This window comes from Olsenella sp. An290 (assembly GCF_002159535.1).
Taxonomy (GTDB): Bacteria; Actinomycetota; Coriobacteriia; order Coriobacteriales; family Atopobiaceae; genus Thermophilibacter.
The window spans coordinates 56,653-113,822 of record NZ_NFIU01000003.1 but is presented as its reverse complement, the minus strand read 5'-3'; the positions used below and the strand labels follow the sequence as shown (position 1 = coordinate 113,822).

Genomic DNA, 57,170 nt, shown 5'->3' with positions numbered 1-57,170 from the left:
CTTGACGAGGTCATCTTTGAGAATGCTGGTCTTGTTGTCGAAGAAGGCGTTGTCCATCCGTTACGCCACCCCCTCGGAGCGGCATAGCGGGACATGCGGGACTAGACTGGCGCTCCTACTCGGAGAACCCCCCCCCGAACGTTTTTCTCGACCGTAAGCAGGATCATCTGTTAGCTCCCATACCGCACAGCGTTGCCGGAACCCTGAAAACTACGTATCGGGACCGGACAGCAATTGTCAACATTATCCATCATAACGAGAACGCGAGCGGTTGCGCACGCTCTCCTCCGCGGACGGTCCCGCCGTGCAAAGGGGACAGGCACTTTTGCACAGCCCCTCAGTCCTCGACCTCGATCTCCCCCACGATGCGCCGGATGCGCGCCGGCAGCGTGTCGTAGCGCTGCCCGTAGAGCTCGAGCAGCCTCTCCACGCGCCTTCGGTCCACCGGCGCGCGCCGGCTCTCGCGCAGCAGCGCCTCAGCCTCGCTGGCGAGCTCCTCCTCCGCGAGGCTCCCCCACGCGGCCCAGCCGGGCATGCCAGCGCTCATCGAGCCTCCGTTCTTCTCGCCTCGCAACAGTCAACACGAGTCAATCCTATATTCCCGAGGCATTCTCGAACCCCCGTCAGCGGCAAACTCGAGAGCAAGGTTCGAGGCCGACGAGATGACCTCCTCAATGTGAGCGAGCCCCTCCCCGAGAAGCCGGACCGGCCGTCCCCCCAGAGCTATTCGCCGCATTCCGCGCACACCCCGGCGGAGGGGCTGCGCCAGATTATACTGTGGGGGCACAGTCGGAGACGACGGCCCTCGCTGGCCCGCCGCCCGACGTGGAAAAGCGTGCAAAAGTGCCTGTCCCCTTTGCACCCGACGAAAGGACTCCTATGGACGTCAGCAACGACGAGCTCGTGGCGCTTCTCGGCGCGCTCTCCAACGCGAAGGCGCCGTCCGGATTTGAAGACGAGACGCTCGCCGTGGCGCGCGCGTTCTGCGAGGGCTGGGCCACGTTCAAGGAGAACACGCTGCGCGACGGCCTCATCACGCCGAAGAACTTCACCGGCGATAAGCCCGTCCTCATGCTGGACGCCCACGGAGACGAGGTGGGCGGCATGGTCAAGGCCGTGCTCTCCAACGGCACGATGAGCTTCGTCGAGCTGGGCCGCTTCACGCCGGGGACGCTTGCCGGCCAGGGCGTGTGGGTGCGCGCGACCGACGGATCGTGGGTGCGCGGCGTGGTGGGCGTGAAGCCGCCGCACTTCCTGAGCGAGGCCGAGCGCGCCTCGGGAAGGACCGCCCTCATCCTGGACGTGGGCGCGCGCTCGTACGAGGAGGCGGTCAACGCGTTCCACATGGGCATGGGCGAGCCAATCGTGCCGGACACGGCGTTTTCCTTCGACGCGGCGCGCGGAGTGGCCCTTGGCAAGGCGTTCGACTGCCGCGCGGGCGTCTGCGCGATGCTGCTCGCCCTGCGAGAGCTCTCACGCCGCGACGACCTGCCCGTCGACGTGGTGGGCTCCATCTCCGCGCAGGAGGAGGTCGGCGAGCGCGGGGTGGCCGCGGCCGCGCGGCACTTCTCGCCCGACGTGGCGTTCCTCTTTGAGGGCTGCCCTGCGGACGACACGTTCTGCACGCCCGACGAGGTGCAGGCCGCGCTGGGCCGGGGCCCGATGTTTCGCTACTTCGACCGCTGCATGATCACGCACCCGCGCTACCAGCGCTTCGTTCTTGGCGTGGCGTTCGAGGCGGGGATTGCCGCGCAGACCTCCGTGCGCGAGGGCGGCGGCACCGACGGCGGGCCCTTGCACCAGCTCGACGTCCCCTGCGTGGTGGCGGGCGTGCCGTGCCGCTACGTGCACGCCGGGACGGCTATCTGCCGCGTCGACGACGTGCGCGCCGCGGCCGAGGTGGCCGTCGCCGTGGCGGAGCGCCTCACGTCCGAGGTGCTGGCGAGCTTCTAGCGGCTCCGGGGGTGCCGCGCTCGCCTCATGTGGGCTTTAGCGGGGCTTGGCAGAGCCTGGACGTCTTCGCGAAGAACGCGTAAGCTCGGATTTCCGAAACCGCGGGTTACGCGTGCAAAAGATGAAACTTTCGCATGCGCATTCTCGAAAAACCGTGCAAATTTACCCCAAATCCCGAGCTACGCATCCAGAGGGGAATGCGTAGCTCGGGATTGCTGCAAAACGCTCGTTACGCATGCCGGAAAGCGGCACGGAATCGCGCGCGGAGCCCGGACGCTGACCGTGCGGCACCGGCGCGGGAAGGCCCCTACACCAGATACTCCGCGATCTGTACGGCGTTGGTCGCCGCGCCCTTGCGAATCTGGTCGCCGCAGCACCAGAACGTGAGCGCAGAGACGCCCTCCGGCGCGGAGAGGTCGCGGCGCAGGCGGCCGACCCAGATGAGGTCCTGGTCGGACGTCTCGAGCGGCATCGGATAGCGGCTCTCCGCCGGCTCGTCCACCACGCGCACGCCCGGCGCGGCCTCAAGCAGCGCGCGCGCCTCCTCCACGGAGATCGGCCGCTCGAACTCGGCCGTGATGGACTCGGAGTGAGAGCGCACCACCGGCACGCGGACGCACGTGCAGTTCACGCGGAGCTCGGGCAGGTGCATGATCTTGCGGCCCTCGTTGAGCATCTTGAGCTCCTCGGAAGTGTAGCCCTCGTCCTTGAAGCCGCCGATCTGCGGAATGAGGTTCTCGGCGAGCTGGTACTGGAAGGGCGCCGTCTCCCCCACCGACTCGCCCGCCGCCACGCACCCGATCTCGCGCACGAGCTCGTCGAGGCCCGGCTTGCCGGCGCCCGAGGCGGCCTGGTAGGTGGACACCACCAGACGCGTGAGGCCCGCCGCCTGGTGGAGCGGCCACACCGGCACCAGACCGATGATCGTGGCGCAGTTGGGGTTGGCGATGATGCCGTGGTGGCCGGCGATGTCAGCGGCGTTGATCTCCGGCACGACGAGCGGCACGTCGGGGTCCATGCGAAAGGCATGGGAGTTGTCAACGCACACGGCGCCGCGGCGCACGGCCTCCGGGAGAAGCGCGCGGGCCGTGGCGTCGTCGGCCGCGCCGAGCACGATGTCAACGCCCTCGAAGGCGTCGGGCTCGGCCAGCCGCACGGGGACGTCCTCGCCGCGGAAGCTCACGGTGCGGCCGGCGGAGACCGAGCGCGCGCTCGCAAGCGGCACGAGGCGCGAAACCGGGAAGTCGCGCTCCTCGAGGCACTGGAGCATCTGCTGGCCCACCACGCCGGTGGCGCCGAGGATGGCTACGTTCTTCTCGCTCATTGCGGTTCCTTTCTGCTGGGTGGGCGTAGGGGGCGTGCAAAGGGGCTGCGGGGCGTGCAAAGGGGACAGTCACTTTTGCACGGTATGCGCGTGCAAAAGTGACTGTCCCCTTTGCACGCCCCCCTTGCACGTTAGCTTGTGGTGACCATCTCGTCGCGGACGAAGCGGTCGTAGATAACCTGAACGGCGTGGTCGAAGTCCTCGTTGTTCACGCCCATAATGATCGAGATCTCCTGGGAGCTCTGCGTGATCATGCGGATGTTGATGCCGGCCTCGCCGAGCGCGCCGAAGATCTTGCCGGAGGTGCCGCTTCGCTTGGACATGTTGCGGCCCACCACGGACAGCAGCGCGAGCTTGTCGACCATCGAGATGTCGTCGGGCTCCAGCTCGCGGCGGATGTCGGCGACAATCGAGTAGATGGAGTCGCGGACGTCCGCGCCGTTGACCACCACGGAGAAGGAGTCGACGCCCGTGGGGATGTGCTCCACGGAGACCCCGTAGCGCTCGAAGATCGAGAGCGCGCGGCGCACAAAGCCGACCTCGCCGGACATGTGGGCCTTCTTGATGTGGATGGAGATGAAGTCGCGCTTGCCGGCGATGCCGGTGATGAGGTGCTCGTCCTCGCCGAGGCGCGCCTTCTCGCGGATGATCGTGCCCACGTCCTCGGGACGGTTGGTGTTCTTGATCTGGATGGGGATGTTGACCTCGCGAACGGGGAAGATGGCCTCCTCCTGCAGGACCGAGGCGCCCATGTAGGAGAGCTCGCGCATCTCGTCGAAGGTGATGCGGCGGATGGAGCGCGGGTTCTCCACGATGCGCGGGTCGGCCGAGAGGAAGCCCGAGACGTCGGTCCAGTTCTCGTAGAGGCCGGCGTCGATGCAGCGGGCCAGGATGGCGCCCGTGATGTCGCCGCCGCCGCGCTGGAAGAGCTTGATCTGGCCGTCCACCGTGGCGCCGTAGAAGCCCGGCAGCACGAAGCAGCCCTTGCGCACCATGACGTCCTTGAGACGCGCCGCGGTGCGCTCCATGTCCACGTTGCCGTCATGGTGGAAGACCACGACGTCGGCCGCGTCGACGAAGGGCAGCCCCAGGTACTCGGCCATGAGGTGCGCCGTGAACCACTCGCCCCGCGCGACGATGTACTCGGGAGAGTGCTTCTTGATGTTCCTGGCGAAGGTCGCGAAGCGCTCGCGCACGGGCCACGAAAGGCCGAGCTCCTCGGCGATGTCGACGAAGCGCTGCTCGATGTCGGCGAGAAGGGCGGTGCAGTCCACGTGATACTGGATGTGCGCGTTCACAAGGAGCAGCAGGTCGGTGATCTTGTTGTCGCCGTCGAAGCGCTTGCCGGCGGCCGAGACCACCACGAAACGGCGGTCGGGGTCCGACTCCACGATGGCCTTCACCTTGCGGAACTGCTCGGCGGAGGCCACCGAGGACCCGCCGAACTTGGCGATCTTGATCATGCGTCTCCTGCCTTCCCCGGGTCGGGCCCGGAACGTGGTTGCTGCTGCGGGCGGCGGGCGCCCGGCACCGGGCCGGGACGTCGTCGCCTCGCGGTCCCGGGCCGCCCGGACCGCGCGCCGCCCCTCGTGAGGTCGATCACTTCGCCTTTGTCACGACGGGCGGGCTTCGTGACAAAGTGCCCCGTCCCCTCCGTCAGGAGAGGGCCGCCATGAAGGTGCCGGGGTCGACGGCCGCCGCCTCGTCGAGCAGGGCCCGTGCGGCCACGGCCGTGAGGTCGCGCACCACCACGGCGCCCGGGGCGAAGGGCTCCGCGCCGGGGAGCTCGGCGGCGGTGCGGAACACGTAGTCTGCCCGCAGGAGCTCCGGGTCCCAGACGAGCCCGCGCGAGAAGTCGTAGACGGGCCGGCGCGCGCCCGAGGCGCAGTCGAGCACGTCCTGGACGATCGCGTTGCCCGTGGGGAGGCTGCCGGCGCCCTGGCCGTAGAACTTGAGCTCGCCGACCGTCGTGGCGTCGAGCGTGACGAGGTTGAAGTTGCCGGGCACGTTGGCATCGAGCGAGTCAACGGGCACGGCCACGGGCTCGACGGCGGCGGCGTAGCGCCCGTCTCGGCAGACGCCGCGGCCGAGGAGCTTCACGGTGCGGCCGCGCTCGGCAAAGAGGTCGAGGTCCGCCTTGGTGAGGGCTCGGATGCCCGTCACCGGGAGGTTCTTCTCGCACGCGACGTCAAAGGCCACGGAGGCCGAGATGATGGTCTTGTTGGCCACGTCAATGCCGTCGATGTCGGCGGAGGGGTCGCGCTCGGCGTAGCCAAGGCGCTGGGCCTCGGCGAGCACGTCGGCGAACTCGGCCCCCTCGCGGCGCATGGCGTCCACGATGTAGTTGGTGGTCCCGTTCATGATGCCCGAGAAGGACGTGACCTCGTCGACGCGCCGGGCCTTCTCGAGCGAGGCGATCCAGGGGATGCCGCCGCCGACCGCGGCCTCGAGGTAGAGCGAGGCGCCGGAGGCCTCCGAGGCGGCCGCGAACTCGCCGAAGTGGGCCGCGACCACGGCTTTGTTGGATGTGACCACGTGCTTGCCCGCGGCAAGGGCTGACATGATGAAGGTGTGCGCGGGCTCGACGCCGCCCATGCACTCCACCACGAGCTCGATCGAGGGGTCGGAGACGATCTCGTCGTAGCTGGCCGTCATACGGGGGTCGGTGAGGCGGTCCGGGAGCTCGAGGATGCGCGCGACCTCGACGCCGGGCACGCGCTCGGCGATGATCTGGTCAACGCCGCGTCCCACCGTGCCAAAGCCGAGAAGGGCGATCTTCATGGGGGTCCAATCTTTCGAATGTGTATCGGGCGTGCGGCGCGGGCGCGCCCTGCGGCTATGATACTTGCAGCAAGCACGGGTACCTCGACGCAAGGAGCCACAGTGAACCCGTTCTACCACAGCACGCGCTCAGGCGAGAATTCCGTAACAAGCAAGCAAGCTATCCTCACCGGCATCGCGCCCGACGGCGGGCTTTTCGTCTCCGACGCGCTCGGCGAGAAGAAGCTCCCCCTCGAGGCCGTCTGCGGGCAGGGCTTCCACGAGACGGCCCGCATGGTGCTCGGGACGCTGCTGCCCGACTACACCCCCGACGAGCTCGCCGACTGCGTGGCGGCCGCCTATGGCCCCCAGTGGGACAGCGAGGCCGTGTGCCCCGTCACCCCCCTCGGCACCGACTGGCTCCTCGAGCTCTACCACGGCCCCACCTGCGCCTTCAAGGACGTGGCGCTCCAGATGCTCCCGCAGCTCATGAGCGTCGCGCGCGCCGGGGACGGCCGGCAGATCATGATCGTCACCGCCACCTCCGGCGACACGGGCAAGGCCGCGCTCGACGGCTTCTCGGAAGTCGAGGGCTGCGGTGTCACCGTCTTCTACCCGGCCGGCAAGGTCTCCGACGTGCAGCGGCTCCAGATGGTGACGCAGCTCGGCGGCAACGTGGCCGTGTGCGCGGTGCGCGGCACCTTCGACGACTGCCAGGGCGAGGTCAAGCGCATCTTCGCCGACCGCGCCCTCGCTGAGCGCCTGGAGGGACGGGGCGTGGTGCTCTCGAGCGCCAACTCCATCAACGTGGGCCGCCTCGCGCCGCAGGTCACCTACTACTTCGACGCCTACGCGCAGCTCGTGCGCCGCCACGCCGTCCGCCCGGGTGACGAGGTCACCTTCTGCGTGCCCACGGGCAACTTCGGCGACGTGCTCGCCGGCTACTTCGCCAAGCGCATGGGCCTGCCGGTGCGCCGCCTCGTCGTGGCCTCCAACGCCAACGACGTGCTCACCGACTTCCTCACCACCGGCATCTACGACCGCCGGCGCGACTTCCACAAGACGATCTCGCCCTCCATGGACATTCTCGTCTCGTCCAACCTGGAGCGCCTGCTCTACTACGCCTCCGACGGGGACTGCGAGCTCGTGGCCTCCCTCATGGCCGACCTCGCCGAGAAGGGCGTCTACACGGTGCCCGACGCGGTGATGGACGAGATCCGCTCCACCTTTGCGTGCGGGCGCGCCGACGACGCGGCCACGCGCGCCGCGATCCGCTCCACATGGGAGGAGCTCGACGTGCTCATAGACCCGCACACGGCGGTCGCCAAGCACGTGCTCGACGCGATCCCCGCCGACGGGACCGAGCGCGTCTGCCTCTCCACGGCGAGCCCCTACAAGTTCTCCTCCGACGTGCTCGCAGCGCTCGGCACAGTGACCGACGGGATGAACGGCTTCGCGTGCATGGACGCCCTCGAGCACCTCACGGGAACCGCGGCGCCTCGCCAGCTCTCCGAGCTGCGCGCGGGCACCGTCCTTCACGACGACGAGTGCGACCGCGAGCGCATGGGCGCCTTCGTGGAGTCCGCGTGCGCGAGGGTCTTCCTGTGACCGGCGTCGAGGGGCTCGACCGGCGCACGGTCATCGTCCGCGTGCCGGCGACGAGCGCCAACGTGGGCGTGGGCTTTGACTGCCTCGGCGTGGCGCTCGACCTCACGGCGACCTTCCTCCTGAGCCCGTCCGACCGGCTCGAGATCGAGGGCTGCGAGGAGCGCTTCCGCGGCGAGGACAACCTCGTCTGGCAGAGCTACCTCGCCGCGTGCGAGAAGATCGGCACGAGGGCGGTGCCGCTTCGCATTGCGATCCTCTCCCCCATCCCGCTCTCGGGCGGCCTGGGGTCGAGCTCCGCGTGCGTGATCGCCGGCATCGGCGCCGCGATGGCGCTCTCTCCGGAGGGCTTCGACCGCGAGCGCGCCCTCAAGATCGCGGTGACGCTCGAGGGGCACCCGGACAACGTGGCGCCTGCGCTCCTGGGAGGGCTCGTGAGCTCGTTCGTCGACGGGGACGTCACCACCTCGACCCGCATGGACGTGGCGAGCTCCCTGCGCTTTGTCGCCGTGGCGCCCCCCTACGAGGTCAGGACCGCCGACGCCCGGCGCGTCCTGCCCGAAACCGTCACGCGCGAGACCGCGGTCTGGCAGATGGGCCGCTGCGTGGCCGTGGTGCGCGCCTTCGAGACCGGGGACGCCACGCTGCTCGCCGCCGCCTGCCACGACCGGCTCCACGAGCCCTACCGCTCCCAGCTGATTCCCGACTACGAGCCGCTCCGCACGACCGCGCTCGAGGCGGGCGCCAGTGCGTTCGTGATCTCCGGCTCCGGGTCCACGATGCTCGCGATCGCGGACGGCGACGAGGTCGCGCGCCGCGTCGCCGACGCCCTCACGGCCGCACGGCCGAGCTTCTGGCTCCGCACCCTGCCCGCCAACACCCTCGGGACCACCGTCGAGGTGCAGTAGCGCGGGACGGGGCGGCGTCGGCCCGAGGTTCTTCTCGGCCTGAGGTTCTTCTCGTCCCGCGGCGGTGCCGACCCGCAGGCGAGCCCTCTCCCGGACCCCGTGTCGAAACTGGGTGGTGTTCTTGATGCGTCACGCTCGCTGACATCAAGAACACCACCCAATCTCGTTCGATTTAGCGCGAAACGAGCACGTTTGAGCAAAAACGATCACCAAAGCGCACCACCATATCAAACGTACCACCCAGTTTCGAAAGAGGGAGAGCCAGGCCCGCTCATCATCCTACACGCGAGTCCACCAGGCACCCAGCCTTGCAGCTTCCCGGCGGCACGGGATGGGGCGCTGGTATCCAAGGCCCCCGGCCGACCTGCCGTGCCGTCGCCATGACCTCCCTCAGCTCAGGCGCTCGATCTCTCCCGGGCCCAGCTCTGCAAGCAGGCCATTCCTGAAGCGCAGCTGCCGCGTCCGAACGCTCGCGTCAGGCGGCTCCCACCGAACCCCCAGCGCACGGGAAAGCGTCACGGCAACCTCCTCCATGAGCTCCTGGCTGGAGAGCATCGCCCGATTGGCCTGCACGAGCGTCCACCCGTCCGCGACGAGCACGTTTCCCTTGCGAAGGTCTACGGTCTGGCGCGAGCGAATCTTGTGCTGCCATCCCTGGTACTCAAAGGCCACCCTTCGCCCCGCCCAGCTTGCATCGCAGACGAAGGAGTCGATCCCAAAGATCCGCGCCACCTCGCTCGAGAGCGGCACCGCGCGGTTGAGGCAACCGGGCGGCAGGCCAAAGCCGCCGCGGTCTCGTGGCAGCGCGAGCACCATCGAAGCGATCGCCTCCTCCGGTGAGGCCGCCCCGTCGAGCACCTGGCCCAGCGCGCGGCGCACGCGCTTGACGCCCGGGGGCATCCCCTGGCCCCGGGCCGCGCGCAGCCGCTCGAGACGTTCGAGGTAGCGCCCCATCCGTCCCGTCGACGTGAGCTTCGGGCAGCTGCAGAACCCCTCCGCGCCACGCGCGTAGTAGCCGCAGAGCTCATAGCCGTACGCCAGGAGCCCGTCGTCGGACAGCGTGCGCGCAAGCTGCACAAAGGTGAGCTCGGGCGACGCGAGCAACGTTCCGTCCGGCATCCGGCAGAACGACCCGGGAGGATATGAGCCGCTCGTGAGGTGCATCGTCGCGCCGGTCGCGACGTGCCGGCCGGCCTGCTCCGAGACGCAGGCGTCCAGGCGCCCTCCAAGCTCTGGGTGCTGCCCGAGCAGCTCGGACACCTCATGCGCGACCACCCTCGCCGGGGCTGCGGACACCCGAGTCCGTGCGGGAAGGGCGCTCATGTCCAGGCCCTCCCCACTGTCAAAGAGCAGGCGAACGAGCAGGGGCGGAGCGTCGTCCGCACGATTGTCTCGCGCCACGTCATGTCCGATCTTTCGCCAGAGCGCCCGAGCGCTCTCAAACCCGATGCACGTTCCCGCGCCCATGGAACCTCCCGCGACGGCCCTCTCGGTCGGCACATCATAGGCGCTTTCTCAAGATGGTGCAGACGGGGCCATCTGCAAGATTCATGCTAGTCAGACGCTTGCTTTTTGAGATGTGACCGTGCTCTTACAGATGGCTGTCGTTTTATGTTTGATTTACTTGGAGGTCATCTGTTGCGCCTGGGCGGCTGGAGCCGTGCTCAAGGGGGTCCTTGCAGGCAGGACCTCACGCGCAGCCGCATCGACTCAGAGTGCCTCACAGCATGGACGGTTTTGTGTGGTTGCACTCCCCCGTGCGGCGAGCATCGTCAAAACGGGGCCCTCGATCACGATATTGGGTGGTAGGTTTGATGACTGCCCGCCCTACAATGCCGCCAGGCACACAGAACCGCACCAGAAGCGTCGCGAGCGGCCGGAATCTGCTCGAAATTGGGTAGGGACTTTTATCAAGACTCAGCGTCATATCAAAATGCCTACCCAATACCGCAACAGGAGGCGCCACAACGGGAAACGCCGCGGCGGCGGCACCGCAACAGGAGACGTTGCGGCGCCGTCATAAGCGACCAAGGCGAGAAGAACGCGCGCCGCGGCCCGGGCGGCCGGGCGCGGCAGGAGCGCCCGCGCGCAAGGCCGGCCCCCACCCCGCGCCAAACGTAACGGCGGCGGGCCCGGGAGGAGGGGCCCGCCGCCGCGGCGAGGTGACGTGCGCAGGGGCGCTACCCGCCGAGGTAGGCCTTCCGCACGTCATCGTCAACGAGGAGCTCGGCGCCGGTGCCGGTCTTCTTGATCGTGCCGATCTCGAGCACATAGGCGCGGTCGGCCACGGAAAGCGCCATGTTGGCGTTCTGCTCCACGAGCAAAATCGTGGTCCCGGCCTCGTTCAGCTGCTTGACGATGTCAAAGATCTCCTGCACCAGGATCGGCGCGAGGCCCATCGACGGCTCGTCGAGCATGAGCAGGCGCGGACGGCTCATGAGGGCGCGCCCCATGGCCAGCATCTGCTGCTCGCCGCCGGAGAGCGTGCCCGCCACCTGCCCGCGGCGCTCCTTCAGGCGCGGGAAGTGCTCGAAGATCATCTCGAGGGTCTCGCGGTTCTCCGCGTCGGTGCGCGTGTAGCCGCCCATCTCGAGGTTCTCCGCCACGCTCATCTGCGTGAAGACGCGCCGCCCCTCGGGGCAGAGGGCAAGCCCGCGCTTCAGGACCTTGTGCGCGGGCACGCCCACGAGCGAGTCGCCGCCAAACTCGACGGAGCCGGAGTCGGGCCTGATGAGGCCCGCCACGGTGTTGAGCGTGGTGGACTTGCCGGCGCCGTTGGCGCCGATGAGGGTCACGATCTCGCCCTCGTTGATGTCAAAGGAGACGCCGCGCACGGCCTTGATGGCCCCGTAGGAGACGTGCAGGTCACGTACGGAAAGCAGAGACGCCATCTACCTCACCTCCTGCTTGCCGAGATAGGCCTCGATGACGCGCGGGTCGTTCTGGATCTGCTCGGGCGTGCCCTTGGCGATGATCTTGCCGTAGTCCAGCACGCCCACGACCTCGCACACGCCCATGACGAGCGACATGTCGTGCTCGATGAGCAGGATGGCGATCTGGAGCTCGTCGCGGATCTTGAGGATGTTCTCCATGAGCTCCTCGGTCTCGGCGGGGTTCATGCCGGCCGCGGGCTCGTCGAGCAGCAGCACCTTGGGGCCGGTCGCCAGCGCGCGCAGGATCTCGAGGCGCCTCTGGGCGCCGTAGGGCAGGTTGCCGGCGAGCGTGTCCGCGTAGCGACGCATGTCAAAGATGTCGAGCAGCTCGAGGGCGCGCTCGCGGTACTCGGCCTCCTGGCGCCAGTGGCTCGGGAGGCGCAGCATGTCGGCGATAAGGTGGGTCCTCATGGTGTTGCCAAAGCCCACGAGCACGTTCTCCTCCACCGTCATCTTGGAGAAGAGGCGGATGTTCTGGAACGTGCGCGCGATGCCCATGCGGTTGACCTCGGCCACGGACTTGCCGGCCGTGTCGTAGCCGTCCACGAGCACGGTACCGCGCGTGGGCTGGTAGACGTTGGTGAGTAGGTTGAAGATCGTGGTCTTGCCGGCGCCGTTGGGACCGATGAGGCCGGAGATCTCCGTGCGCCCCATGGCGATGTTGAAGTCGTCGACGGCGGTGAGGCCGCCAAAGTCGATGCCCAGGTGCTCGGCCTGCAGCACGGGGATCGTGCCAAGGTCGCGCTCGGGGATGAGGTTGGGCGTCTCAACCTGGACGAGAACGGGGCGGTGCCGCTTCCTATCGGCCATCGTCGCCCACCTCCTTTCCGGCGTCCGCACGCGCGGCTCGGCGCGTCCACGGGAAGTCGCGGTTCATGACGCGCTCGATCACGCGGGAGAGCGAGAAGTCGTAGGAGCCGAGAAGCCCCTGCGGGCGGAAGATCATCACGAGGATGAGCACCACGGCGTAGGCGATCATGCGGTACTCGGAGAACGCGCGCAGCGCCTCGGGCAGGATCGTGAGGACCGTGGCGGAGAGCGCAGATCCCAGCATGGAGCCCATGCCGCCCAGAACCACCATGACCAGGATCTCGATCGACTTCATGAAACCGAAGTAGGCCGGCTGGAGCACGCCGATGCAGCCCGCGTAGAGGCCGCCCGCCACGCCCGCGAAGAACGCCGAGACCACAAAGGCGAGCGTCTTGTAGTAGGTGGTGTTGACGCCCGTTGCCTCGGCCGCGATCTCGTTGTCGCGGATGGCCAGGATCGCGCGGCCGTGGCGCGACTTCATCATGGTGTGCGTGAGGAAGCACACGAGCGCCACGCACCCAAAGACGAGCAGGAAGCTCGAGTAGCTCGGGATGCCCGTGAGGCCGGCCGCGCCGCCCGTGAGCTCGATGCCGAGGACGCCGTCGATGTTGAGCATCACCACGCGGATGATCTCGGCGAAGGCGAGCGTGATGATGGCAAGGTAGTCGCCCTTGAGGCGAAGGGCCGGGATGCCGATGATGAGGCCCGCAACCGCGGCGCAGATGCCTCCCACGATAAGACCGCCCAGCACGAGCGCGGCCGTCACCGGGGTGCCCGTAACGAAGTCGCGCGCCCCCACGCCGAGTGCCTCGCTCATGTGGATGACAAAGATCGAGCAGCCATAGGCGCCCACGGACATGAAGCCCGCGTGCCCCAGCGGCAGCTGGCCCAGGTAGCCGGTCGCAATGTTGAGCGACACGGCCAGGATGATGTAGATGCCCACCTGCTCGAGCACCGTGGACTGATAGCGCGTGATGGCGCCGCCGTCGATCATGAGCTCGCCCACCACAAGGATGACGAGCACCAGGACGGCGTTGATCGCATAGCGCACGGGCATGGGCAGCGTGCGGCGCGCGTCCGGGGCGCCCTGGCCGCGGCCGCCCGCAGAGATGATGGGGCGCTTCTCGGTCATGAGTTCCTCCTCCATGCTCGCACCCCCTAGACCTTCTCGCTCATCGTGCGGCCGAAGATGCCGGTGGGCCGCACCACGAGGACGATGATGAGCAGCAGGAAGACCACAGCGTCCTTCCAGACGGAGAGCCCAAGCGCCGTCACGACCATCTCGGCAAAGCCGACGATGAGGCCGCCCACCACGGCGCCCGGGATCGACCCGATGCCGCCCAGGACCGCGGCGACGAAGGCCTTGGTGCCCAGCATCATGCCCATCGTGGGCGACGCCTGCGTGTAGGCCATGGCGTAGAGCACGGCACCGATGCCGGCGAGCGCCGAGCCCACCGCAAAGGTGAAGGAGATCGTGGAGTTGACGTTGATGCCCATAAGGCGCGCGGCGCCCATGTCCTCGGAGACGGCACGCATGGCCTTGCCGAGCTTGCTCTTCTGCACGAGGAGCGTGAGCGCCACCGTGGCGACGATGGTCACAAGGACCGTGGCCACGGCCGGGAAGGAGAGCGAGAGGCCCCCCAGCTGGATGGTCTGAAGGTCCGTGAAGGCGGGCACGCGCTTGGCGTCGGCGCCAAAGACGAGCTGCGCGCCGTTCTCAAGGAAGTACGAGACGCCGATGGCCGTGATGAGGATCGACAGGCGGGGCGCGTTTCTCAGCGGCGCGTAGGCCACCTTGTCAATGAGCACGCCCACGAGCGTACACGCCGCCACCGAGAGCAGCACCGCGACCACGGGGCTGAGCCCGAGCTGCGCCATGACGAGCCACGAGACGTAGGCGCCCACCATGATGATGTCGCCGTGCGCAAAGTTGAGCAGCAAGATGATGCCGTACACCATCGTGTAGCCCAGTGCGACGAGCGCGTAGATGCTGCCCAGCTGCAGGCCGTTGAGCATCTGCGACAGGAACATGTCCACGGGTGACACTTCCTCTCAGCGAATCAGGGCGAGAAGAACCTCCTCTCGCCTCCCTACCGGAAAGGGGCATCGGGCGCGCGCCCGATGCCCCGGGAGGATGGCCCTCTGTGCGACGGCTAGGCCTCGATGATGTCGAAGGTCTTCTCGGAGCCGTCCTCGGCGAAGGTGAGGATAAGGGAGGACTTGACCGGGTCGCCGGTGCCGTCATAGGAGATGGTGCCCGTGACGCCCTCGACGGTGGCCGAGGCGATGCCGTCGATCACGGCCTGCTTGTAGTCCTCGGAGCCCGCCTCGAGCCCGGCCTCCTCGGCGGCCGTGAGGCCCGCGGCCACGGTCATGGCCGCATCGTAGCCAAGCGCGCAGAAGTTGGTCGGCGCCTCGCCGTAGGCCTCCTGGTAGTCCTCGGTGAAGGCCTTGGAGACCTCGGTCTCGTTGGAGACGGAGAAGGCGCAGCAGTAGTAGCAGTCGTGGAGGTCGGCGGCGTCGGCGTAGTTCTCGGGGCCGCCGTAGATGCCCGACCAGCCGTCGACCCCAAGGAAGACCTTGTCGTAGCCCTGCTGGCGCGCCTGGGTCACGATCATGCCGTCCTCCTGGTAGTAGTTGGGCAGCAGGATGGCGTCGGGGTTGGTGGCGATGATGGCGGTGAGCTGGGTGTTGAAGTCCACGTCACCGTCAGAGTAGGACTGCTGGGAGGTGATGGTGATGCCCTTGGCCTCGGCCTCCTCGCAGAAGGCGGCGTTGACGCCCTCGTTGTAGTCGTCTCCGGTCTTGTAGAGGGTGGCGACGTTCTTGTAGCCCTGCTCCGCCGCGAAGTCGGCCATGACCACGCCCTGGACGGGGTCGGTCACGCAGGTGCGGAAGGTGTTGTCGCCAAAGGTCACGACGTCGGCCGCGGTGGCGGACGGCGTCACGCAGGGCATGTTGTCGGCGACGGACGCCTTGGCCACGGCGATCGAGGGGACGGTGAGGACGGCGCCCACGATGGCGGTCACGCCGTCGTTCTGGACGAGGCTGTTGTAGGCGTTGACGGCCTCGGTGGCGTCGCCCTTGTCGTCGTAGACGAAGGTCGTGACCTGCTTGCCGTTGATGCCGCCGTCGGCGTTCAGCTGGTCAAAGTAGAGCTGCGCGCCGTTCTTGCAGGCGAGGCCGTACGACGAGTTGTCGCCGGTGTGCGGGCCGAGGATGCCCACCTTGATCTCGGTGGCGTCGCCGCCCTCGGTGCCGCCGTTGCCGCAGCCCGCAAGGCCAAGCCCGGCCATCGCAAGAGCGGAGGCCTGCAGGAACTGGCGCCTGGAAACGTTTTCACACATGATTGACTCCTCCCGTCGCTCCCTGTGAAGCGAAAAAGCGTGAGTCCACCCTACGCTCGTCTCGCCGCACCCTTGGCGATGTGGAGGATTTGTTAACGAAGACGTGACGATGTCAGCCGGCCCGAGGCGTCATGACGCGCGCCGCGCGCGCAGGAGGCGCGCCGCCGCGTGGGAGACGAGGACGCCCGTCAGGAGCCCCGCGAGGTCGATGAGAACGTCGGACGGCTGACCCGAGCGTCCCGGGACGAAGAGCTGGAGGCACTCGTCGACCACCGGCACGAGAGCGACGGCAAGGCCCGAGGGCAGCGCGGGCCGGCCCGTCTCCGCCGTGCGCGCCGAGAAGAACCCACGGGCCAGGACACCAAGGACCGCGTACTCCGAGAAGTGCGCGCACTTGCGCACGAGAAACGACATCGCGTCTGCGTCAGTGACTCCCACGGCCCGGAAGGCAGGGGCCAGAAGGCTCACCACAAGCCCGCTCTCCGCGGACGACTGCGGGGCCTGGATAAGCGAGTGGCCCCAGACGAAGGCAATCCACACGACGAGCGCGGCGGCCCACCGAAAGGACCGCCGCACCGAGTCGCGTGAGGGGGATGGGGCCATCTAGATGACGGCCCGTGCGCGGGCGTCCCCGCTCGGGGCAAAGTGCTTGCCCACGTAGAGCGCCGTGCTCGCCGAGGTGCCGCCGTCAAGGACCTGAAGCGAGCGCCGACCTCCGCGGCGTATGGCCGGGCAGGGGTTCTTTGAGCACTCGTCCTCGACGAGATAGTCCACGTAGGAGGCCACGTCCACGACCTCGGGGTGGCCGGCGGGCGTCCTGAACGGGATGAAGTTCGTGTCCGGCTCGAGGCCGTCCGGCTCGTCGAGGGTGTCGATGCCGCCGGCGATGTCGGAGAACTCCACGGGGTCGCGCTGCGGGAGAATCGTGAAGAGGTTCTCCTCCATGGACTTGAGCGCGCTCGCCCACTCGTCCTCGGCGGCAAGGTCGTCGACCGTGCGCCGCTCGGGGTAGACGCCCTCGTCCACAAAGGCGACGCGCCCGGAGATGGCGTCGCGGCGCCGCTCGGCCGCGCTCACGAGGAGCTCGCGGCCCGTGAGGGTGAAGTCGGACGGGATGGCGAGGTCGGACTCCTCCTCGGGCGCAAAGCCGCTCGTGGGAGAGATCGCCTCGGCCCCGACGGCGGCCGTCCACCAGCTGGTGCCGACGTCGCCCACCGTGCCGTCCGCGCGCGAGATCACGGGGACGCCGTCCATCATGCCGGCGCCCATGCGCTCCCTCAGCGTGGCGGCCACGCCCTGGGCGCGGCGCGTCATGCGCTCGCGGAAGCTGACCTTGCTCGCGTAGTTGGACGCGATGTCCTCGTAGGTGCGCGCGACATGCGCGGCAGGGGGCTCCTCGCGCTCCTCCCCGCGCGCCTCGAGCTCCTCGGGGGTGAGGACGCGCATGTGGCGCGGGACGTAGGCGTGCCGACGGCCGCCCAGCGTATCGTCGATCGGGTGCTCGAAGCGCGGGAGCTCGAGCTCGCCGGAAAGGTCCTTGGCCTCCGGGGCACCCTCGGCCCGCGCGAATCGCCGGGAGACGACGGTGCACGCGACGCCGCCAATCACAAGGGCTCCTCCCGCGAGGGCGGCCGCGAGCGCTATGCCGGGCGCGGAGACGGGGTCGACAAGCCCGGCGAGGTCCTCAAGGGACAGCGCGCGTGCGGGCCGGGGCACGGCGGCGAGCGCCGCGCCCGTCAGCCCGGCAACGACGACCGGGTTCCTTCTCTTCTCCATGCGCTCCCGCTCCTCCCAGAGACGGAAGACGAGACGAACTTCAAACCTAGCTTGGGCCCCATGGCCTGGGGCGAGGTGTCAGCGGCTTGGGCTTCGTTTCATCTTCGTGTGACCGTGACGACACTCATGACATTGCATGCTATGGCATCGACTATACCGAGTCGCCCGACCGCTTTGCAAGGGAGAAGCCCGGGTCTCAAGCGATTTTTTCAGACCCCCGGGCACGTGGGGCACCCGGGGGTCCAGAAGGCGGAAGGATCTGTTGGGGACAGGGACGGAGCGACCCTAGCCCACGAAACCGGTCTGCTGCGCCTTTCGGGCGCTCTTCACGAGGAAGTCGCTGTTGGAGTCCGTCTCCTTGAGGCCGCGCACGAGGGCGTTGGCGGCGCGCTCCACGTTGTTCATGTTGGCGAGGATGCGGCGGATGCCCCAGACGAGCGGCTGGTACTCCGGCGAGATGAGCAGGTCCTCGTTGCGCGTGCCGGACGCCACCGGGTCGATTGCCGGGAAGATGCGCTTGTCGGCGAGGTCGCGGTCGAGCTTGAGCTCCATGTTGCCGGTGCCCTTGAACTCCTCGAAGATGACCTCGTCCATCTTGGAGCCGGTGTCCACGAGCGCGGAGGCGATGATCGTGAGCGAACCGCCGTTCTCGATGTTGCGCGCGGCGCCGAGGAACTTCTTGGGCGGGTAGAGCGCGGCGGAGTCGACGCCACCGGAGAGGATGCGCCCGCTCGCCGGCTGCGCGAGGTTGTAGGCGCGTGCAAGGCGCGTGATCGAGTCGAGAACCACGACGACGTCCTCGCCCAGCTCAACAAGGCGCTTGGCGCGCTCGATCACGAGCTCGGACACGCGGGTGTGATTCTCGGCGGGCATGTCAAAGGTGGAGGCCACGACCTCGCCCCTGATGGAGCGCTCCATGTCCGTGACCTCCTCGGGGCGCTCGTCCACGAGCAGGCAGAAGAGGTGCACCTCGGGGTTGTTTGCGGCGATGGACTGGCAGATCTTCTTGAGGACCGTGGTCTTGCCGGCCTTGGGCGGGGACACGATGAGGCCGCGCTGGCCCTTGCCGATGGGCGACACCAGGTCGATGGCGCGGCCGGTGATGGAGTCCTTGCCGTGCTCCATGACCAGGCGCTCGTTGGGGTAGACGGGGGTGAGGTCGCGGAAGCGCGGACGCGCCTTGAGGTTCTCGGGGGCGCCCCCGTTGACGCTCGTCACCACCTGGAGCGGGGGGTACTTGCTGTTGGAGCGCCCGGGGCCCACCGTGCCGGCGACGCGGTCGCCGGGGCGCAGGCCGAGCGAGCGAATGAGCTGCTGGTGAACAAAGGCGTCGGAGTCGCCCTCCATGTAGTTGCCGGTGCGGACCCAGCCATAGCCCTCGTTGCCGATCTCGAGGACGCCCTCGACGGGACGGAAGCCCTCCGCGCGCGCCGCGGCCTCGAAGACCGCCTCGACGAGCTCGGGCTTGCGAACGCCGACGTAGTCGATCTCGAGCTCGGCCGCCTTGGAGCGGAGCTCGGCGACCTTCATCTGGGAGAGCTCCTCGCGGGTGAGCGAGGGCTCGGCGACCTCCTGCTGCCGGCGGTTGCGGCGGCGGCCCTGGCCGTTCTGGCGGCGCGCCGTGGTGCCGGGCTGCGCGCCCGCGTGGTCGCCGGGGCGACGGTGCTTGCGGCCCGGGTGCGCGTCGCCGGCCTTCTCGGCGCGGGGCGCGTCCTTCTCGGCCGGCGCGGCGTCGGGCGCAGGACGGTCCGCGGCGGCGAGCGTCTGGGCGGGCATCGGCGTGGGCTCGGCGCTCGCGGAGGTCGCCTGCTGGGTGAGGGCCGTCATCGGGTCGACCTCACGGGCGGCGAGCTCGGACTTGCGGGGGCGGCCCCGGCGACGCTTGGGCACGGGCTCGGCGGAAGGGGCCGCCGCGGGCTCGGCGGAGGGAGCGGGCGCGACCTCGGTCGGTGCGGCCGTAGCCTCGGCCGGGACGGCGGCGTCGGGCGCGGCCTCGGACTTGCGGGGGCGGCCGCGACGGCGCTTGGGTGCGAGCTCCCCCGCCTCCTCGGCCGCGGCGCTGGCGGCGGCCTCCGCGGCGCGGGCGGCCTCCATCTCGGCCTTGGTGCGCCGCCGGCGGCGGGGCTTGGCGGGAGCCTCGGACTCGGGGGCCTGGGCACCCGTCTCGGGCGTGGACACGGGGTTATCGGCGTCCGACATGTGTCAACCTCTCTGAGCAGTGCGGCCCATGCGCGGCAGGGGGCAGCCCAGCTGCCGGGGCGGGCCTAACGTGGGATTTGGTCTCCGGGCGCACGAGGGCGTGGGCAGGGGCGACGATGCCCCGACGCGACGAGCGCGTCCGCCGCGGCCGGAACGGAACCGGCACGACTATAGCACGTATCCGGAACGAGCGCGGGCCCAAGGCGTCCTACGCAACGGGGGCGTCCGCCTCCGCGGCCGAGAGGGCCTTGCGCGAGCCGCGGAGCTTGCGCCTGACCACGAGCCCCTCGATGCGCCCGACGATGTCCTCGGCGGCGCGGCGGCCCTCGGGGGTAAGGGCGACGCTCGTGGTGTGGGCGCCGGCCGCCCCGCGGTCACGGACCGCCTGGCCGCGCTCGACGAGCGCGGAGACGGACATGGAGACCGTGGGCTGGAGGAGCCCGAGGGCGTCGACGACCTGCATGATGGTGAGCGGCTCGCCGTCGGCGGCGTAGAGCCCGAGCAGCACGAGGTCACCCGCCTTGCAGAAGAGCGAGCCCATGGCGTCGACGTACTTGGAGATGCGATCGGGCGAGGTGCGGGAGAGCGAGCGACCGGCGGGAATCTGCGCGCGCGTGAGCGCGGAGAGCTCCCTCAGGCGCTCGGAGCCGGCCGGCGTGATGGAGCAGACCACGTTCCTGCGGTCGGAGGCCCCCTCCGCGCGCTCGATGAGCCCGAGGCTCGCAAGGTGGTTGGTGCGATGCGTCATGGTGGGCCGCAGCGCGCCCTGATACTCGGCGATGTCAGAGGTCTTCATGGGCTCGTTGGAGAACTCCAGGCGGCAGAGGATCGCGTACTCCTCGAAAGTGAGGCGCTCGTCGGAGCCGACGCGCTGCCTGACGATGTTGTACGCCCGACGAACCGACATAAATTCCCGCAGATCCAACTGAAGCCCCTGTCTCCTCATGGTGATGGCCCGCCACAGCGGCGCAGGCCACGGCATGCAATCGTTATACGTCGGGAGTATACCCAACCCCGTCGTCCTCAACCACAATTAATGTATTGGAATTATTATGTTGGCCCGCCGCAGGCGCGCGGGCAGCGAGCACGCGGCGCGCAGGACGGCACCGCACAGGCGCGCCCGCCGTCCGCGGGGCACGGGCGACGGGCGCGGGACAGCAGCGCAGGAACAGGGCCGAGCTACATGCTCTGCGGCGCGGAGACGCCGATCAGCCCGAGCGTGAGCGCGAGCACGCGACGGCAGGCGTCGCAGGCGGCGAGGCGCGCGTGCGAGAGGCCCTCGTCGAGCGGCCTTCCCGTGCCGGGAAGAACCTGGCAGACCGTGTAGAACGAGTGGAACTCGCCGGCGAGCTCCTCGGCGTAGTGCGTGAGGCGGAAGGGCGCCCGGTCGCGCGCGCAGGACTCCACGAGGCCCGGGAGCTCCGAGAGCTTGCGGGCGAGCGCGGCCTCGGCGGGGTCCGTGAGCAGCGAGAGGTCGTAGCCCTCCCCCACCGCGCGCGCGGCGACCTCGTCCATGCCCAGCTCGCGCGCCTCCTCCAGGGTGACGCCCGCGCCGCGGCGCAGGATCGAGCAGATGCGGGCGTGCGCGTACTGCACGTAGTAGACCGGGTTGGTGTTGTCCTGGCGCTTCACGCGCTCGATGTCGAAGTCGATCATCTGGTTGGAGCTCTTGGAGATGAGGGTGTAGCGCGTGGCGTCGGCGCCCACCTCCTCGAGAAGCTCGTCAAAGGTGACCATCGTGCCCTTGCGCTTGGACATGCGCACCGGCTGCCCGTCGCGCAGCAGGTTCACGAGCTGGCCCAGGAGCACCTCGAACTGCGTGGGATAGCCGAGCGCCTCGCAGGCGGACTGCACGCGCTGGATGTAGCCGTGGTGGTCGGCGCCCCAGATGTCGATCACGTGGTCCACGCGCTGGAACTTGTCCCAGTGGTAGGCCACGTCGGAGGCGAAGTAGGTGTACTCGCCGTTGGTCTTGATGAGCACGCGGTCCTTGTCGTCGCCGAAGGTCGTGGAGCGGAACCACAGCGCGCCCGCCTCGTCGTGGTAGAGGTGGCCCAGCCCGTCGAGCGCGGCCAGGGCGCGGTCCACGGCGGAGGTGCCGGTCTCGTCCTTGACGTAGAGGCTGCGCTCGGAGAACCACACGTCGAAGTCGCAGCGCGCCTCGTGGCAGGTCGTGCGGATGGAGTCGAGCATCCACAGGTACCCGCGCTCGCGGAACTCCGCCACGCGCTCGTCCTCGGAGGCGTCCGCCCACTTCTCGCCGTCCTCGCGCGCGAAGCGGCACGCGATGTCGACGATGTAGTCGCCGCCGTAGGCGTTGCCGCCCAGCGCCTCGTTGAAGGCGTCCGTGAGCGGGTGGGTCTGCGGGCGCTCGTCGTTCTCGTCCGCGACGAAGGCCTCGCGGTCGGCGAGAAGGACCCCGCGGGCCGCGTCCAGATCGCACCCGCGCTCCCCCATCACCTCGAGCAGCTGCTCGTAGCGCTTGGAGACGGAGCGGCCGAAGACGTCCATCTGGGAGCCGTGGTCGTTGATGTAGTACTCGCGCTCGACGTCATAGCCGGCGTGCTCCATCACGCGGCAGAGCGAGTCGCCCAGGGCCGCCCAGCGGCCGTGGCCGATGTGAAGCGGGCCCACGGGGTTGGCGGAGACAAACTCGACCTGGACCTTCTGCCCGGCGCCAAGCGTCGAGCGCGCGAAGTCAGCGCCCTGCTCGCGCACGGTGCGGATGACCTCGTTGGCAGAGGCCGTGGCAAGGTAGAAGTTGATGAAGCCGGGGCCCGCCACCTCGACGCGCTCGACCGTGGGGTCCTCCGCGAGGTGCGCCACGATGGCCTCGGCCACCTGGCGCGGCGCGCGACGCGCGAGCTTCGCCGAGCGCAGCGCGACCGTCGAGCTCCAGTCTCCGTTGGCCGAGTCGGCCGGACGCTCGAAGCCGAGCTCGGCGACCTCGAAGCCAGGAAGGTCGCCCGCCTCCTGCGCGGCAGCGATGGCGGCTCTGACGAGCTCCTCGATCTTCTCGGGCATGGGTCACTCCCCTCTCGCGGGCGCGGGGCGTCCGGAACGTTCGTCTTCGTGGCCTGTCGACTATATCAGAGTCGCCGCGCGCGGCGGCGCGCCACGGGCGCGCTACTCGCCGCGCTCCTCGCGGGCAAGGCGGCTGCGCAGGTCCGCAAGGCCGGGCTCCAGCCCCACCGGGTAGGTCTGGGGGTTCAGGAAGCGCGCGACGGCGGGGTCCAGGCGCATGAGGGCCTCCTGGCAGCGCTCGCGCGCGACCTCGATCCCCTCCGGCTCGGCCACGCGGCGCCCGTGCGCCACGACGGGGACCAGGAGCTCGACGGGGTCGCCGGAGAGCTGGTAGGCGGTGTAGGGGTCGAGGATGTCCACCATCTCGCGCGGGGAGCCCGGGCGCGCCGCGCCGTCCACGACGATCATGTCGGCCACGGGGCGGCCCGCCTGGTCGAGGTAGCGCACGACGTGCTGGATGCCGGGCACGGTGCGCTTGTAGGACTGCTCGGAGAGCTTGATGACGGGCGTCCAGGGGTCGGTCGGGCGGCGCCGGATGGCGGAGAGCTTGTAGACGCCTCCGAGCGAGGGCTGCGGGTCGCAGGTGGCGAGCTTGGTCCCCACGCCAAAGGAGTCGATGGGCGCGCCCTGCGCGAAGAGGGACTGGATGGTGTACTCGTCAAGGTCGTTGGAGACGGAGATCTTGACGTAGGGCAGGCCCGCCTCGTCAAAGGCCGCGCGGGCCTCCTTGGAGAGGCGCGCGAGGTCGCCGGAGTCCAGCCGCACGGCGGAGAGCCGCTCGCCCGCCGCCTCCATCTCCTTGGCCACCGTGATGGCGTTTGCGATGCCCTGGTGAACGTCGTAGGTGTCCAGCAGCAGCACGCAGTTCTTGGGGCTCGACTTGGCAAAGGCGCGGAAGGCCTCGAGCTCGCTCGGGAACGCCATGACCCAGGAGTGGGCGTGCGTGCCAAAGACGGGGATGCCGTAGATCTTGCCGGCGAGCACGTTGGAGGTGGACGACGCGCCGGCGATGTAGGAGGCGCGCGCCACCGCGAGGCCGCCGTCGGGGCCCTGGGCCCGGCGCAGGCCGAAGTCGGAGACGGGGTGGCCCTCGGCCGCGCGCACCACGCGCGCCGTCTTGGTGGCCACGAGCGTCTGGAAGTTCACGAGGTTGAGCAGCGCCGTCTCGATGAGCTGGCAGTCGATGACCGGGCCCATCACGCGGACGAGGGGCTCGCGGCCAAAGACGACCTGCCCCTCGGGCACGGCGTCGATGGTGAGGTCGAGCCGGTGGTCGCGCAGGTACTCGAGAAAGCCCGGCTTGAACATCGGGCCGCCGCCCGGGGCCGCAAGGCTGGCGAGGTACTCGATGTCGTCGTCCTCGAAGACGAAGTTCTCCACGAGCTCGGCGAGCTGGCCGGTGCCGCAGCACACGGCGTAGCCGCCCCCGAAGGGGCAGTCGCGGAAGAAGGCGTTGAAGCAGGCCTCGGCGTCGGCGAGCCCCGCCTCCCAGAAGCCCTGGGCCATCGTGAGCTCGTAGAGGTCCGTGTTCAGGCAGACGTCGGTCGGCTTGGTGTGGTCGGTGAGGGACATCGGGACCTCCTTAGCCCAGAACGGTCACGGCGAGCCACACGAGGGCGACAAGGACAACCGCCAGGATGACCACCTTCTGGCCGAGGGGCATGCGGAGGTCGTCGTCGGGCTCCATGAGCCTGCGGCCGCGCTCGCGGGCGGAGGCATCGCGCTCGAGGCGGGCGCGCTCGGCCTCGCCCTCCTCCCGCTGACGCCGCAGCCGCTCGAGCTCCGCGCGCTCCGCGGCGTCGCGCTGGGCGCGCTCGCGCGCGGCCTTCTCCGCGCGCAGCTGCTCGAGCTCCGCGCGCTCCTCGTCCGTGAGGCCAGTCTCGTCCGCCATGGGTCCTCCGTGGTCGTGGTTGCGTGCCTACAGTTATACCCCTTGGCGGCGACGCACGGGGGCGTGAGGCACCTCGGAAAGCTCGGGCCCGCGCACGCCCGTCGCGTCGAAGGCGGGCACGAAGCTCTCCGAGACCGTGCCGCCCTCCTGCCACCAGATGCGCTCGAAGCCCAGGTCGTCGGCGTGGCAGAGCACGATCTCGTACTCCTCGTCCGTGACGGCGCGGGCAAGGTCGCCGCCCGCGCGGCGGCAGCGCTCGTTGGGCGTGTACTGGTTCATGACGGAGAGGTCGACCTCGTTGCCGGCGAGCCCCCACACGCGGTCGAGCACCGCGCACGAGTCGTCCGCGTGCCCCGGAAGCACGAGGTGCCGCACGATGATGCCCCGCCGGAGCGACCCGTCCGGCCCGAGCTCGCGCCCGCCCGCCTCGCGGACGGACTCGAGCATGGCGCGCAGCGCCGAGGTGGCGACGTCGGGATAGTCGGGCGCGCCCGAGAGGGCGCCCGCAAGCGCCGCGTCCGCGTACTTGAAGTCGGTCAGCCACACGTCAACGGTGCCCGCGAGCGCGCGCACCACCTCGGCGAGCTCGTATCCGGACGTGTTGCACACAACGGGAAGCGCCAGGCCCGCCCGCCGGGCGAGCTGGACCGCCTCGCGCACCTGCGGGGCAAAGTGCAGCGGCGTGACGAGGTTCACGTTGAGCGCGCCCTGCCCCTCGAGCTCGAGCATCATCTCGGCAAGGCGCGAGGTGCTCACGGGAAGGCCGAACCCCCCGCTCGAGATCTCGTGGTTCTGGCAGAAGACGCAGCGCAGGGGGCAGCCCGAGAAGAAGATCGCGCCGGATCCGGACTCGCCCGAGACGGGCGGCTCCTCCCAGAAGTGCAGGGCCGCGCGCGCGACCGTGAGCTCCGAGGTCATCCCGCACGCCCCGGCCCGTCCCGCGGCCCGTGCGGCGCCGCAGCGGCGCGGGCAGAGCTCGCAGCGCTCATAGGCCGCCGACGAGAGGTCCTTCTCGGCCGTCACGAGCGCGCCCCGCGGTGGTGACGGGAGCGCCGAAGCTCCTCGGCCGCCTGCTCGAAGCCGTCGTCGGACGGCGTGAGAAACTCGTCGGAGCCGGTCGCGGGGTCCAGGCGGTGCAGCAGCACGGGCCGGAAGAGGTGGAGGTGGCGCACCACCGCCAGCGAGACCAGCAGCAGCGTCAGGAAGATGACGATGCGCGGCATGGTCTCCACCTGCGTCATGACGAGCGAGCCCAGGCAGAGCAGGGCGGTCCAGCCGTACATGAGCAGGACGGCCTGACGCTGGTCGTAGCCCTCGTCGATGAGCCGGTGGTGGATGTGGCCGCGGTCGGCGTGGCCGATGCTCACGTGACCGCGCATGCGCCGCACGATCGCCGAGAAGGTGTCGATGATGGGGACCGCGGCGATGACGAGCGGCACGATGATCGTGGTGAGGCCCGCCACGCGCGTCACCGAGAGCAGCGAGACGACGCCGAGCGCAAAGCCCAGGGTGAGCGCGCCCGAGTCCCCCATGAAGACGGAGGCGGGGTGGAAGTTGTAGTTGAGAAACCCGATGGAGGCGCCCGACACGGCGATGGCGAGGGCGGCGGCGTCGAGGCGGCCCGCCCACACCGACAGGACGAACATCGTGAGGCTCGCGATGGCGGAGATGCCGGCGGCAAGGCCGTCGAGGCCGTCGATGAGGTTGATGATGTTGGTGTAGGCGACGAGGTAGACCACCGTCACGGGATACGCGAGCCACCCCAGCTGCAGGAACTCCCCCGCCTGGAAGGGGTTGGATATGTCGCCGATCACAAGGCCGCCGGCCACGGCGACGACGGCGCCGAGCGCCTGCCCGAACAGCTTGGCGCGCGGGCTCAGGGAGTAGCGGTCGTCGAGGAGGCCGGTGAAGAACACCACGAGGAACGCGAGCACGAGCGTCCAGTAGTTGACCTCGAGCTTGGGAGAGGGCACGAGCACCACGGGCCAGCCCGCAAAGGTCGTGCCGAGGTACTGGACCACGAAGGCGGCAACGATCCCCAGGAAGATGGCGATGCCGCCCATGCGCGGGACGGGCGTGCGGTTGATGCGGCGCGCGCTCGGGTAGTCGACCGCGTCGCACCAGAGGGCGATCTTGCGCGCGAGGGGCGTGGAGAGAACGCAGACGAGCAGGGCGGTTATGAACAGGCACGCATAGGGCACCAGGTTCTGCACGCACTTCTCCCTCCGTCGGCGCCTCACGGGCTCACGACATAATAGCCGAAAGCACGGGGCACTCGGTGCGGGGAGGCGGGGGGATGAAAAAGGCGTGCAGTCCCGCCGCGCGGACTGCGCGGGACGCAGGGTGCGCGGGCGCCAGGTCGCGGCGGGCGCTCACTCTTACTACTCTTGCGCGCTCCGCACGGCAAGTCAAGACTGGTTTCTCCGCCCGGCATCCGTATAGTAGGTGGTGTCGTCCCCCTGCGGCCAAACTGGGTGAACCGACAAGCGTTTCTAGGGAGTCCGATATCTCGTGTTCAGTACGGGGATCCTCCGATGATGGGGAAGCCGGAACGCGCGATGGGGACACCCACCTTCTGAGAGGTGGGTTCATTATCGAGCCGCAGGGGGCGTCTTCTTGCCTCGGCGCCGCGGCCCGCCTCGGTTCGGCGCCCGACGCAACCCCGCCTCAACCTGCATCCCGGATTAGCGCACAAAATCCGACTTTTCCGAAAAAGCGTCCTGCGGATATAGGAAGTGAAAACAGATTCTGTGCGTTAATCACCGAGGGCCCAGCGAGAAAACCTCGCGAGAAGAACCTCCCGTGCGCGGGGCGCCACGCAAAAGGGCCCGGACGCCATCTGGCATCCGGGCCCGAACCGTCATGGTGGAGACGAGGGGATTCGAACCCCCGGCCTCTGCCTTGCGAAGGCAGCGCTCTCCCAGCTGAGCTACGTCCCCAGGCGCATTGCGCGTTGGCTATTGTGGCAGGGCCGCGCGCGGCTGTCAAGCGACAATCCGGAAGAACCGTCGCCGGGGCCGCACCCTCACGCGCCGTAGGCGCCACGCAGGGAGTACCAGCCCTCGTCCTCCCCCACCACGAGCGGCACGCCAAAGAGGTCGCTCATGACCCCGCTCGTCAGGACCTCGCGCTTGGGGCCGTCGGCAAACACCTCGGCGTCGCGGATGAGCATCACGCGCTCGATGGCGGGAACGATGTCCTCTGGGTAGTGGGTCACGAGCACGACCGACCGACCCTCGGCGGCAAGCGTCCCCATGGTCTTGCGCACGTGGTACATGCCCTCGGGGTCAAGGCCGGTGCAGGGCTCGTCAAAGATCAGGACCTGCGGGTCGCGCACGAGCTCGCGCGCCACGAGCACGCGGCGCACCTGCCCCGTGGAGAGCGTCATCACGTCGCGTCCGGCAAGCCCGGCGATCCCCAGGCGGTCAAGCGCGGAGAGCGCGAGCGCGCGGTCGCGCTCTCCGACCTCGCCGCGCAGGGGAACGCCGAGCGTGCCGAACAGGCCGCCCACCACGATGTCGATGACCGGCAGGTGAACGCGCACCTGGTCGTGCATCGTGGAGCTCACGATGCCGAGGGCGCGCTTGATGTCGGCGAGCCTCGGGCGCGCGGCGCCGCGGAAGCGCACCGGGGGGTCCTCCCGCCAGAGCGGGAAGACCTCGCGGGTCAGGAGCTGGATGAACGTGGACTTTCCCGCGCCGTTGGGGCCGAGAAGGGCCACGTGCTCGCCCTCGGAGAGCGTGAAGTCGGCCACGTGCAGGATGGTCTTGCCGCCGCGCACCACGCTCGCGTCGTGAATCTGGAAGAGCGGCGTCGCGTCGATCTTCTCGCCCGTGGCGGGGCTCATCTCGCCCGCGGCGTCACACCCGATGGTTTCCATTTGATGCCCCCTTGCGTCGCGCCGGGACAGGCGTGCCCCGGCAGGACTACTATAGGCAGACTGCAACCGCGCCCGCGCGCCGACCGGCGCGCCGTCACCAACTGGCAAAGGAGCCCGTCATGGCCGACATGCTCACGCTCGAGGCGTTCGAGGAGGCCTCGGAGAAGGTCCGCGAGGTCACGCTTGAGACCAAGCTCGTGGAGAGCCCGTACTTCTCGCAGCAGTGCGGCAACCGCGTGTGGCTCAAGCCCGAGAACATGCAGCGCACGGGCGCCTACAAGGTCCGCGGTGCCTACTACAAGATCTCGACCCTCTCCCCCGAGGAGCTCGGCCGCGGCATCATCACCGCGAGCGCCGGAAACCACGCGCAGGGCGTGGCCTTTGCCGCCACGCGCGCGGGCGCCCGCTCGGTGGTGGTCATGCCCACCACGACGCCCCTCATCAAGGTGGAGCGCACCAAGGGCTACGGGGCCGAGGTCGTGCTCTTTGGCGACGTCTACGACGAGGCGTGCGAGCACGCCCTCGAGCTCGCGGAGCGCGACGGCCTCACCTTCATCCACCCCTTCAACGACCCCACGGTCGCCACCGGGCAGGGCACCATTGCCATGGAGGTGGTGCGCGAGCTGCCGCTCGTGGACACGATTCTCGTCCCGGTGGGCGGCGGCGGCCTGGCCTGCGGCGTGGCGACCTTCGCCAAGCTCTACAACCCCAAGATCCACGTGGTCGGCGTGGAGCCCGAGGGCGCGGCCTGCCTCACGGCGGCGCTTGAGGCGGGCGCGCCCGTGAAGCTCCCCTCCGCGAGCACCATCGCCGACGGCACCGCGGTGCTCGAGTGCGGCGACCTCGTCTTCCCCTACCTGCGCGACAACCTCGACGACGTCATCACGGTGCCCGACGAGGAGCTCATCGTGGCCTTCCTCGACATGGTCGAGAACCACAAGATGGTCGTGGAGAACTCCGGCCTGCTCACCGTGGCCGCCCTGAGGCACCTGCCCGCGGAGAACAAGCGCGTCGTCTCGATCCTCTCCGGCGGCAACATGGACGTCATCACGATGAGCTCCGTCGTCCAGCACGGCCTCATCCAGCGCGGGCGCATCTTCACCGTGAGCGTCCTGCTGCCGGACCGCCCCGGCATGCTGCTGCGCGTCGCCGGCGCCATCGCGAGCCAGAACGGCAACGTCATCAAGCTCGAGCACAACCAGTTCGTGAGCACCAACCGCAACGCCGCCGTGGAGCTGCGCGTCACAATCGAGGCCTACGGCGAGGCCCACCGCGCCCAGATCATCGACGCCCTCGAGCGCGCGGGCTTCTCCCCCTCCCTCGTCCAGACCTCACTGTAGGACAGAGGGGGCGGCGCGCCGGCGTCGTCCCTGAACGCCACCTGTCCGCCGCCCGCCCCTCTGCCCTGCCGCTCGCACGGGAAACACGACCGTTCGCGGGCGATTACCCGCCGGAAACACGAGCCGCGTAGAGTAGCCGCCACTGAGCAAATGCGATGACAGGGCCAGTAGGGGCCCATCCGTCCCACAGCGAGCGGGCAGCGTGAGAACCCGCGCCGGACGGCCCCGAAGACTCCCTCGAGCAGCTCGCGAGAACCTCCGCGCCGCACGGCGGGCCAACCCCGCACACGCGCCGAGAAGTACCGCGCGCCGGCGGCCACCGTGACGGCTTCGAGGTTCTGCGCCTCGCATTTCTCACACCGACAAGAGAAAGCGAGGGCACCGTGCAACTGAGAAGCGACGCCATCAAGAAGGGGCTGGCCCGCGCGCCGCACCGCAGCCTCCTGGCGGCCGACGGCCTCACCGACGAGGAGCTCGACCGGCCGCTCGTGGCCGTGGTATCCGCCCAGAACGAGGTCATCCCCGGCCACATCCACCTGGACAAGATCGCCGAGGCCGTCAAGGCCGGCGTCCGCATGGCGGGCGGCACCCCGCTGCAGGTCAACACCATCGGCGTGTGCGACGGCATCGCCATGAACCACGCCGGGATGCGCTACAGCCTCACCAGCCGCGAGGTCATCGCCGACAGCGTGGAGTGCGCCGTCCAGGGCCACCAGTTCGACGCGATGGTCCTCATCCCCAGCTGCGACAAGATCGTGCCCGGCATGCTCATCGCCGCGGCGCGCCTTGACATCCCCACCGTCCTCGTCTCTGGCGGCCCCATGCTCGCCGGCCGCGGGCGCAACGGCGAGCAGACCGACCTCAACTCCCTCTTCGACGCCGTGGGGCAGGTCACCGCCGGCACCATGACCGAGGAGGAGTGCCGCTGGCTCGAGGGCACGGCCTGCCCCACCTGCGGCTCCTGCTCCGGCATGTTCACCGCAAACTCCATCTGCTGCCTCGCCGAGGCCTTGGGCATCGCGCTTCCCGGCAACGGCACCGTGCCGGCCGTCTACTCCGAGCGCATCCGGCTCGCCAAGCGCGCCGGCATGAAGGTCATGGAGCTGGTCGAGAAGAACCTCACGGCCCGCCAGATCATCAGCCCGGCCGCCATCCACAACGGCATGGTGCTCGACATGGCCTTTGGCGGGTCCACCAACACGATGCTCCACCTCACGGCCATCGCGCAGGCCGCCGGCTGCCCCGTCACGATGGAGGACTGGGACCGCGCCTCCGCCGAGACGCCCAACATCGTGCGGATCGCCCCGGCGGGCCCGCTCCACATCCAGGACCTGAACGACGTGGGCGGCGTCTCCGCCATCATCGGCGAGCTCGGCCGCACCGGGCACCTCGACCTCTCCGCGCTCACCTGCCACGGCACCATGGCCGAGTGGGTGGAGTCCTGCCCGCCCGTGGACGGCGAGGTCGTGCGGTCCGTGGACAACGCCTACTCCCCCGACGGCGGCCTCAAGGTCGTGCGCGGCAACCTCGCGCCGGACTGCGGCGTGGTCAAGAAGAGCGCCGTCGCGCCCGAGATGTGGCAGCACTCCGGCCCCGCGCGCGTCTTCGACTCCGAGGAGGAGGCCTGCAAGGCCATCTTCGGCGGGGCGATAAAGGCGGGCGACGTGGTGGTGATCCGCTACGAGGGCCCGGCGGGCGGCCCCGGCATGCGCGAGATGCTCACCCCCACCTCCGCCATCTGCGGCATGGGCCTCGCGAGCTCCGTGGCCCTCATCACCGACGGGCGCTTCTCGGGCGCCTCCAAGGGCCCCTGCATCGGACACGTCTCCCCCGAGGCCGCGGCCGGGGGCCCGATCGCGCTCGTCGAGGAGGGCGACACCATCTCCATCGACATCCAGGCGGGCTTGCTCGAGCTCGACGTCCCCGAGGACGTCCTCGCCGCACGGCGCGCCGCCTGGCAGCCGCCCGCGCCCAAGTACACCACGGGAGTCCTCTCCCGCTACGCGAAGCTGGTCACGAGTGCAGACAAGGGGGCGTACCTCTCATGATCACCACCGAGGAGAAGATCGCTCGGCGGCAGCGCGCCATCGAGGGGCGGCCGCTCGGGCCCGGCAGCCACACGGAGCACGAGGGCAAGACCATGACCGGGGCGCAGGCCATCATCGCCAGCCTCGAGGCCGAGGGCGTCGACACCATCTTCGGCTACCCCGGCGGCCAGGCCATCAAGATCTACGACGCCCTCTACGACTCCAAGAAGATCCATCACGTCCTTGCCCGCCACGAGCAGGGCGCCACGCACATGGCAGACGGCTACGCGCGCGCCACGGGCAAGGTGGGCGTGGTCCTGGTGACGAGCGGCCCCGGCGCCACCAACACGGTCACCGGCATCGCCACGGCCTACATGGACTCCGTGCCCATGGTCGTCATCACGGGCCAGGTCACGCGCGGCGTCATCGGCACGGACGCCTTCCAGGAGTCCGACATCGTGGGCATCACCATGCCCATCGTCAAGCACAGCTTCCTCCTGCAGTCCACCGACGAGCTCACCCGCACCTTCCGCAAGGCCTTCTACATCGCCTCGACCGGCCGTCCCGGCCCCGTGCTCATCGACATCCCGAGCGACCTCTCCGGCTCGGAGATGGTCTTCCACTACCCGGACACCGTGAGCATCGCGAGCTACCGCCCCACCTACAAGGGCAACGCCAAGCAGGTCAAGCAGGCCGCCGCGCTCATCGCCGAGGCAAGGCGCCCGCTCATCATGGCCGGTGGCGGCGTCGTGGCGAGCCACTCCTGCCCCGAGCTCGTGGAGCTCGCCGAGCGCATGCAGATCCCCGTGGTCACCACCCTCATGGGAAAGGCCGCCCTCCCCTGCACGAACCCGCTCAACCTCGGCCCCGTGGGCATGCACGGCTCCAAGTACGCCAACATGGCCGTCACCGAGTGCGACCTCATCGTCGCCGTGGGCGCGCGCTTCTCTGACCGCGTGACCGGCAAGGTGTCCGAGTTCGCCCCGCACGCCAAGATCGTCCACATCGACATCGACCCGGCCGAGATCGGCAAGATCGTGAACCCGGACGTGCCCATCGTCGGCGACGCCAAGGTCGTGCTCGCCGCCCTCAACGAGCGCCTCGAGAGGATGGACGCGCGCCCCGTGGCCGAGGCCTGGCGCGACGAGGTCTTCAGCTGGCGCGAGCGCTGGCCCTTCTACACCTCGGACTTCTCGGACTACCCCGACAAGATCGCGCCGGAGGTCGTGCTCTCGCGCCTGTCCGAGAAGCTCGACCCGCATGCCTCGATCGTCACGACCGAGGTCGGTCAGCACCAGATGTGGGCGCACCAGAACATCCACCGTGAGCACGCGCGCACCTTCATCTCCTCCGGCGGACTTGGCACGATGGGCTTTGGCTTCCCGGCCGCCATCGGCGCCAAGATCGGCTGCCCCGACGACGAGGTCGTCTGCATCGCCGGTGACGGCTCCTTCCAGATGAACTCGCAGGAGATGGCCACGGCGCAGATCAACGGCGTCAACGTCAAGGTCCTCATCATCGACAACCGTGCGCTCGGCATGGTCCACCAGTGGCAGCACCTCTTCTACCACGACCGCTACTCGTTCACCGAGCTCGCCGACAACCCCGACTTCGTGAAGCTCGCCGATGCCTACGGCTGGCGCGCGGCGCGCATCACCCGCCCCGAGGAGATCGACGCCGCGCTCGACGAGATGCTCGCGGCCGACGGCCCCTACCTCCTCGACGTCATGATCCCCGCCGAGCAGACCGTCTACCCGATGGTCGCCCCCGGCGCGCCCATCGACGACATCATCGGCGCGCTCGACGTGACCCTCGGCGGCGTCCGCGTCACCGAGAAGGGCTTCGGCGAGGCGGGCCGGCCGCGCGTGAAGCCCTCCCACGAAGGAGTTGATGAGTGATGAACTACCTGCTCTCCGTGCTCGTTGAGAACAAGCCCGGCGTGCTCAGCCGCGTGACGGGACTCATCAGCCGCCGCGGCTTCAACATCGAGTCGCTCACCGTGGCCCCCACCGAGGACGAGAACCTCTCGCGCATGACGATCATCGTCGAGGCCGACGGGGTGGGCTTCGAGCAGATCACCAAGCAGCTCCACAAGCTCGTCTCGGTCTACAAGATCTCCGACCTCACCTACGAGGACGCCGTGGAGCGCGAGCTCGTGCTCTTCAAGGTCCAGTCCTCCCCCGAGCGTCGGCACGAGATCATCGAGATCGCCAACGTCTTCCGCGCCAAGGTCGTCGACGTGGGCAAGAACTCGCTCACCATCGAGGCCACCGGCACTGCGAGCAAGCTCGACGCGATGGAGGACCTCTTCCGCGGCTACGGCATCAAGCAGCTCACGCGCACCGGCAAGATCGCCATGTCGCGCGGCGCTCAGTAGCCTGCACCAAAGCGGCACCACCCGCCGATCTTCTCGGCGGTTAATCGGCACATACGGCCCCACAAGCAAAGGAGAAGAACATGGCCGTCGACATCTACTACGAGAAGGACGTGGACCCGAGCGTCATCCAGGGCAAGAAGGTCGCCATCATCGGCTACGGCTCGCAGGGCCACGCCCACGCGCTGAACCTTCTGGACTCCGGCGTTGACGTCCGCGTTGGCCTGCGCGAGGGCTCCGCGTCCGCCCAGAAGGCCCAGGAGGCCGGCCTCAAGGTCATGAGCATGGACGACGCGGCGGAGGAGGCCGACGTCATCATGATCCTCGTCCCCGACGAGATCCAGCCCAAGGTCTACGAGGAGCACATCAAGGACCACCTCAAGCCCGGCGACACCCTCGCCTTCGCCCACGGCTTCAACATCCACTACGGCTACATCAAGGCCCCCGAGGACGTGAACGTCATCATGTGCGCCCCCAAGGGCCCGGGCCACATCGTGCGCCGCCAGTACACCGAGGGCTCCGGCGTGCCCGACCTCGCCTGCGTCTACCAGGACGCCACCGGCGACGCCTGGGACGTCGTGCTCTCCTACTGCTGGGGCGTCGGCGGCGCCCGCTCCGGCATCATCAAGGCCACCTTCAAGGAGGAGACCGAGGAGGACCTCTTCGGCGAGCAGGCCGTGCTCTGCGGCGGCCTCGTCGAGCTCGTGAAGGCCGGCTTCGAGACCCTCACCGAGGCGGGCTACCCCGAGGAGCTGGCCTACTTCGAGGTCTATCACGAGATGAAGATGATCGTCGACCTCATGTACGAGTCCGGCATCCACTTCATGAACTACTCGATCTCCAACACCGCCGAGTACGGCGAGTACTACGCCGGTCCGCAGGTCATCAACGCCGAGTCCCGCGAGGCCATGAAGAAGATCCTGGCCCGCATCCAGGACGGCTCCTTCGCGCAGGAGTTCGTCGACGACTGCAACAACGGCCACAAGTGGCTGCTCGAGAAGCGCGAGGAGATCAACTCCCACCCCATCGAGAAGACCGGCGAGAAGATCCGCTCCATGTTCTCCTGGATCAAGAAGGACTAGCGAGAAGTCTGTTTTTCTCGGCACGCTTTCGGGGCTCGGCGCTTTGGCGTCGGGCCCCTTTTCGATGGCGCGCTCTTGGGCCGAACCCACACTTTGGGTCGCGGGCCACGGTCTCGTACCCTGATTAACGCACGTAATCTGCTTTCAAAACGTAAATCCGCAGGACGGTTTTTGGGAAGTGAGTAAATTCGCCACACGGATTTAAGCGCGAGAAAAGGGGCGGCGCCCCGTTGCGCCGCCCCGCCTCTTAGCTATTAGGGTGGAATCACCTGTCTTTGCGTCGTAGGGTGGACGAGGCGATTCAATGTTTGGGCCCGCGCCTGGTGTTTCCTTCAACAGTCCCATCCGATGCACATATCGGAAAACGTTGGCGAGTGCGCTCACCCCAGATGTTAAAGGACCTCGGTCCCACGGTTGGCGAGCCCAAACTGCTCGTGCTCTTCACTGTTCATTGGACTCCGCCTCCTCTGCCGGTCGCTTTGTGGGTAGCGACAATGTTCTTTGTTACTGCTCTTGTTCCCTCCAGGCAGCGCCTTACTCAGTCGTGACAGAGTCATCCGCGGACGGTTGCGTTTTGCCGGCGGACGGCACGCGCCCCACGTCCCGGGCAAGAAGGTCGGTGAGCTCGCGGCTCGTATGCACCCCCAGAAGCTCGTAGCCCTGTGCGCGATACGCGTTCACGGTGCCGCGCGCCACGTGCAGCGACTCGCAGATCTCTGGCGCGGTTCGACCGAGTGCGATCTCCGTGAGCACGTGGGCCTGGAGCTCCCCCGCCCCGCGACCGCGAAGATAGAGCGCGCAGCGTTCCTCGTCGAGTGACGTGGTCACGCGCTCGCGCGGCCAGAGGAGGTAGGGCGCGAGCGCCGCCACCGCACAGGCGTTGCCGAGGACGCCAAGCGCATTGAGGCTGATAGACCCGCCGGGCACCTGAACCTCGAGCCCGTACCATCCGCCTCCGGCAAGCAGCCCAAAGAGGGCAAGCGCGAGCAGCACGAGGCAAAGCCGGGAGGTGGTCCAGCGCAGGCGCACCCGCATCCCGCGCAGGCGCGCGTAGACAAGGAGCGCGGCCCAGGGCACGGCCAGGAGGGCAGGAACGAGGATGAGCCCGAGCGCCTGGTCCCACGAGCTGCCGCTCGTCATTGTCACGCGAGCGAGCAAACGCAGGGAGAGGCCGACGCAGAGCGCCATCGCCATGAGCGCGGCCGCACCGGGCGAGGTCACGTCAAAGGCCGCCGGCACGGCCCCTGCGCCCCGCACGACCGGGCGCAGCTCATCGAGCGAGGCCACGCCGAGCTTCTCGCACGCGCGCGACCGATACGTCATGACGGTGGACGCGCTCAGCCCCAGCGCGGCGGCCACCTGCGCGACGGTGCTTCCCGTGGCGAGCGCCTCCGCAATCGCACGCTCGCGCTCGCTGAGGGCCTCTGCCCCGCCAAGCCCGTCGAGCGGAGAAGCTGAGGCCGTAGAGGACGTCGCAGCGCGAAGCGCCCACACGGGAAGCGCCGTGCCCCAGAGGGCCCACGACCCCCAGCGCAGAATGCGCTCGGTCCAGCCGAGAACGCGCACGAGACCGCCCATCTTCCAGGGGAACCACAGGTAGTACGCCGCCGCAACGGCCAGGTACGCGAGAAGGACCACAAGCCCGGCGCCTGCCAGGAGACGCCTTCGCCGCTCAAGGCGGCCGCGGAACGCCCATGCCAGCGCCGCCGTCACGGCGGAGAGCGGGATGGCCGACGTCCAGAGGAAGTAGCCCAGCGGCATCGCAGGAACATCCCGGCCGGAAGGCAGCTGCACGTTGTGCTGATACGACTGGAGCAGCGCCGGCAGCAGCAGGAGCGCAAGCCCCCATGCCACCCACAGCACCGTCCGTACCACCGCCCGTGATCTATCGCCCATGGGAGCCCCTTTCCGTCCTTCTCGCCTGGCTACCAAATCGTAGGCCCTGAGCAGGTCGGATGTCATGTCGTAAAGGTTATGCGGGTGGCGCGACACGACCCAATCGGCCAAAAAAGCGCCCCGAGCCTGTGCTCGGGGCGCTTGCATGTGCAAAAGTGACTGTCCCTTTTACACGCTACTCGGCGAGGGCCTTCTTGGCGACCTCGGCGATGTCGGCGAAGGTCTGCTCGTCGCTGTAGGCAATCTCGGCGAGGACCTTGCGGTCAAGCTCGACGCCGGCCACCTTGAGGCCGTGCATGAGCTGGCTGTAGGACAGGCCGTTCGCGCGGGCGGCGGCGTTGATGCGCTGGATCCACAGGGCGCGGAACTCGCGCTTCTTGTTGCGACGGTCGCGGTAGGCGTACTGACCGGAGTGCTGCGCCTGCTCCTTCATGCCGCGGAAGGTGCGGGAGCGAACGCCATAGTAGCCCTTGGTGCGCTCGACGAGGGTCTGACGCTTCTTACGGCCGGCGACGGCGCGCTTGACTCGTGCCATATCTGATCAACTCCTTGCTGGAAACTTCAGTCGGTGACGCATGCGCGCCTAGTTGGAACCCATACGCTGGGAGACGGTCTTGACGTCCGAGGGGGCGAGGACGGTCTCCTGGCGGAAGCCGCGGATGCGCTTGGGGGACTTCTTGGTCAGGATGTGGCTCTTGAACGCCTTGGCACGCATGATCTTGCCAGAGCCGGTGCGGCGGAAGCGCTTGGCCGTACCCTTGTGCGTCTTCATCTTGGGCATGTCTAGTTCTCCTTCTCCGTCGTGACAGTCTCGTCCGCGTTGTCCTCCGGCTTGACGTCGAAGGCGCCCTTGATCGGGACGATGGTCATGTGCATGTTGCGGCCCTCCATGAGAGGCTGCTGCTCGACCGTGGCAAACGGCCTGAGGTCCTCGGCAAGGCGATCGAGCACCATCCGACCCTGCTCCGGGTGGGCCATCTCGCGGCCACGGAACATGATCGTGATCTTGACGCGGGCGCCCTTCTTGAGGAAGCGCATCACGTGACCCTTCTTGGTCTCGTAGTCGCCCACGTCGATCTTGGGACGGAACTTCATCTCCTTGATCTCGACCTTGGCCTGGTTCTTGCGCGCGGCCTTGGCCTTGCGGTCCTGCTCGTACTTGAACTTCTTGTAGTCGAGCATCTTGCACACGGGAGGCTCCGCGTTGGGCGCGATCTCCACGAGGTCAAGCCCCTGGTCGCGCGCGATGCGCAGCGCGTCGCGCACGCCGAACAGACCCATCTGGGAACCGTCGATGCCAATCAGGCGGCACGTGCGTGAAGTAATCTCCTCGTTGATGCGAGGACCGTCGTTCCTGGCTATGTCGAACCCCTTCCTCTCGCGCGGCTCGCGCCGCATAAAAAAGCTCCCGGCACCATGCGGCGTCCGGGAGACAGTGCCCGCCCCTGGGGCGGGAGTCATTCGTTGTCTGACCAGACAGCTGCCAAGCGGCGCCGTGTAGGTGGGGACGTTCGTCCCTCTTCGCAAAAGCACACTTGACGAGAATAGCACGCCGTCAGTGCCGCGACAACGACTTTTTCTCGCCAGACATTCTCCACAACCTGACAAGGGCCACAGGGCCGAAAAGGTGACGGGGCAAGCTGTCATCATGGCAGATTGCCCCGTCACCCCTGCCGTGGCTACAGGTTGAGGGAGGTGGACTGGACGTAGGTGCGGGCCTGGTACTCGCGGTCCAGGTCGTAGAGGCCCTTGGGGTCGCAGCCAAAGAGCTTCATGTTGGTGATCATGTCGCGGGCGTTGGTCTCCTCCTCGCCCTGCTCGGAGACGAACCAGTCGAGGAACTTCATCGTGCGTACGTCGTGGGCGGCGTGCGCGACCTCGTAGCAGTGGTGGATGAGGCTCGTGACGTACTCCTCGTGCTCGAGGCCGGCCTCGAGGGGCTCGAGGTCGCTCTCGAAGGCCTTGTCCGGCTTGGCGATGGCCTCCATCGTGGGCTTGAAGTCGTTGTCAAGAAGGTAGCGACGGAAGGCCATGGCGTGGTCCATCTCCTCCTTGGCCTGAATCTCGTACCAGTTGGCAAAGCCCTTGAGGCCGCGGTCCTCGTAGTAGTCCGCGAAGGTGAGATAGAGGTAGGCGGAGTACATCTCCTTGTTGATCTGCTCGTTCAGGACCTGGGTGACCTCGCTCGAGAGTGCCATGGCGCTTCCTTCCCTTGGGTGCTTGCGTACGCTGACACTATACCCAAACCGCGCGGGGCACAGGCGGTGCGCACGGGGCCACCACGAATCCGGACTAGCGCATGCGGCGCCGCGGTAAGAAGGATGCGCTTCTCGCCAACCAAGGTATCTGGTGCCCGAGGTGGGACTCGAACCCACACGAGTTGCCTCAGCGGTTTTTGAGACCGCCGCGTCTGCCATTCCGCCACTCGGGCCTGGGCGGCTCCTGCCGGCAGAACGACTATACCAGAGCGGCCAGCATCCGGGGCCGGACGGGCGCTACTCGAGGCTCTGCAGGTAGGCAACGGCATCGCGCACGCCCATCGCGGCGACGGGAGCATGGCGCAGCAGCCGCTCGTAGTTCGTGACGAACAGGTCCGCCTTGGCGCGGTCCGCCGCGGAGAGGACGAGGTTGTCCTCGAAGTCCCCATGGAGGCGCCTGCGCTTACGCGCGAGCCACACGTCCGACTGGTCGCAGCCCACTGCCGTGGCAATCTCGCACATGTTGCCCACGCAGCCCCACGCCATCTCGGTCGCCGCCGCAGCAGCGGCATGCGTGAGGGTGCCGCCACACTTGTCCCTTGCCCATGCCTTGTAGTCAGACGCAATCAGGTAGAAGAGGTCCTTCGACGAAGTGACGGAATAGAGCAGCTTGCAGCCCTTCTCAAAAGCGGCCTTGAACAACTCGGAGGCAACAGCATGCCCCGGCCGTACGCTTGAGTAGCGATCAACCCAGATGTTTGTGTCGAGAAGAACGGTCTTTCCGGAGGCGCTCACTCCGACCACCCAAACAAGTCACCGTATCGCTCACGATAGGCAAGCTCCTTGAGCTCCTCATAGCTAGACTCGAGGTCTCACCCTCATGCTGAGGTTCAATCCCGACCTTTAGAAAGGCCTCGTTCATGAGGTTGGCTCCCTCATCGGCAAGCTTGAGTTTGCGCTGGAGCTCCTTGTCACGCGCGGCCTGCTCGCACCGCTGCTCAGCGCAAAAACGGGTTCGTTGCGAGCTCGCGAGCCATCGTGGTGGCCGGCCCGTGACCGCAGAAAAGCGTGGTCTCGGGGGCAATCTCGGCCGCCATGCGCGCGAGCGAGGCCATGATCGTGGCCTCGTCCCCGCCCTTAAGGTCCGTGCGGCCGTGACTGCCCGGGAAGAGCGTGTCGCCCACGAAGGCCACGCCCTCGGCGCTGCCGCCGCCCACGAGCGTGACGCCACCCGGCGTGTGCCCCGGCGTCTCCATCACGGTGAAGGTGGCCGTGCCCACCCGCAGCACGTCGCCCTCGGCGAGGGTGCGGTCCGGTGCGGGCGCGTTGTCGTCGTAGCTGCGGCCCACCTCGCTCATCTCGCCCGCATGGCGCGCGAGCTCGGCATCGGCCGCGTGGATTGCGAAGGGCGCTCCCGTCGCACGGCAGAGCGCCGCGACGCCTCCCACGTGGTCGCCGTGGCCGTGCGTCGCTGCCACGCAGGCGACACGCGCCTCCCCCAGGCGCGCCGCGACCTCCGCCCCGGAGCCGCCGGGGTCCACGACCAGGCACTCCCCCGCGCTCAGGTAGGCGTAGCAGTTGGTTGCGAGCGGCGTCACCACAAAGCGCCGCAGCTCGTCTCTCTTCTCGGCCATAGGACTCCTTAATTGACGCTCTGCCCAAAGAAATCTTGCTTATATATGGACAGTCTCAATGGATGATAGAGGGGCTATAAGAACAGCTTCCGTACAATCTACCTGTCATGATTCGTTTTTTCTAGAATATGATAGTGAATCCGGTGTCATGTACTCTTCCCTAACCAATGCAATGATTATTTTTGGAACAAGCTCATCCTTCGAAGATTCATCTATCGAAGACCGCGGATTAGGCGACGTTCCAATCCTGAGAAATGCCTCGGTAACCTATGAAGAAGAATCGTTTTCTTGGAATGAGATTCAGGATGCCGTAGGTAAAGCGGCATATTTCGCAGATGTTTGCATCTTTATTGCGACCAAACTTAAGCTTAATGTGCCTGAAGTCGTAAGTCTCCTGTCCCTAGCGGCCACAGGAATCCTGACATTTGTCAACGGAGGGGATTCAACTTCTGGAATCATCATAAAATACAAGATAACTGTTCGCGAGCAGTTCATTCCCTTCCCCGAACGCTGGACGTACTATGACACCGTTAGGACGCCCGTTAGCTATAGGTTCTATTAATGATTTACTTTACGGGGAGGAAGCACGCTATGGCGGGGAGGCCAAACAGAGCGTCGCTTGCATCGCTCTCGGCGATTCTTCTGCTGCTAGCAAACAATCGGCTCGTCACCGTCTCCTTGGGAGGGTCCATGTTTGTCACCCTCTGCGTCTTAATGTGGGAGAGAAAACACTCCAATCCCTTTCTGGCAGGAATTGCCGAAAACTTCCTTCTGCTCGAGTTCGCTGCGATTGCCATCTGCTGTGCCATGCGTTTTATCGGCATAATCCGAGAGGCTTTTTCTATAGAACGTAGATGCGAGCCCCAGAGAAAGTGGGGCAGGCCGGCACGCAAAGACGCCCCGGCCTGCCCCACTTCGAAGCTACTTCACCCGCTGCTTCATCTGGTTGGCACCCTCGCCGGGCATGATGCGGCGCGCGTCGAAGACGCTCGGCACGCGGCTCACGGCGGCGAGCAGCACGTCGAGCAGGCTCGCGTCTGAGATCGCCACGAGGAAGCGCAGGCGGGCGACGCCCTGCGAGGTGGTCTGCGTGGCGGCCGAGAGAATGTTGGCCCCCGCGTCGCCGATCGCCACCGTGATGTCCTTGAGCAGGCCCATGCGGTCCGTGGCCTCCACCACGATCTCGACCCTGAACTCCGTGGCGCCCGAGGTGTCCCACGCGACCTCGATCATGCGCTCGGGGTTCTTCTTGAGGTCGGCCACGTTGGGGCAGTTGGCCCGGTGCACGGAGACTCCGCGCCCGCGCGTGATGAAGCCCACGATCTCGTCTCCGGCCACGGGGTTGCAGCAGTGCGCAAGGTGCACCAGCAGGTCGGCGTCGCCCTTCACGACCACGCCGCAGTTGCCCTTGCGGCGCTTGCCGCGCGCGGCCTGGGCCATGACGTAGGACTTCATGACGGGGGCGCCCGAGCTCATGGCGCGCTCGTGCTCCGCGTGGCGCGCCGCCTCGGCCGCCTGGGCGGCAAGCTGCTCGGGCGAGCCCTCCTCGAGAATCTCCTCGATGCGGTTGGCCGCCTGCTTCACGGAGACCTTGCCCGTGTGGATGCTCGCGAACAGGTCGTCCGGGCCGCGCAGCTCAAAGTGCTCGCAGACGCGCTCGATGGCCTTGACCGTGCGGCGCGTGGAGATGCCGTAGCCGCGCTTGCGCAGCTCGTGGGCGAGCTCGGTGCGCCCGGACTCGGCGTCGTCGTTCTTGGTCTGGGTGGAGAAGTACTTGCGGATCTTGGCGCGCGTGGAGGGCATCACGACGATGGCCATCCAGTCGCGGCTCGGCTTGGCGTTCTTGTTGGTGAGAATCTCCACGCGGTCGCCCATGCTGAGCTTGTAGGAGAGCGGCACCACCGAGCCGTTGACCTTGGCGCCCACGCAGTGGTTGCCCACCTCGGTGTGGACGGCGTAGGCAAAGTCGAGCGGCGTGGCGTCGCGGCGCAGGCTCATGACCTCGCCCTTGGGCGTGAAGACGAAGATCTCGTGCTCAAAGAGGTCCACGCGCAGGTTGTCGAGGAACTCGTGGGGGTCGTCGATGTCGTCCTCGGCGGCCCAGTCGAGGGTCTTCCTGATCCAGTTGATCGTGGAGTCGATGGCGCGGTCCTCGGCGCTCATGCGGCCGCGCGAGTTGCCCTCCTTCTTGTAGAGCCAGTGCGCGGCGATGCCGTACTCGGACGCCTCGTGCATCTCCACCGTGCGGATCTGAATCTCGATCGGCTTGCCGTCGGGTCCCACGACCGTGGTGTGCAGGCTCTGGTAGAGGTTGGCCTTGGGCGTGGCGATGTAGTCCTTGAAGCGCCCGGGCATGGGGTTCCAGAGCGAGTGGACGGCGCCGAGCGCCGAGTAGCAGTCCCCCACCGTCTGCGTGATCACGCGCAGCGCGATGAGGTCGTAGATGTCGGAGAACTCGCGCCCCTTGCGCGTCATCTTCTGGTAGATGCTCCAGAGGTGCTTGGGGCGGCCCGTGATCTGGTAATCCTTGAGGCCGGCGGCCTTGAGCTCGTCGTCGAGCGTCTTGATGGCGGCCTCGGTGTCGTCCTCGCGCTGGGCGCGGGAGTCCTGGACCATGCGGGCAACGCGCTGGTACTCCTCGGGCTCCAGCCAGAAGAACGCAAGGTCCTCGAGCTCCCACTTGACCGACGAGATGCCGAGGCGGTCGGCAAGCGGGGCGTAGACGTCCATGGTCTCGCGCGCCTTGAACTGGCGCCGGTCGGGCGGCAGCGCCGCGAGGGTGCGCATGTTGTGCAGGCGGTCCGCCAGCTTGATGATGACCACGCGGATGTCCCGGCTCATGGCGAGGAACATCTTGCGCAGGTTCCAGGCCTGCTTCTCGTCCATGGACGAGACCTCGATGGAGGTGAGCTTGGTCACCCCGTCGACGAGGTCGGCAACGGTCTCGCCGAACTGCTCGACGAGCTCGTCCTTGGTGGCCGGGGTGTCCTCCACGGTGTCGTGCAGGAGCGCGGCGCAGATGGTGTCCTCGTCCATGCGCAGGTCGTGGGCCAGGATGAGCGCCACCTCGACGGGGTGGTTGATGTAGGGCTCGCCGGAGCGGCGACGCTGGTCGCGGTGGTAGTCCGCGGCAAAGCGGTACGCCCGCTCGACCTTCTCGCGCCCCTCGTCGTCGAGGTAGGCCTCGCAGGCCGACTGCAAAAGGCGGTAGTTGGCGGCGTCGGGCACGGCCTTCCTGCCCCCGCGAGGAGCCTGCGGCGGTGCGGTGTACTCGTTAGCGCTCATGGGCCTCACCCTTCCCTTCACGCACGATGATACCGAAGTCCGGCGTGATGGGGCGGTTGATGCGGGCGAGAAGCTCCGAGGCGTCGGCGGAGAGCGCCCAGGAGCTGAACGCCGCGAAGGCGGCCTTGGCGCGCACGCCCTCCGCGTAGCACGCCGAGCGCGAGAGCTCCATGCGCGCGGGCGAGCGCTCCATGAGGATGCGACGCGTCGCGCCCCACCCGCTCGTCGAGAGAAAGCCGAGCTCCGAGAAGATCGCAAGCCCGCACTCGACCTCGCGCTCGTCGAGCGCGAGCGAGGGGTCGCGCAGCGCGGCCTCCCGGGCGATGGCCGCGTCGTCGAGCGCGACGGGGCCGCCCGCGGCGCAGAGCGCGCGGAGCGTCCGGTAGAGCGTGACGAGGACCTCGCGCGTGGGGGCCGCCGCGGCCAGGATCCTCTCGTCGGGGCGAACGTCGCGCGCGCCAAAGAGCAGGTGGACCGTGGCCGGCGCGCCGTCGCGGCCGGCGCGGCCGCTCATCTGGTTGAAGGCCACCTGGTCGAGCGGCAGCCCCCAGAGCACCACGTGGCGAATCCCGGGAAGGTTCACCCCCTCGCCAAAGGCACTCGTGGAGACGATGCAGGCAAGCTCGTCGCCCCGGAACGCCCGCTCGACGCGGGCGCGGACCTCGCGGGAGAGGCCCGCGTGGTAGAAGGCCGTGCGCGCGGCGAGCTCGGGGACGCGGTGGCGCAGCATCCGCACGAGGGAGACGGCCTGGTCGCGCGAGGTTGCGTAGACCACGCACTTCTCGCCGGAGGCCACGATGGAGACGAGCGCGGCCTCGCGGTCGCGCAGCCCCCGCCCGTCCTCGACGAGGAGGTTCGCGCGGCAGGCGTCGTCCACGACGACGTCCTCCTCCCCGATCCCGGCGAGCCGGCAGATCGCGCGGGCGACCCCGGGGTCGGCCGTGGCCGTGGCGGCCAGGACGACGGGCCCGCCGAGCGCGGCGCGGACCTGCGGGAGGTCGAGATAGGCGTCGCGATCGCCGGCTCGGGCCAGGCCCGCGTGGTGCGCCTCGTCGATGGCGAGAAACCCGATGCGGCCCGCCTCGGCAAAGCGGACGCGGTGGATGGAGAGGAACTCCGGCGTGGTGAGGACCACGTCCACGGCGCCCGAGCGCAGGCCCCCCAGGATGCGCTCGCGCTCCGTCCCGGGGGTCTCCCCCGTCAGGACCTCGACGGAGACCCCGAGCGGCGAGAGGGCCCCGCGCAGGTGGAAGGCCTGGTCGGCGACAAGGGCGCGAAGCGGGTAGACAAAGACGCTCGCCCGGCCGCGGGCGAGCGCCTCGCGCGCGGCGTGCAGGTGAAAGACCAGCGACTTGCCCCGGCCCGTTGCCATGACGGCCAGGCACGACCGCCCCTCGGCGAGGCGCTCGAGCGCCTCTCCCTGAGCGGGAAGCAGCTCGTGGCCCCCGATGAGCCTGTCGAGAAGGACCCGGTCGAGCTCCCCCCCGGAGAGCCCCGCGAGCCGGGCGCGCGCCCGCGCGCCCCCGGCCGCGGCAACGAGGTCTTCCTCGGGGTCTGCCTCGTCGGCTCGGACGGGCGGGACGGGACGGGCGTCCTCGCGGGCCATGAGCTCGTCGGCGAGGCTCGGCGAGGAGGGGTGCTCGTCGGGCAGGCGGAAGAGCACGTCCTTGACCATGAGCTTGGGCTTGGTCCTGCCCTGCCAGGTCTCGTTCACCGCCTCGAAGACCAGGTCGACGACGCCCTCCCAGGATGCCGTGCGCTCCGGGTCGGGGGCGCGGAACATGATCGCGGGGACCGAGCTCGCCCCGTCGGTGGCCACGAAGCGCACGTGCGCGCCGTCGGCGCCGACGCGGGCGCGGTTGCGCATGGTGACGCCGCGCACGGCGAAGAGCGGCTTCTTGTTGCCCTGGCCGAAGGGCTGGAGGAGCTCGAGGGCGTCGATGGAGGGCACGGTGAGCTCGGAGAGGCGCACGACGGCCGTGACCTCCCCCGTGTCCTCGAACTGCTCGGCGGGCAGGGCGTCGAGCGCGGCGGACAGACGCGCGCGGAACTCGTCGATCCGCGCCTCCTCGCAGGTGACGCCCACGGCGCCCGCATGCCCGCCAAAGCGCACGAGGACGTCGGAGCACTGCTCGACGGCGTGGAAGAGGTCAACCGACCCCACCGAGCGGCCCGACCCGCGCGCGATGCCGTCCTCGCCCACGGTGAAGACGATCGAGGGCACGTGGAAGCGGCTCACGAGGCGCGAGGCGACGATGCCCTTCACCCCCTCGTGCCAGCCGCGCCCGCCCACCACGACGGCGCGGCCGCCCCGGTAGGTGCGCTCGGCCTCGGCGAGGGCGGCCTCGGCGAGGGCCGACTCCGTCTCGCGGCGCTCGGCGTTGATTGCCTCGAGCCTCCCCGCGAGCACCATCGCCTCGGAGGGGTCGTCCGTGAGCAGGAGCTCGAGCGCGACGTCGGTCGAGCCCATGCGACCCGCGGCGTTGAGGCGGGGGATGACCGAGAAGGGCAGGCCGTCGGCCGTCACCTGCGCGATGTCGGTGCCCGCCGTCGCGGCGAGCGCGGCGAGGCCGGGGCGGCCCCCCTGGCGCATGAGGCGGATGCCCTCGGCCACGAGCGCGCGGTTCTCCCCCGCGAGCAGCATCATGTCCGAGAGCGTGCCGAGGGCGGCAACGTCAACGTAGTCCAGCCAGAGCTCGGGCATGCCCCGGCGCCGCCCGAGCTCGCAGACCAGCTTCAGGGCCACCCCCGCGCCGGCGAGCTCGCGCGAGGGGCACCCCGGCGAGAGCTTGGGGTCCGTCACGGGGACGCCCTCGGGGACGAGGTCGGCGGGCTCGTGGTGGTCCGTCACCACCACGTCGACGCCCTCGCCCACGAGCCACGCCACCTCGCGGGCCGCGGCGATGCCGTTGTCCACGGTCACCACGAGGTCGGGCGCGCAGCTCGCGCGCACGCGGTCGAGCGCCTCGCGGGAGAGGCCGTAGCCCTCCCCGAAGCGATGCGGGATGAAGGGGTGGACGTCGGCGCCCATGCGTCGCAGCGCCAGGGTGAGCAGGCAGGTCGAGCTCATGCCGTCGACGTCGAAGTCGCCGAAGACCGCGATCGTCTCGCCGGCCTCGAGCGCGCGCTCGAGGCGGTCGGCCGCCTCGCCCATGCCGGGGATGCAGAGCGGGTCGCACCAGTCGCGCGCGAGCGACGGGGTGATGAAGGCCCGGGAGTCCTTAGGGTCCGAGAGCCCGCGGGCGGCGAGCACGCGGGCCACGAGCGAGGGGACCCCGAGCTCGGAGACGAGCGCGCGCTCGGCCGCCTCGTCGTGGGGCAGCACCGCCCAGCGGCGGCTGCCGTCGAGCCCGGCCATCTAGCGCACGCCCCTTGGCGCGCGGGGCGTGCGGGGCTGGGCGGACGCGCGGCGTCCGCGGAAGGGGGCCCTCCGGGCGGTGCCCGGGCAGGCCTGCAGGCTGTCTCTCATGGGTGCCTCTTTGGGGTGGGGCGCATGGCGCCGGCTGTCTATCGCACCCATCATAGCGCAACCCCCGGACGCGCCCGGCGCCCGGGGGCGGCGGGCGCTACCAGTCCTGCGCGGCGGGCGATGCCATCCAGTCGGAGAGAAACGCCGCGTAGGTCCCCGCGAGCACCGCCCCGCGGGCGCGCCGCATGAGGTCGAGGAGGAAGTGGATGTTGTGCTGGGAGATGAGGATGCCCGCGAGCATCTCGTGCTGGCGGACGAGATGGTGCAGGTAGGCGCGGCTGAACCCGCCCGCGCAGACGGGGCAGTCGCACGCCTCGTCGATCGGGCGGGCGTCGTGCGTGAAGCGGGCGTGCCGGAAGTTGAGGCGCCCCTCGCTCGTGAACGCCGAGCCCGTGCGCGCCGTGCGCGTGGGCAGCACGCAGTCGAACATGTCCACGCCACAGGCGACGGCGCGCACGAGCGTGGTGGGGTTGCCCACGCCCATGAGGTAGCGCGGCTTGCTCCGCGGCATGTGCTCGGAGACGAGCGGCTCGAGCGTCTCGAACATCGTCTCGTGGTCCTCCCCCACCGAGTAGCCGCCGATGCCATAGCCCGGGAAGTCGCCGGCCTCCTCGAGGTGGCGCAGGCTCCTGAGGCGCAGGTCGAGGTGCATCCCTCCCTGGACGATGCCAAAGAGCGCCTGGTCCGGGCGGGTATGGGCCGCATAGCACCGCTCGGCCCACAGGCTCGAGAGCTCCACGGAACGCTCAACCTTGCGGCGCGGCGCCGGATAGCCCACGCACTGGTCGAGCTGCATCACGATGTCGGCGCCGAGCTTCTGGGCGATCTCCATGTTGTCCTCGGGCGTCCAGGAGACCCACTTCCCGTCGTAGTCGACGGCGCGGAAGCGCACGCCGTCGCGCGAAAGCTTGCAGTACTCCTCGTGGCTGAAGACCTGAAAGCCGCCGGAGTCCGTGAGGATGGGGCCGTCCCAGCGCATGAAGCCGTGGAGGCCCCCCATCTCGGCCACGAGGTCCGCGCCCGGGCGCATGGAGAGGTGATAGGTGTTGGCGAGCAAGATCTTGGTGCCGAGCTCGCGCAAGGTCGAGGGCATGAGGCCCTTGACCGTGGCCTTGGTGCCCACGGGCATGAAGATCGGCGTGGGGACGTCCCCGTGGGGGGTGTGCAGGACGCCCGCGCGCGCGTGCGTCGCCGGGTCCTCGGCGAGGATGTCGTACTTGAACAGGCTCTGGTCCATGGGTGCCCTCCCTCATGTGAGGGGCCGGCGAGAGGGGGACGAGGTCCGGCGCTCGGACGGCCTGCCGCAAAGGGCGCGGCAAGAACGCGCGGCGGACCTCGTCGTCCTTCTCGCCGGCCCCTCGCAGTCGAAACAATGACCCATCCTACACAAAAGGACCCGGCGCCGCAGGGGCGCCGGGTCGAACCATCGAGAAATGATGGGGCGTCGCCGCTCGACTACTCGCCGAAGCCGGAGTCGATGAGGGCGATGAGGGCGTCCAGGGCCTCCTGCTCGTCGGCGCCGTCGCAGGCAATCTCGACCTTGGTGCCGGTGCCGAGGCCGGCGGCCAGAATCATCATGATGGACTTGGCGTTGACGGGCGCGGAGTCCTTGTCGACGTTCTTGATGGTGACGTTGCACTGGTACTTCTTGGCCTCGGTCACGAAGACGGACGCGGGGCGGGCGTGAAGGCCGGTGGCGTTGATGATGCTCGTCTGCTTAGAAACCATGTTGCGGACTCCCTTTCCAGAAATTCCCAAACGGACGGGGAATATCTGCATCCCCCGAAAAACCACATCGCCTATCCTAGCAAACGTGGAACAGATTGACACGCGCGTTCTGGCCGAACGTATGAACTCAGGCGATAAGCGGACGCGCGCAGGCCGGGGGAACACGGCTCCGAGGACCTGTATGACGGGACCCCTGAGCTGCGTAAATATGAGAGGAGCTGGCATGGGCGAGCCACGAGGGGACGAATTCGTCGACGAGCGGCGCGACAAGGGGGCAAACGGTCCGTCCGAGGCGGGTGCGGGAGGCACGGACGTCCTCGACGCGGCGCGCGGGGCGGCAAGCGGCGCGGCGGAGACCTTCATGAGCGGCCTCACGGCCGTGAGGAGCGTTCACGAGGCGGCCCGGCGCCACGCGGGGGCGCGCGGGACGCTGCGCGCGATGCTCGACGCGCTCGAGGAGGAGGAGCGCGTCCTTGCCCGTCGCGAGGAGGTCGAGGGCTCCTACGACGAGATCGTGCGCGAGCAGTCCCAGGTCGCACGGGAGGCGGGCGAGAAGGTCGAGGCCATGAGGTCCCGCGTGGACGAGCTCGAGGGCGAGGCGGCGAGCGCCTCCAAGGAGCTCGAGCTCATGCGCGAGAGCCACGAGCGCGAGCAGCGGCCCTATCGCCGCCTCACCGAGGGGGCCCGCGGCCGGCTCGATGACGCGACGCGGGTGGTCGCCGAGGCCAGGCGGGCGGTCAAGACCGCCGAGGGGCAGGTCCGCAGCGCGACCGACCGCCGAGAGCAGAGCATCGCCGCGGCCAACCGCGCCGTCGACAGCTCCCAGGCGCGCCTGCGCAGGGCGCAGGACGAGCTCAGCCGCACGCGCGAGGGGGGCGGCAGCGCCTTCGCGCAGCTCCAGAGCGAGGTCGCCGCCGAGCTTGCCCACGTCGAGTCGGCGCGGGCCGAGGTGGGCGTTGCCACGCGCGAGGCGCAGGCGGCCGTCGACGCGGCGCAGACGCACCTCTGGACGCAGAACAAGTCGCTCGAGAGCGCCCAGCGCGAGGCCGAGGAGGCCCGTCGGGAGTACGAGGCCCACCGTCAGGAGTACGAGGCGATGGTCGAGCGCGACCGCGCCGAGGAGCGCTCGCTCGAGGAGCGCATAGCCGAGCTCAGGACGCGGGCCGACGAGGCAAAGGCCGACCACGACGAGGCCGCCGAGCGCCACGACCAGGCCCAGGCCCTGCTCGACGAGGCCGAGGACGTCCACGCGACGCCCGAGGAGACCGAGCGGCTGAGGGGAAGCGTCGAGGGCAAAAGGCTCGAGGTCTCCCGGCAGGAGGGGGTCGTCGAGGGGCTCGCCCAGGCCGAGCGCGACCTGCGCGCCCGCACGCGCCGCGAGCGCGTCGTCTTTGGCGCCGTCATCGTCCTTGCGCTGGCGCTTCTCGTGCTCGTGGTGGTCCTTCTCGCCACGCGCTAGGGGGCCTGCGGGCGCGGCTACACGATGAGCATCGCGTCGCCGAAGGAGAGGAAGCGATAGCGCTCCTCGATCGCGGCGGCGTAGGCGGCCATGATCTGGTCGCGCGTGGCGAAGGCCGAGACGAGCATCATGAGCGTGGAGCGCGGCACGTGGAAGTTCGTGATCATGGCGTCCACCACGTGGAAGTCCGACCCCGGCATGAGGTAGAGGTTCGTGGTGGCGTTCTCGCGCGCGACGACGTCACCGGTGCCGGCCGCGGCCTCGAAGCGGCGCGCGGCCACGGGCGGCACGCTCGGCGCGGCGTCCGGGTCCCACGCGCTCTCGAGCGAACGGACCGAGGTCGTGCCCACGGCGATCACGCGGTGGCCCGCCGCCTTGGTGGCGTGGATCGCGTCGACGACCTCCCGGGAGACGTGGTAGCGCTCGGTGTGCATGACGTGCTGGGTCGGGTCGTCCTCCGTGACCAGGCGGAAGGTGTCTATCCCCACCTCGAGCTCGACCGTCGCCCAGCCCACGCCCCTCTCGCGGATCCGCTCGATGAGCTCGGGCGTGAAGTGGAGCCCGGCCGTGGGCGCCGCGGCGGAGTGCTCCTCCGTCATGGCGTAGACCGTCTGGTACTTCTCGGGGTCGCCCTCGTACTGCGTGATGTAGGGGGGCAGCGGCACGTGGCCGGCCGCGTGGATGGCCTCGTCGAGCGTGCGCGGCGTGCCGTCGGCCCTCTCCCCCGCCGGCGAGAAGCGCACGAGCCGGCCGCCCTTGCTGCCCTCGACGAAGTCGACGATCTCACCGGTGAGCACCACCGGCGCCGACTCCGGCGCGTGGAGGCCGCCCGCGCGGTACTCGATCACGGTGCCCGGCTGGCGCAGGCGCTTGCCGGGGTTGACCAGGCACTCCCACACGCCGCCAAGCGCATCGACGTCCTCGCGCCGCTTGAGCAGCAGCGTCTCGCAGACTCCCCCGGTGCCGCGCTTGCGGCCGACGAGCCGCGCCGGCATGACGCGCGTCTGGTTGGCCACGACGAGGTCGCCGGGCTCCAGGTACTCGAGGATGTCCGAGAAGCGGCGGTGCTCCACGGAGCCGTCCTCGCGATGGAGCACGAGCAGGCGGCAGGAGTCGCGCGGCTCTGCCGGGGCCTGGGCGATGAGCTCGTCGGGCAGCGGGTAGTCGAAGTCGTCGGTGCGCATGGGATTCCTTTCGGCGGTTTTCCAGCCGTCTACGATACCACCGGCGGCGGGGCCGGGAGCCCCGGGCCCCTCTCGCTAGTGCCACATCCCCTTGCGCTTGAAGATCCAGGCGGCCACCAGACAGCACACGGCGGCGATGACGATCGGGAACGCCCAGTTGTCAAAGAACGGGACCCCGTCGAAGGGAAGGTCCACGTTCATGCCGTAGAAGCCGAAGATGATGTTGGGGATCGCCATCACGATCGTGATGACGGAGAGCACCTTCATCACGATGTTGAGGTTGTTGGAGATGATGCTCGCAAAGGCGTCCATGGTGCCGGAGAGGGTGCCCGAGTAGATGTTGGCCATCTCGATGGCCTGGTGCACCTCGACGAGCACGTCCTCGAGCAGGTCCTGGTCGTCCTCGTAGAGCGGGATGATGCGCCCCTGGGCGATCTTGTTGAGCGTCACCTCGTCGGACTTGAGCGAGGTCGAGAAGTACACGAGCGACTTCTCGAGGTTGAGCATCTGGATGAGCTCCTCGTTTCTGACCGAGGCGTGGAGGCGCGCCTCGGTATGGGAGGACAGCCGGTCAATGCGGCGCAGGTAGAGAAGGTAGAGCTGGCTCACGCGCAGGAGCATCTGCAGCAGGAAGCGCGTCCGGTAGTGGGTGTCCACGTTGCGGATGCGCCCTGCCGCAAGATCGGAGACCACGGGGTTGTCGAGGATGGAGATGGTGACGAACATCCCGCGGTCCCGCAGGAACACCATGGAGAGCGGCATGGTGTCGTACTGGAGCGGCAGCGAGCCGCGCGCGGGGGCGCCGTCCTCCTCGACCGTGGGGTAGTCCACGATCACAAAGATCTGGTTGGCGTCGTCGTCGTAGTCGATGCGGGAGGTCTCCTCCTCGTCGAGGGCGGAGCCCACGAACTCCGGCAGCACGCCGAGCTCGCGCTCCAGCAGCTCTCGCTCCTCGGCCGTGGGAGCGACGGCGTTGACCCAGCAGCCGGTCTCCGGCGCCTCCAGCCGCTCCATCGTGCCGTCGGTGCCTGTCTTGAGGTACTCGATCATGGTCCCACCGTCCTTCTCGCTTCGGGGCTTTTCTCGTGACACCCCACCTTACGGCAGCGGGACGCCCGTCCGGCGAGAAGAACCCCGACTTGCCAAAACCCTTACAACTTGGGGTCGTCACTTGGGGTCGTCGGCGAAGGCGACAATCTTGGACCCGACGGGCCGACCGCCTCGTCGTGAACGGAGCCGGGCGGCGGCCGCGCGTCCCGCGCGAGCACGTCGGACCAGGGCCGCTCTATAGTTGCTGGGCGCTCCCCCTTCCGGCCGCGCCCTCCGAGCGCCTCTCCGCCCTTGCGCGCTTGCGGGCGTCGCGGGCCTCGTGGCGCTCGATTGCCGCCTCGGCGGCGGAGAAGCGGCAGCCGCAGTAGTTCTGGCGATACATGCCCAGCTCGCGGGACTCGCGCGTGGCCTCGGGGTAATACGGGCGGAAGTCGCGCCAGACCGGCGTGAGGCCGTGGGCCGCGGCCGTGGCGGCGAGAATCTCCCCGCAGGCGTCAAAGAGCTGGTAGGGCGAGACCGCGAGCGTCGTGGAGATGTGCTCGAAGCCCCGCTCGCGCGCGACGCGGCACGCCTCGGCGAGCCGCAGAGCGTAGCAGGCGCGGCAGCGGCGCTCCCGGTCAAAGCCCGCGGGCGCACAGGCGCGCTCCCAGAGGGCGCGGTCGTCCCCCGCCACGATGACGTCCACATGGGCCACCTCCGCCGCCCAGGCGCTCAGCGTGTCCAGGCGCCGACGCCACTCGGAGACGGGCTGGATGTTGGGGTTGGTCCAGAGAATCGTGGGCTCAAAGCCCTCCTCGCGCAGGAGGCGCAGAGGCTCGAGCGAGCACGGCCCGCAGCACGCGTGCAGCAAAAGCGGCGTCATCGTGGGTCCCCCGTTCTTCTTGGCGGCTCTTGCCGGCGTGTGGCGGCGGTGCGGGCAGGTAGCGCGGGCAGACGGCGCGTGCGGGCAGTGCGAGCAGTCGGTGCGTCGACGAACAGTATAGCCACGGCCTCACGCGGCGTCCGAGAGCAGCTCCACGCCCGTGTCGGTGTCGCGCACGTGCGTGCACGCGGGCTCGCGCAGGGCCGCGGCCGCCATGAGGGCGTCGCCCGCGCACCCCGCCAGGTGAAGCGACGCGAGCAGCACCGCAAGCGTGGGGCACCCCGCGGCGAGGGCGCCGGCCGCAAGCGCCGCCGTGACGAGCGCCGCCGGCGCGAGCAGCACCACCGCCATGCGGCCGCGCGCGAGCGTGGCGCCGTGGGCGCACGTGTAGAGGAAGGCGTCCTTGAGGCCAAAGGTCACGCGACAGCCCGGGCAGAGCAGCTTGAACGCCGCCCCGTGCACGAGCTCGTGGACGGGGAGGGCCGCCGCCGTGAGGCCGACGAGCGCGACCCACCACCACGGACTCGCCGCCGCGCCTCCGTCGGCGCCCGTGACGAGCGCCGCTGCGATCGCGAGGACAAGCCCCGCGACGAAGGCGGCAAGGGAGAGCCGCATGATGCTCCCCTGCAGCTCCGCGTTCCCGAGCACGTCGATGTGCGCCAGCGATCTCATGCGCCCAGTATAGGCGACGCCGCGGGAGCGCGTTCTTCTCGCCGGGCGCGGCGTGAGTTTGCGTGAGCCGGCGCCGCCAGCTCGCTCGAAGTCACGCTCCGGGGGTCGAAAGCGTGAGTTTGTGTGAGCCGGCGACGTCAGCTCGCTTGAAGTCACGCTTCGGCGAGAAGAACGTGACTTTGAGTGAGCTTCTCTCATAAACTCGCTGAAGCTCACGCTTCCCGCGCCGGAAGCGTGACTTTGCGCGAGGTCATTCTCGTCAACTCACTCGAAGTCACGCGCTGGAACCCAAAGCGTGAGTTTTAACGAGCCGGCAGCGAAAGTTCGCTCGAAGTCACGCTCTGGGGGTTGAAAGCGTGACTTTCAGTGAGCTGGCGCCGCAAACTCGCTCGAAGTCACGCCTCGAGCGAGAAGAACGTGACTTTGAGTGAGCTTCTCTCAGAAACTCGTCGAAGCTCACGCTTTCGGCATCGAAGGCGCGGCGCCGAAAGCGCGGCTGTGCGCGAGGCGTCCGCGCCAAACGCGCCCGCGCCGCCCGTGCCCGGCGGACCGTTGGCGCCCGCGCCGAGAAGTGCGAGAATATGAGGGCTACACCCAACGAGAAGGAGCGTCCATGCCCGACACCCGCCCGAGCTTCCCACGGCGCGCCGTCATCACCGGCGGCATGCCGTACGGCAACAAGAACCTGCACTTCGGCCACATCGGCGGCGTCTTTGTGCCCGCCGACTTCTTCGCCCGGTTCCTGCGCGACCGCATCGGGCCCGAGAACGTGCTCTTTGTCTCTGGCACGGACTGCTACGGCTCGCCCATCGCGGAGGGCTTCCGCAAGAAGGTGGAGAACGAGGGCTACCAGGGCACGATCGAGGACTACGTGCGCGCCAACCACGACGCCCAGAAGGCGGCGCTCGACGCCTACGGCATCTCGCTCGACCTCTTTGCGGGCTCGGGCCTCCCGCCCGCGGCAGACGTCCACGCCCGCCTCACCGACGAGCTCATCCGCCGCCTGCACGAGCGCGGCCACCTGCACCGCCTGACCACGCGCCAGTTCTATGACGTCGAGGCCGGCACGTTTCTCAACGGCCGCCAGGTCCAGGGCCGCTGCCCCGTGCGCGGCTGCAAGTCCGAGAAGGCCTACGCCGACGAGTGCGACCTTGGCCACCAGTTCGACCCCGAGGAGCTCATCGCGCCCGTCTCGCAGCTCACCGGCACCACCCCCGAGCTGCGGCCGGTTGACAACTGGTACTTCGACCTGCCGGCCTTCCGGGAGGAGCTCGAGCGCCTCATGGACGAGTGGGACGCAGACCCGCAGGTGCGCGCCGTGGTCACCAAGACCGTGCGCGAGAGCCTCGTCGACCCGGTGATCTACGTCCAGACCAAGTTCCGCGAGGCCTACGACGCCGTTGCCGCCGAGCTTCCCGAGCACACGCTCACGGAGGCCGAGGGCGGCCAGCAGTCTTTCTCGCTCACGTTCTCGGGCTGGGAGGCGCGCGACCGCGCCCGCGAGGTCCTCGACGCCGCGGGCGTGCGCTTCCGCACGGGCAAGTGCCTGCTTCCGCTGCGCATCACCGGCAACATCGAGTGGGGCGTTCCCGCGCCGGCGCTCGACGGCACCGAGGGCCTCACCGTGTGGGTGTGGCCGGAGAGCCTGTGGGCGCCCATCTCCTTCACGCAGACGGCGCTCGGCCTCGCCGAGGACGGCCGCTACTCCAGCCGTGACTGGCACGACTGGTGGTGCGCGGACGACGCCCGCGTCTACCAGTTCATCGGCCAGGACAACATCTACTTCTACTGCGTGGCGCAGCCCGCGCTCTGGGAGGCGCTCGGCTGGGGCCTCACGCAGGACGTCCCCGTGGCCAACTACCACATCCTGTTCATGAACAAGAAGGCCTCGAGCTCCGGAAAGATCGCGCCGCCGATGGCCGCCGAGCTCCTGGAGCACTACACGCCCGAGCAGCTGCGCGCGCACTGGCTGTCCCTGGGCCTGGACCAGAAGGCCGTCTCCTTCAACCCCAAGGCCTTCGACACGTCCGTCAGCCACAAGGACAAGAAGACCGGCGAGGACGTGCTCGTCCGCGACGACCCGCGCGTGGTGGACCCCGCCCTCAAGGAGAGCGCCTTCCTCACCAACATCTTCAACCGCCTGGCGCGCAGCTGCTTCTACGGCGCCGCCAACGTCTGCGACGCGCACCTGCCCGCCGTCACGCCGAGCGCCGAGGCCACGGACGCCGCGCGCGAGGCCACGCTCGCCTTTGAGCGCTGCGCGCACGGGTTTGACGCGCACGGTGCCCTCGCGGTGGCCGAGGAGTTCTGCCGCGCGGCCAACAAGCGCTGGGACGACGCCTCCAAGGCCGCCAAGGGAGACGACGCCGCCTACGAGGCGGCCCTTGCCGACGCCTTCTGCGCGCTGCGCACGACGGCCCTGCTCATGCACCCGGCCGTCCCCTCGGGCTGCGAGAAGATCTGCGAGCACCTGGGCTTCTCGCCCGAGCTGTTCTTCAGC

General features: G+C 68.8%; 47 protein-coding genes and 2 tRNA genes (1 of these 49 running past the window's edge). 11 read left to right on the top strand and 38 right to left on the bottom strand.

The annotated features are described in order from the left end of the window. Window positions 1-337: 337 nt before the first annotated feature. Window positions 338-547, bottom strand: coding sequence for a hypothetical protein (locus B5F84_RS03255; RefSeq protein ID WP_075280357.1), 210 nt, complete (start codon window positions 545-547; stop codon window positions 338-340). 332 nt (window positions 548-879) lie between these two features. On the opposite strand from B5F84_RS03255, the gene B5F84_RS03250 reads away from it, so the two are divergent. Beyond that, complete coding sequence (locus B5F84_RS03250; RefSeq protein WP_087320736.1) at window positions 880-1,953, top strand: M20/M25/M40 family metallo-hydrolase; 1,074 nt, start codon at window positions 880-882, stop codon at window positions 1,951-1,953. 307 nt (window positions 1,954-2,260) lie between these two features. On the opposite strand, the gene B5F84_RS03245 is transcribed toward B5F84_RS03250, so the two are convergent. The 3 genes from B5F84_RS03245 to B5F84_RS03235 form a co-directional block, all read right to left on the bottom strand. Next, window positions 2,261-3,277 carry an aspartate-semialdehyde dehydrogenase gene (locus B5F84_RS03245; RefSeq protein WP_087320734.1) on the bottom strand — a complete coding sequence of 339 codons (1,017 nt, stop codon included), beginning with the start codon at window positions 3,275-3,277 and terminating at the stop codon, window positions 2,261-2,263. Window positions 3,278-3,408: 131 nt separating this feature from the next. Continuing rightward, window positions 3,409-4,740, bottom strand: a complete 1,332-nt coding sequence (locus B5F84_RS03240; RefSeq protein ID WP_087320731.1) for an aspartate kinase — start codon at window positions 4,738-4,740, stop codon at window positions 3,409-3,411. 193 nt (window positions 4,741-4,933) lie between these two features. Continuing rightward, complete coding sequence (locus B5F84_RS03235) at window positions 4,934-6,058, bottom strand: homoserine dehydrogenase (protein WP_087320727.1); 1,125 nt, start codon at window positions 6,056-6,058, stop codon at window positions 4,934-4,936. A 102-nt stretch (window positions 6,059-6,160) separates the two neighbouring features. Here B5F84_RS03235 and thrC point away from each other — a divergent pair, with 102 nt between their 5' ends. Both thrC and thrB read left to right on the top strand, forming a co-directional pair. Further along, window positions 6,161-7,645: a threonine synthase gene (gene thrC / locus B5F84_RS03230; protein WP_087320724.1), complete on the top strand. Its 1,485-nt coding sequence runs from the start codon at window positions 6,161-6,163 to the stop codon at window positions 7,643-7,645. After that, a complete protein-coding gene (gene thrB, locus B5F84_RS03225) occupies window positions 7,624-8,550 on the top strand; it encodes a homoserine kinase (RefSeq protein WP_239378217.1) in 927 nt (308 codons plus the stop codon). The genes thrC and thrB overlap by 22 nt, the downstream gene beginning before the upstream one ends. 390 nt (window positions 8,551-8,940) lie before the next feature. On the opposite strand, the gene B5F84_RS03220 is transcribed toward thrB, so the two are convergent. From B5F84_RS03220 to B5F84_RS03140, 17 genes are all read right to left on the bottom strand, one after another. Then, a complete protein-coding gene (locus B5F84_RS03220) occupies window positions 8,941-10,017 on the bottom strand; it encodes a hypothetical protein (protein ID WP_087320719.1) in 1,077 nt (358 codons plus the stop codon). A gap of 713 nt (window positions 10,018-10,730) precedes the next feature. Then, window positions 10,731-11,441: an ABC transporter ATP-binding protein gene (locus B5F84_RS03215; protein ID WP_087320716.1), complete on the bottom strand. Its 711-nt coding sequence runs from the start codon at window positions 11,439-11,441 to the stop codon at window positions 10,731-10,733. Next, complete coding sequence (locus tag B5F84_RS03210; protein WP_087320713.1) at window positions 11,442-12,293, bottom strand: ABC transporter ATP-binding protein; 852 nt, start codon at window positions 12,291-12,293, stop codon at window positions 11,442-11,444. It abuts the gene before it with no gap. Then, the gene (locus B5F84_RS03205) at window positions 12,283-13,425 is read right to left on the bottom strand and encodes a branched-chain amino acid ABC transporter permease (RefSeq protein WP_239378215.1); all 1,143 of its coding nucleotides are present in this window, start codon (window positions 13,423-13,425) and stop codon (window positions 12,283-12,285) included. Before B5F84_RS03205 ends, B5F84_RS03210 begins: the two co-directional genes overlap by 11 nt. A 26-nt stretch (window positions 13,426-13,451) precedes the next feature. Then, the gene (locus B5F84_RS03200) at window positions 13,452-14,324 is read right to left on the bottom strand and encodes a branched-chain amino acid ABC transporter permease (RefSeq protein WP_087320897.1); all 873 of its coding nucleotides are present in this window, start codon (window positions 14,322-14,324) and stop codon (window positions 13,452-13,454) included. Window positions 14,325-14,446: 122 nt separating this feature from the next. Then, complete coding sequence (locus B5F84_RS03195; protein WP_087320708.1) at window positions 14,447-15,640, bottom strand: ABC transporter substrate-binding protein; 1,194 nt, start codon at window positions 15,638-15,640, stop codon at window positions 14,447-14,449. A gap of 129 nt (window positions 15,641-15,769) precedes the next feature. Then, the gene (locus tag B5F84_RS03190; RefSeq protein WP_087320705.1) at window positions 15,770-16,243 is read right to left on the bottom strand and encodes a VanZ family protein; all 474 of its coding nucleotides are present in this window, start codon (window positions 16,241-16,243) and stop codon (window positions 15,770-15,772) included. Beyond that, window positions 16,244-17,416, bottom strand: coding sequence for a hypothetical protein (locus B5F84_RS03185; protein WP_087320702.1), 1,173 nt, complete (start codon window positions 17,414-17,416; stop codon window positions 16,244-16,246). Between the two features lie 285 nt (window positions 17,417-17,701). Beyond that, window positions 17,702-19,615, bottom strand: a complete 1,914-nt coding sequence (gene rho / locus B5F84_RS03180; RefSeq protein WP_087320699.1) for a transcription termination factor Rho — start codon at window positions 19,613-19,615, stop codon at window positions 17,702-17,704. A gap of 208 nt (window positions 19,616-19,823) precedes the next feature. Continuing rightward, the gene (locus tag B5F84_RS03175) at window positions 19,824-20,522 is read right to left on the bottom strand and encodes a winged helix DNA-binding protein (RefSeq protein WP_239378214.1); all 699 of its coding nucleotides are present in this window, start codon (window positions 20,520-20,522) and stop codon (window positions 19,824-19,826) included. Window positions 20,523-20,794: 272 nt separating this feature from the next. Further along, on the bottom strand, window positions 20,795-22,639 hold the full coding sequence (gene argS, locus B5F84_RS03170; protein WP_087320696.1) for an arginine--tRNA ligase: 1,845 nt from the start codon (window positions 22,637-22,639) through the stop codon (window positions 20,795-20,797). Between the two features lie 102 nt (window positions 22,640-22,741). Next, window positions 22,742-24,211 carry a nicotinate phosphoribosyltransferase gene (locus tag B5F84_RS03165; RefSeq protein ID WP_087320693.1) on the bottom strand — a complete coding sequence of 490 codons (1,470 nt, stop codon included), beginning with the start codon at window positions 24,209-24,211 and terminating at the stop codon, window positions 22,742-22,744. 10 nt (window positions 24,212-24,221) lie between these two features. Continuing rightward, on the bottom strand, window positions 24,222-24,530 hold the full coding sequence (locus tag B5F84_RS03160; RefSeq protein ID WP_087320691.1) for a hypothetical protein: 309 nt from the start codon (window positions 24,528-24,530) through the stop codon (window positions 24,222-24,224). 33 nt (window positions 24,531-24,563) lie between these two features. Continuing rightward, entirely contained in the window at window positions 24,564-25,553 is a 990-nt protein-coding gene (locus B5F84_RS03155) for a radical SAM protein (protein ID WP_087320687.1), read from the bottom strand. Then, entirely contained in the window at window positions 25,550-26,743 is a 1,194-nt protein-coding gene (locus tag B5F84_RS03150; protein WP_087320685.1) for an MraY family glycosyltransferase, read from the bottom strand. The genes B5F84_RS03155 and B5F84_RS03150 overlap by 4 nt, the downstream gene beginning before the upstream one ends. 650 nt (window positions 26,744-27,393) lie before the next feature. Continuing rightward, window positions 27,394-27,469: transfer RNA gene (locus tag B5F84_RS03145), tRNA-Ala, on the bottom strand. Window positions 27,470-27,555: 86 nt separating this feature from the next. After that, window positions 27,556-28,410, bottom strand: a complete 855-nt coding sequence (locus B5F84_RS03140) for an ATP-binding cassette domain-containing protein (RefSeq protein WP_239378213.1) — start codon at window positions 28,408-28,410, stop codon at window positions 27,556-27,558. 119 nt (window positions 28,411-28,529) lie between these two features. Between B5F84_RS03140 and ilvA the strand changes: the two genes are divergently transcribed. From ilvA to ilvC, 5 genes are all read left to right on the top strand, one after another. Next, complete coding sequence (ilvA, locus tag B5F84_RS03135) at window positions 28,530-29,750, top strand: threonine ammonia-lyase (RefSeq protein WP_087320682.1); 1,221 nt, start codon at window positions 28,530-28,532, stop codon at window positions 29,748-29,750. Between the two features lie 383 nt (window positions 29,751-30,133). Then, window positions 30,134-31,798, top strand: coding sequence for a dihydroxy-acid dehydratase (gene ilvD, locus B5F84_RS03130; protein WP_087320679.1), 1,665 nt, complete (start codon window positions 30,134-30,136; stop codon window positions 31,796-31,798). Next, window positions 31,795-33,675, top strand: a complete 1,881-nt coding sequence (ilvB, locus tag B5F84_RS03125) for a biosynthetic-type acetolactate synthase large subunit (RefSeq protein WP_087320675.1) — start codon at window positions 31,795-31,797, stop codon at window positions 33,673-33,675. The genes ilvD and ilvB overlap by 4 nt, the downstream gene beginning before the upstream one ends. Beyond that, entirely contained in the window at window positions 33,672-34,154 is a 483-nt protein-coding gene (ilvN, locus tag B5F84_RS03120; RefSeq protein ID WP_343225123.1) for an acetolactate synthase small subunit, read from the top strand. The genes ilvB and ilvN overlap by 4 nt, the downstream gene beginning before the upstream one ends. An 80-nt stretch (window positions 34,155-34,234) precedes the next feature. Further along, window positions 34,235-35,233 carry a ketol-acid reductoisomerase gene (gene ilvC / locus B5F84_RS03115; RefSeq protein WP_087320670.1) on the top strand — a complete coding sequence of 333 codons (999 nt, stop codon included), beginning with the start codon at window positions 34,235-34,237 and terminating at the stop codon, window positions 35,231-35,233. A 534-nt stretch (window positions 35,234-35,767) separates the two neighbouring features. Here ilvC and B5F84_RS03110 read toward each other — a convergent pair. The 8 genes from B5F84_RS03110 to B5F84_RS03075 form a co-directional block, all read right to left on the bottom strand. Beyond that, window positions 35,768-37,129 (bottom strand): LuxR C-terminal-related transcriptional regulator, encoded by a 1,362-nt coding sequence (locus B5F84_RS03110; protein WP_158094469.1) that lies wholly within the window; start codon window positions 37,127-37,129, stop codon window positions 35,768-35,770. A gap of 175 nt (window positions 37,130-37,304) precedes the next feature. Further along, window positions 37,305-37,664, bottom strand: coding sequence for a 50S ribosomal protein L20 (gene rplT, locus B5F84_RS03105; RefSeq protein WP_087320665.1), 360 nt, complete (start codon window positions 37,662-37,664; stop codon window positions 37,305-37,307). Window positions 37,665-37,712: 48 nt separating this feature from the next. Further along, window positions 37,713-37,910 (bottom strand): 50S ribosomal protein L35, encoded by a 198-nt coding sequence (rpmI, locus tag B5F84_RS03100; RefSeq protein ID WP_087320662.1) that lies wholly within the window; start codon window positions 37,908-37,910, stop codon window positions 37,713-37,715. Window positions 37,911-37,912: 2 nt separating this feature from the next. Next, window positions 37,913-38,527 carry a translation initiation factor IF-3 gene (infC, locus tag B5F84_RS03095; RefSeq protein ID WP_087320659.1) on the bottom strand — a complete coding sequence of 205 codons (615 nt, stop codon included), beginning with the start codon at window positions 38,525-38,527 and terminating at the stop codon, window positions 37,913-37,915. A gap of 281 nt (window positions 38,528-38,808) precedes the next feature. Further along, complete coding sequence (locus B5F84_RS03090) at window positions 38,809-39,327, bottom strand: ferritin (protein WP_087320656.1); 519 nt, start codon at window positions 39,325-39,327, stop codon at window positions 38,809-38,811. Between the two features lie 149 nt (window positions 39,328-39,476). Further along, window positions 39,477-39,560 (bottom strand) — tRNA-Leu (locus B5F84_RS03085). A 64-nt stretch (window positions 39,561-39,624) separates the two neighbouring features. Then, window positions 39,625-40,122 carry a PIN domain-containing protein gene (locus B5F84_RS03080; RefSeq protein WP_087320653.1) on the bottom strand — a complete coding sequence of 166 codons (498 nt, stop codon included), beginning with the start codon at window positions 40,120-40,122 and terminating at the stop codon, window positions 39,625-39,627. A 203-nt stretch (window positions 40,123-40,325) separates the two neighbouring features. Next, the gene (locus B5F84_RS03075) at window positions 40,326-40,961 is read right to left on the bottom strand and encodes an MBL fold metallo-hydrolase (RefSeq protein ID WP_087320649.1); all 636 of its coding nucleotides are present in this window, start codon (window positions 40,959-40,961) and stop codon (window positions 40,326-40,328) included. A gap of 58 nt (window positions 40,962-41,019) precedes the next feature. Here B5F84_RS03075 and B5F84_RS09440 point away from each other — a divergent pair, with 58 nt between their 5' ends. Next, entirely contained in the window at window positions 41,020-41,523 is a 504-nt protein-coding gene (locus tag B5F84_RS09440; protein WP_143786037.1) for a hypothetical protein, read from the top strand. 4 nt (window positions 41,524-41,527) lie between these two features. Here the strand turns inward: B5F84_RS09440 and B5F84_RS09545 are convergent, their stop codons facing one another. From B5F84_RS09545 to B5F84_RS03055, 5 genes are all read right to left on the bottom strand, one after another. After that, entirely contained in the window at window positions 41,528-41,770 is a 243-nt protein-coding gene (locus B5F84_RS09545; protein ID WP_158094468.1) for a hypothetical protein, read from the bottom strand. Between the two features lie 112 nt (window positions 41,771-41,882). Next, on the bottom strand, window positions 41,883-44,246 hold the full coding sequence (locus tag B5F84_RS03070) for a bifunctional (p)ppGpp synthetase/guanosine-3',5'-bis(diphosphate) 3'-pyrophosphohydrolase (RefSeq protein ID WP_087320646.1): 2,364 nt from the start codon (window positions 44,244-44,246) through the stop codon (window positions 41,883-41,885). Further along, window positions 44,236-47,604 carry a single-stranded-DNA-specific exonuclease RecJ gene (gene recJ / locus B5F84_RS03065; protein ID WP_087320643.1) on the bottom strand — a complete coding sequence of 1,123 codons (3,369 nt, stop codon included), beginning with the start codon at window positions 47,602-47,604 and terminating at the stop codon, window positions 44,236-44,238. The genes B5F84_RS03070 and recJ overlap by 11 nt, the downstream gene beginning before the upstream one ends. Window positions 47,605-47,812: 208 nt before the next feature. Continuing rightward, the gene (gene tgt / locus B5F84_RS03060; protein WP_087320638.1) at window positions 47,813-48,952 is read right to left on the bottom strand and encodes a tRNA guanosine(34) transglycosylase Tgt; all 1,140 of its coding nucleotides are present in this window, start codon (window positions 48,950-48,952) and stop codon (window positions 47,813-47,815) included. A 218-nt stretch (window positions 48,953-49,170) separates the two neighbouring features. Beyond that, window positions 49,171-49,443, bottom strand: coding sequence for an HPr family phosphocarrier protein (locus tag B5F84_RS03055; protein ID WP_087320634.1), 273 nt, complete (start codon window positions 49,441-49,443; stop codon window positions 49,171-49,173). A gap of 223 nt (window positions 49,444-49,666) precedes the next feature. Here B5F84_RS03055 and B5F84_RS03050 point away from each other — a divergent pair, with 223 nt between their 5' ends. Further along, window positions 49,667-50,902: a hypothetical protein gene (locus B5F84_RS03050; protein WP_087320631.1), complete on the top strand. Its 1,236-nt coding sequence runs from the start codon at window positions 49,667-49,669 to the stop codon at window positions 50,900-50,902. 17 nt (window positions 50,903-50,919) lie between these two features. Here B5F84_RS03050 and queA read toward each other — a convergent pair whose 3' ends face one another. The 4 genes from queA to B5F84_RS03030 form a co-directional block, all read right to left on the bottom strand. After that, a complete protein-coding gene (gene queA / locus B5F84_RS03045; RefSeq protein ID WP_087320627.1) occupies window positions 50,920-52,086 on the bottom strand; it encodes a tRNA preQ1(34) S-adenosylmethionine ribosyltransferase-isomerase QueA in 1,167 nt (388 codons plus the stop codon). 75 nt (window positions 52,087-52,161) lie between these two features. Then, window positions 52,162-53,136 (bottom strand): magnesium transporter CorA family protein, encoded by a 975-nt coding sequence (locus tag B5F84_RS03040; RefSeq protein WP_087320625.1) that lies wholly within the window; start codon window positions 53,134-53,136, stop codon window positions 52,162-52,164. 235 nt (window positions 53,137-53,371) lie between these two features. Continuing rightward, window positions 53,372-53,998 carry an epoxyqueuosine reductase QueH gene (locus tag B5F84_RS03035; protein ID WP_087320622.1) on the bottom strand — a complete coding sequence of 209 codons (627 nt, stop codon included), beginning with the start codon at window positions 53,996-53,998 and terminating at the stop codon, window positions 53,372-53,374. 129 nt (window positions 53,999-54,127) lie between these two features. Continuing rightward, complete coding sequence (locus B5F84_RS03030) at window positions 54,128-54,670, bottom strand: metalloprotease family protein (RefSeq protein WP_158094467.1); 543 nt, start codon at window positions 54,668-54,670, stop codon at window positions 54,128-54,130. Window positions 54,671-55,283: 613 nt separating this feature from the next. Here B5F84_RS03030 and B5F84_RS03025 point away from each other — a divergent pair. Further along, window positions 55,284-57,170, top strand: partial view of a class I tRNA ligase family protein gene (locus B5F84_RS03025; RefSeq protein ID WP_087320616.1) — the 5' portion only. The gene runs 135 nt beyond the window's last position; 1,887 of the gene's 2,022 nt are visible here — the first part of the coding sequence; it begins with the start codon at window positions 55,284-55,286; its stop codon lies beyond the right edge, outside the window.

What these genes read in the sequence shown, in the direction of transcription:
- ilvA (WP_087320682.1), top strand. Translation starts at nt 28,530, where the DNA reads ATGGCCGACATGCTCACGCTCGAGGCGTTCGAGGAGGCCTCGGAGAAG.
- B5F84_RS03070 (WP_087320646.1), bottom strand. Translation starts at nt 44,246, where the DNA reads ATGAGCGCTAACGAGTACACCGCACCGCCGCAGGCTCCTCGCGGGGGC.
- B5F84_RS03040 (WP_087320625.1), bottom strand. Translation starts at nt 53,136, where the DNA reads ATGATCGAGTACCTCAAGACAGGCACCGACGGCACGATGGAGCGGCTG.
- ilvC (WP_087320670.1), top strand. Translation starts at nt 34,235, where the DNA reads ATGGCCGTCGACATCTACTACGAGAAGGACGTGGACCCGAGCGTCATC.
- B5F84_RS03165 (WP_087320693.1), bottom strand. Translation starts at nt 24,211, where the DNA reads ATGTCCCTCACCGACCACACCAAGCCGACCGACGTCTGCCTGAACACG.
- B5F84_RS09545 (WP_158094468.1), bottom strand. Translation starts at nt 41,770, where the DNA reads ATGGCACAGCAGATGGCAATCGCAGCGAACTCGAGCAGAAGGAAGTTT.
- B5F84_RS03255 (WP_075280357.1), bottom strand. Translation starts at nt 547, where the DNA reads ATGAGCGCTGGCATGCCCGGCTGGGCCGCGTGGGGGAGCCTCGCGGAG.
- B5F84_RS03235 (WP_087320727.1), bottom strand. Translation starts at nt 6,058, where the DNA reads ATGAAGATCGCCCTTCTCGGCTTTGGCACGGTGGGACGCGGCGTTGAC.
- argS (WP_087320696.1), bottom strand. Translation starts at nt 22,639, where the DNA reads ATGCCCGAGAAGATCGAGGAGCTCGTCAGAGCCGCCATCGCTGCCGCG.
- B5F84_RS03035 (WP_087320622.1), bottom strand. Translation starts at nt 53,998, where the DNA reads ATGACGCCGCTTTTGCTGCACGCGTGCTGCGGGCCGTGCTCGCTCGAG.
- infC (WP_087320659.1), bottom strand. Translation starts at nt 38,527, where the DNA reads ATGCGGCGCGAGCCGCGCGAGAGGAAGGGGTTCGACATAGCCAGGAAC.
- B5F84_RS03190 (WP_087320705.1), bottom strand. Translation starts at nt 16,243, where the DNA reads ATGGCCCCATCCCCCTCACGCGACTCGGTGCGGCGGTCCTTTCGGTGG.
- ilvB (WP_087320675.1), top strand. Translation starts at nt 31,795, where the DNA reads ATGATCACCACCGAGGAGAAGATCGCTCGGCGGCAGCGCGCCATCGAG.
- recJ (WP_087320643.1), bottom strand. Translation starts at nt 47,604, where the DNA reads ATGGCCGGGCTCGACGGCAGCCGCCGCTGGGCGGTGCTGCCCCACGAC.
- B5F84_RS03215 (WP_087320716.1), bottom strand. Translation starts at nt 11,441, where the DNA reads ATGGCGTCTCTGCTTTCCGTACGTGACCTGCACGTCTCCTACGGGGCC.
- B5F84_RS03220 (WP_087320719.1), bottom strand. Translation starts at nt 10,017, where the DNA reads ATGGGCGCGGGAACGTGCATCGGGTTTGAGAGCGCTCGGGCGCTCTGG.
- B5F84_RS03140 (WP_239378213.1), bottom strand. Translation starts at nt 28,410, where the DNA reads ATGGAAACCATCGGGTGTGACGCCGCGGGCGAGATGAGCCCCGCCACG.
- B5F84_RS03210 (WP_087320713.1), bottom strand. Translation starts at nt 12,293, where the DNA reads ATGGCCGATAGGAAGCGGCACCGCCCCGTTCTCGTCCAGGTTGAGACG.
- B5F84_RS03175 (WP_239378214.1), bottom strand. Translation starts at nt 20,522, where the DNA reads ATGTCGGTTCGTCGGGCGTACAACATCGTCAGGCAGCGCGTCGGCTCC.
- B5F84_RS03055 (WP_087320634.1), bottom strand. Translation starts at nt 49,443, where the DNA reads ATGGTTTCTAAGCAGACGAGCATCATCAACGCCACCGGCCTTCACGCC.
- B5F84_RS03245 (WP_087320734.1), bottom strand. Translation starts at nt 3,277, where the DNA reads ATGAGCGAGAAGAACGTAGCCATCCTCGGCGCCACCGGCGTGGTGGGC.
- B5F84_RS03240 (WP_087320731.1), bottom strand. Translation starts at nt 4,740, where the DNA reads ATGATCAAGATCGCCAAGTTCGGCGGGTCCTCGGTGGCCTCCGCCGAG.
- B5F84_RS03250 (WP_087320736.1), top strand. Translation starts at nt 880, where the DNA reads ATGGACGTCAGCAACGACGAGCTCGTGGCGCTTCTCGGCGCGCTCTCC.
- B5F84_RS03110 (WP_158094469.1), bottom strand. Translation starts at nt 37,129, where the DNA reads ATGGGCGATAGATCACGGGCGGTGGTACGGACGGTGCTGTGGGTGGCA.
- B5F84_RS03050 (WP_087320631.1), top strand. Translation starts at nt 49,667, where the DNA reads ATGGGCGAGCCACGAGGGGACGAATTCGTCGACGAGCGGCGCGACAAG.
- rho (WP_087320699.1), bottom strand. Translation starts at nt 19,615, where the DNA reads ATGTCGGACGCCGATAACCCCGTGTCCACGCCCGAGACGGGTGCCCAG.
- B5F84_RS03030 (WP_158094467.1), bottom strand. Translation starts at nt 54,670, where the DNA reads ATGAGATCGCTGGCGCACATCGACGTGCTCGGGAACGCGGAGCTGCAG.
- B5F84_RS03195 (WP_087320708.1), bottom strand. Translation starts at nt 15,640, where the DNA reads ATGTGTGAAAACGTTTCCAGGCGCCAGTTCCTGCAGGCCTCCGCTCTT.
- queA (WP_087320627.1), bottom strand. Translation starts at nt 52,086, where the DNA reads ATGCGCACCGACGACTTCGACTACCCGCTGCCCGACGAGCTCATCGCC.
- B5F84_RS03185 (WP_087320702.1), bottom strand. Translation starts at nt 17,416, where the DNA reads ATGGAGAAGAGAAGGAACCCGGTCGTCGTTGCCGGGCTGACGGGCGCG.
- rplT (WP_087320665.1), bottom strand. Translation starts at nt 37,664, where the DNA reads ATGGCACGAGTCAAGCGCGCCGTCGCCGGCCGTAAGAAGCGTCAGACC.
- tgt (WP_087320638.1), bottom strand. Translation starts at nt 48,952, where the DNA reads ATGGACCAGAGCCTGTTCAAGTACGACATCCTCGCCGAGGACCCGGCG.
- B5F84_RS09440 (WP_143786037.1), top strand. Translation starts at nt 41,020, where the DNA reads ATGGATGATAGAGGGGCTATAAGAACAGCTTCCGTACAATCTACCTGT.
- B5F84_RS03160 (WP_087320691.1), bottom strand. Translation starts at nt 24,530, where the DNA reads ATGGCGGACGAGACTGGCCTCACGGACGAGGAGCGCGCGGAGCTCGAG.
- B5F84_RS03090 (WP_087320656.1), bottom strand. Translation starts at nt 39,327, where the DNA reads ATGGCACTCTCGAGCGAGGTCACCCAGGTCCTGAACGAGCAGATCAAC.
- B5F84_RS03205 (WP_239378215.1), bottom strand. Translation starts at nt 13,425, where the DNA reads ATGACCGAGAAGCGCCCCATCATCTCTGCGGGCGGCCGCGGCCAGGGC.
- rpmI (WP_087320662.1), bottom strand. Translation starts at nt 37,910, where the DNA reads ATGCCCAAGATGAAGACGCACAAGGGTACGGCCAAGCGCTTCCGCCGC.
- B5F84_RS03075 (WP_087320649.1), bottom strand. Translation starts at nt 40,961, where the DNA reads ATGGCCGAGAAGAGAGACGAGCTGCGGCGCTTTGTGGTGACGCCGCTC.
- B5F84_RS03200 (WP_087320897.1), bottom strand. Translation starts at nt 14,324, where the DNA reads ATGTTCCTGTCGCAGATGCTCAACGGCCTGCAGCTGGGCAGCATCTAC.